This is a genomic window from Flintibacter faecis (assembly GCF_014287875.1).
Classification (GTDB): Bacteria; Bacillota; Clostridia; order Oscillospirales; family Oscillospiraceae; genus Lawsonibacter; species Lawsonibacter faecis_A.
Genome location: NZ_JACOPN010000001.1, coordinates 458,627 through 515,353 on the forward strand (window position 1 = coordinate 458,627; position 56,727 = coordinate 515,353).

The window sequence follows — 56,727 nt, forward strand, 5'->3', positions numbered from 1 at the left end:
AGGCTCATGTTGGGCTTGATGACGCCGGAGAGGACCTTCACATAGGAATACTTGCCGTACTGGTCGGCCACGGTCTTAAAGACGAAGGCGGTGGGCACACCGCCGGGGGAGACCACGAATTCCTCGGTCTCGCCATCCTGACGGGTGGCCTTGTGATAGTTGCCCTCCATGGGGGTGGGCAGCAGTTCGGAGATGTAGTCCAGCAGCATCAGGGAGCCCATGGTGTTCACGGCGGAGCCGCACAGCACGGGAAACAGGCTCAGCTCCCGCACGCCCTGGCGCAGGCCCTGGATCATCTCGGCATAGGTGAAGTCCTCGCCGGAGAAGAACTTGTCCATAAAGGCCTCGCTGGTCTCGGCCACGGACTCCTTCAGGGCATCGTTGAACTGGGTGACCACGTCCTCCTTGCCCTCGGGGATCTCGATCTCCTCCCGCTTGCCGTCCCGCATCTCATAGGCGCGCTTGTTCATCACGTCGATGATGCCGATGATCTTCTTGTCCTCGTCCCAGATGGGCACGACCACGGGGGCGATCTTGTTGCCATACTTGGCGCGCAGGGCATCGAAGGTGGCGTTATAGTCGGCGTTCTCCTCGTCGGTCTTAGAGATATAGATAAAGCGGGGCATATTCCGCTCTTCGCAGTATTTCCACGCCTTCTCCAGGCCCACGGAGATGCCGTCCTTGGCGGAACAGACGATAATGGCGGCATCGGCGGCCCGCAGGGCCTCCATCACCTCGCCGGAGAAGTCGAAGGAGCCCGGGGTATCCAGCACATTGATCTTACAGCCCTTGAACTCCAGGGGAGCCACCGCCATGGAGATGGAGATCTGACGCTTGATCTCCTCGGGATCATAATCACAAACCGTATTTCCGTCTGAAGCCTTGCCCATGCGGTCGATGGCGCCGGTCATATAAAGCAGACTCTCTGCCAGAGCGGTCTTGCCGCTTCCACCGTGGCCCAGCAGACAGACATTGCGAATGTTTTGAACAGAATACCTCATAACTTGTTTCCACTCCTTATTTTGGGGTCCTTGCGCCGCACGCTCTGCCCAGAGAGCAGATTTTCCGTGCGCCACAATCTGTTAGTAATTATATATCAAAATTCGGATTATAGCAACCGTTTCTTTGTTGAATAATTGCAGGCCGCACCGTGTATCTTAATATTTTTGCACATTTTGGCTAAGTTTCACAGCTTTTTTATCTGTTCTATTCCATTTCGCGCCAAAAACAAGGACAGAAATATTTTTCATGCCAGCATTTTTTACAAAACGCAGGTAAACACAAAAAAGACCCGTGTTTTTTCAAGCTCCGGCTGTCATTTTGAACAGGCACTGGAACCTTATAAAAACACAGGTCTTTCGTCATATCGACGGGATGATTCAGTTAGGAGTTAGGAGGGATGAGTGATGCGTTCGCGCAAAAACTCCTATCTCATCACTTCTAACTCATCACTCTTCATTGGGATTGGGCACCGTCAGAACCAGCGTCTCCTCCCCCGCTGTCTCCGTCTCGGGGCAGTCTATCCCCTGCTCCCGGGCCAGGGCCAGAATTTGCCGGGCCTGGTCGGCGGTAATGGTGCAGCTGCGGGTGCCGTCGCCGTTGTCGGTCCAGGCGGTCTCCTCATCCAGGACCTCCTCCGCCCCCCGGGGCATCTGGGGCAGGGTCAGGCCGCTGGGCTGCGGGGCCAAGAGGACAGCCTGATCACCCACCACAGATTCGGTACTGCCGCTGCCATCCCCCGTGTCCCCGGCGGCGTTCTGCCCATCGTTCAGACTGGGGGGCATGGTCACCGGCTGGTCCTGGGCGGCCGTCTGGCTGTGGATGGGGGCCTGGGCGGTGCGCTTCTGGGGGGACGCATGATCTTCTTCCTTCGTCCCGCTACCGGCACCCTGCTGGGCCCGGCTGTCATAGACGGGCTGCTGCCCCTCCTCCGGGGCGGGCAGGGCGGCTGCTGCGCCGGATGTCTCCTCGTCCTCTCCGGGAGCGGGGGCCGCATAGGCGGCCACGCTGTCGGAGACACCGGCGCTCTCCCCGCTCTGGGCGGCGGGGGATATCTGATCTATCAGTCCCGCCTGATACACCCCGAAGCCCAGCACACAGCAGGCGGCCAGGGCCGCCGCCGTCCGGGCCCACCGGGGCATGGGGCGGCGGAGAGGGACCACTTTCTGCTCCTGCGGCTCTGTCTCCTCTTTTCGCTCCTCCGGCCCCTCCGCCGGGGCGGGCTCCGGCTCTAAGGCCCGGATGCGGTCCATCACCCCCCGGGCAAAGCCCTCCGGGGCGGGCAGCTCCTCCAGACAGGCGAACTGGCCGCACAGCTGTTCCAGGTCCTCCGCCAGGGCCCGGCAGTGGGGGCAGCGGGCCAGGTGGTCCTCCAGTTCCCGCTCCTCCTGGGGGGGCAGCGGCTGGTCCAGCCGCTGGGACAGCAGTTCTTCAAATCGTTCACAGCGCTCCACGCCGCGCGCCTCCCTTCTCTTCTCGTTCGCTGGGATTAGACGCAGGCGTGCCAAAAAAGTTCCCGTCCTGCAGCAAAATTTTTCTCAGCGCCAGCCTGGCCCGGGCGATGCGGGACTTCACCGTCCCCAGATCCAGGTCCAGCTGCTCCCCGATCTCCTGATAGCTCAGGCCGGACAGCTCCCGCAGCACCAGCACCTGCCGCTGGGCCTCGGGCAGGGCCTGCAGCCCCCGCTCCACCGCCCGGCGCAGTTCCGTCTGTTCCAGGGCCCTGTGGGGGTCCTGGCCGGGGTCGGCGGGTTCCGGGAAGTGGCTGTCACTGTCATCCAAAGAGACGGCGGAGACGGTCTCCCGCCGCCGCTGCTGCCGCCGGATATAGTCGATGCACAAATTTGTGGTCAGGCGATAGACCCAGGTGGCAAAGCTGCTCTCCCCCTGGAAATTGGGCAGGGCCTGCCAGGCCTTGAGGAAGGCCTCCTGGGCCAGGTCGGCGCTCTCCTCCCGGTCCCCAGTGATGCGAAAGGCCAGGGAATACACCCGGTTCTGATTCTCCTCCACCAGCCGTGCAAACGCCTGATGGTCTCCGGCTCTGGCCCGCCGGACCAGCTCCTTGTCGTTCTCCTCTGCCACCATGTCACCCTCTTTCAGTTAGGAGTTAGGAGGGATGAGTGATGAGTTCGCGCAGAACTCCTAACTCCTCCCTCATCACTCATCACTTCCGCACAAGTCCCGCTTGATCCCCTTGGTCACCCGGTACACGTCCTCCAGGGTGGTGATCTTTACGATCTGCTCCTTATAGAAGCCCGCATGGGGCACACCCTTTAGATACCAGGCGTAGTGCCGCCGGGCCTCCAGGCAGGCGATCTTCTCCCCCTTGATGGCGGCGGACTGCTCAAACTGCCGCACCGCCGTGTCGCAGCGCTGGGCCAGAGGGGGCATGGGGGGGATGGGCTTCCCCTCCAGGGCCGCCTTGCACTGGGCAAACAGCCAGGGGTTGCCGAACACCCCCCGGCCGATCATGGCCATATCCGCCCCGGTGTACCGCAGGATGCGGGGGGCATCCTCCGGCTTGAACACATCGCCGTTGGCGATCACGGGGATGCGTACCGCCTCCTTCACCGCCCGGATATAGTCCCAGTTGGCCGTTCCGGCGTACATCTGGTTCCGGGTGCGGCCGTGGACGGCCACGGCGGCCGCCCCGGCCTGCTCCATGGCCTTTGCAAACTCCACGCAGTTGATGGAGCCCTTGTCCCAGCCCAGGCGGAACTTCACCGTCACCGGGCGCTTTGCCCCCCGGATCACCGCTTCGGCCACCCGCACCGCCTTGTCCGGGTCCCGCATCAGGCCGGAGCCGTCCCCGGAGTTTGCCACCTTGGGCACGGGGCAGCCCATATTGATGTCGATGATGTCCGCCCCGGAAATTTCGGCGGCGATGGCCGCCCCCTCCTCCATGCACACGGGGTCGCTGCCGAAGATCTGGGCGGCGGCGGGGTGCTCCCCCTCCCCCAGCTTCAGCAGGGGCACGGACTTTTTGTCCTGAAAGCACAGGGCCTTGGCGCTGACCATCTCCGTGCAGGTCAGCCCCGCCCCCTGCTCCCGGCAGATAGCCCGGAAGGACGCATCCGTCACCCCCGCCATGGGGGCCAGGGCCAGGGGCGTTTCAATTAAAATTCCACCGATATTGACCATATAGGAACCTCGTTCTTTTCATTTCATAGTCTGGTTATTGTAACATATCTGTCTGCCGATTGACAAGCCTTCCACCTCCCATTAAAATAGGGGCAAACCAAATCGAAATGGGAGCGAAACAACATGAACTTTTCTTCTCTGCGGTACGCCCTGCGGGGCCTGTCCGCTTATCGCATCCTGTTGGATGACGAGAACGAGACGGTGCTGGACTATGTCACCACCGTGCTCTATACCCTGTCCAACGGCCAGAAGGAACAGGACGAGGAAGAGCGGGCCGGTTGGGGAGAAAATGCCCTGTCCGCCTACGCCTGTCTGTTCCAGGCCCTGTGCGACGGGGGCTTCGACGGCATCGGGGACTGGCTGTGGGACAAGCTGCGCTACACCGAGACCCCCTTTGCCCTCTCCGCCCAGTCCGACAGCGCCTCCCCCGCCCTGGAGCAGGCCGCCCGCCGGGACGTGGACGCTCTGCTGGCCCTGGCCGAGCTGGACTGCGGCGTGATCCTGGCAGCCATCGCCGCCCTGCTGCCCCCGGAGCAATCTTCTATGGTCCAGGCCATGCCCCGGTGGACCGCCTCCGCCCCCTTTGACTTTGACCGCCTGGTCCGGTTCTATCGGGAGCACGGGGCGGGGCTGTATGCCCGCTACCGGGCCTTTTTGTGGGAGGACGGCCAGCTGGTCCCCGTGGCCGACCCGGACTGCCCCAAGCCGGAGGACCTGCTGGGCTATGAGCAGCAGCGCAGCCAGGTGGAGACCAACACCCGGCAGATGATGGCCGGGCACTATGCCAACAACGTCCTCCTCTTCGGCGACGGGGGCACGGGCAAGTCGGCCACGGTGAAATCCATGCTCTATCTCCCCGGCATGGAGGACCTGCGGCTCATCGAGATCCAGAAGGAGAATCTCACCGGTCTGCCCCAGCTGATGCGCTCTCTTGGGGACAGGCGGCAGAAATTTATCCTGTTCATCGACGACCTGGCCTTTGACCAGGACGACAAGACCTATTCCTCCATGAAGACCATTCTGGAGGGCAGCCTGGAGAAGCGGCCCGCCAACGTGGTCATCTATGCCACCTCCAACCGCCGCCATCTGGTCCGGCAGAACTTCAGCGACCGGGGCAACGACGAGGTGGATGCCGCCGAGACCATCGCCGAAAAGACCGCCCTGGCCGAGCGTTTTGGCCTGCGCATCCCCTATCTGTCCATGAGCAAGGCCGACTTTTTGGCCCTGGTGGACTATCTGGCCGGGCAAAACGGGCTGACCCTCCCCGCCCAGGAGCTCCACGCCCGGGCCATGACCTGGGAGATCCGCCACTCCGGCCGCACCCCCCGGGTGGCCCGGCAGTTTATTTCCAGTCTGCTGGGGTAAGGCGTTTTTGACAGAAAAATATCGTCCCGCCGGACACGATATACTCCGGCGGGACGATATTTTTGTCTTTCTTACTCCTCGTAGTCGTCATACTCCGAGGCGCAGGCAGTGCGCTGGATCTTGGTCTTGGCGCAGCTGCCCAGCTGGGCCAGCTTGTCCCAATAGGCGATGATGGCGCACACGGCGGCGGCGGCACCCAGGGACAGGGCCACGATCTTCAACACAAAACGGGCGACTTTCATATTCTTGACCTCCTCATGGCCCCCGGCGGGGCTGATATTTTATGCTTGTCTCTAGTCTACAGGAAATCGGGAGAAAATACAATCGGTTTTCCGAAAATTTACCGGGCGATGGATGTGGAAAGCCGGTGGGGTGGGAGACATAAAACCGAAGTTATGCACATTTTCCACAGAGTTTTCCACAGGCAATGTGGAAAAGCACCCATTCCGGCGAAATTTCAGCTCCAAATCTTCAGCCCAGGGAGATATCCCGGGTGGCGTAGGCGTTCAGCTCCGCCCCGGCGGTGTGCCCGGCCAAAAACTCATAATAGCCCTGACAGCCGATCATGGCCCCGTTGTCCCCGCAGTAGCGCAGCTCGGGCAAAAACAGCTTATCTCCGCTCTGGGCGCAGGCGGCCTGGAGGTCCGCCCGGATGCGGCTGTTGGCGGCCACGCCCCCGGCTACCGCCACCTTGCCATAGCCCAGCTTTCTGGATGCGGCCATAGCCCGAGGCACCAGGGACTGGCTCACTGCCCGGCCAAAGCTGGCGGCGAAGGAGGGCAGGTCCAGCTCCTCCCCCTTCTGCTGGGCGTTGTGGATCAGGTTCAGGCTGGCGGTCTTCAGGCCGGAGAAGGACATATCCAGCTCGTGGCCGCTGACGTGGGCCTGGGGCAGGTCATACTTTCGGTCGTCGCCCCCCGCCGCCAGCCGGTCCATGGGCCCGCCGCCGGGGTAGCCGATGCCCAGCACCCGGGCCACCTTGTCAAAGCACTCCCCCGCCGCATCATCCCGGGTGCCGCCCAACACGGCCATATCCGTGTAGGAGCGCACATCCACAATGGCGGTGGTGCCGCCGGAGACGCACAGGCAGACGAAGGGGGGCTCCAGATCCGGATGGGTGAGGTAGTTGGCGGCGATGTGGCCCCGCACATGGTGGACGGGGATGAGGGGAAGGTCTAACGCCATGGCGGCCCCCTTGGCAAAGTTCACCCCCACCAGCACCGCCCCGATGAGGCCGGGGGCATAGGTGACGGCCACGGCGTCCAAATTGGCGCAGGTCAGACCCGCCTGCTCCACCGCCTGGTCGGCCAGGGCGGTGACGGCCTCCACATGCTTGCGGGAGGCGATCTCCGGCACCACGCCGCCATAGATGGTGTGCATCTCGATCTGGGAGGAGACGCAGTTGGACAGCACGGTGCGCCCGTCCCGGACCACCGCCGCCGCCGTCTCGTCGCAGGAGGATTCAATGGCCAGAATGTTCACGGCTGTTCCCCCTCCTGTTCGTTAAAATAGCGGGTCATAATGACCGCGTCCTCCTTGGGGTGCTGATAATACCCCGGGCGCAGGCCCGCCCGCTGGAAGCCGTATTTCTCATACAGGCCCATGGCCGCCTGGTTAGAGGCCCGGACCTCCAGCGTGAGGAAGGCCAGGTTCACTGCGCCGAAGCGGCAGTAGACGTCCAACAGGGCGGAGGCCACCCCGTGCCGCCGGGCATCGGACTCCACGGCGATGTTGTCGATATAGCCCTCGTCCACGATGACGTGGAGCCCGGCATAGCCCAGGATGTGGCCGTCCTCCGCCTCGGCCACGATAAAGCTGGCCTGGCTGTCGAACAGGGCGTCGGAGAGCATCTGCTCCGTCCAGGGGGTGGAGAAGCACTCCCGCTCCAGCGCTGCGATCTGCTCGATGTGGCTGCGGTCCATGGGAACGATCTCGTAATACATGAAAACACTTCCGTTCGTGATAAGTTAAGCGCCTATTTCTGCTCAGTGCGCGTCGGCCCAGCTCCTGCCGACGGCGGTGTCGGCCACCAGGGGGACGGGGAGGGAGATCACGGCCTCCATCTCCTCCTTCACCAGGCGGCGGACGGCTTCGGCCTCCTCCTCCGGGCACTCCACGATCAGCTCGTCGTGGACCTGAAGGACCAGGCGGCCCTTCAGCCCCTCGGCCAGCAGCCGGTCCCGCACCCGGATCATGGCCACCTTGATGATGTCGGCGGCGGTGCCCTGGATGGGGGCGTTCAGGGCCACCCGCTCGCCGAAGGAGCGGGTGTTGAAGTTGGAGGACTTCAGCTCCGGCACCCACCGGCGGCGGGCAAACAGGGTGGTCACATAGCCGTCGGCCCTGGCCCGGGCCACCACGCCGTCCATATAGGAGCGCACCCCGGAATAGTGCTGGAAATACTTCTCCATATACTCCTTCGCCTGGGCCACGGTGACCCCGATGTCCTGGGACAGGGAGAAGGGGGAGATGCCATAGACGATGCCGAAGTTCACCGCCTTGGCGCTGCGGCGCATCTGGGGGGTGACCTCCTCCTGGGACACGCCGAACACCTGGGAGGCGGTGATGCGGTGGATGTCCTCCCCGGAGTTAAAGCCGTCGATCATGGCCCGGTCCCCGGCCATGCAGGCCAGCAGCCGCAGCTCGATCTGGGAGTAGTCCGCATCCACCAGCACCCGGCCCGCCGGGGCCACGAACATCTTCCGCAGCTGGGCCCCCAGCTCGGTGCGGATGGGGATGTTCTGCAAATTCGGCTCGGTGGAGGACAGGCGGCCCGTGGCGGTGACGGTGTTCTGAAAGCAGGTGTGGATACGCCCGTCGGGGGCGATGACCTTGCCCAAGCCGTCTGCATAGGTGGACTTCAGCTTGGTCAGCTGGCGATATTCCAATATCTCCCCGATGATGGGGTGGGAGCCCCGCAGCTTGTCCAGCACGTCGGCGTTGGTGGAATAGCCCGTCTTGGTCTTTTTTACCGGGGGCAGGCCCAGCTGGTCAAAGAGGATGCGGCCCAGCTGCTGGGTGGAGTTGATGTTGAACTCCTCCCCCGCCAGGTCAAAGATATTCTTCTGGGCGGTCTGGATGCGGCCGGAGAGCATCTCCCCAAATTCGGCCAGGGCCTTGCGGTCAATGAGAAAGCCCTCCTGCTCCATCTCCGCCAGCACGGGGCACAGGGGCAGCTCCACCGTCTGATACAGCTCCCACATGCCCAGCTCCTTCAGCCGCCCGGTCAGCACAGGCTCCAGTGCGGCGACGAGGGCACAGTGGGATAGAAACGCCCCGGCGGACACGCCAAGGTCGGCCAGAGGGCCAAAGGCCCCGTCAGAGAGATAGTCGGCGGCCTTGGGGAACTGGTGGTTAAAATAGGTCAGGCCCAGCTTCTCCAGGTCATAGCTGCCGTCGGCGGGGGCCAGGAGATAGGCGGCCACCTCCGTGTCGAACACAAAGCCGCCGGGGGCGATGCCCTCGGAGAGCAGGGCGCGGCACAGCTCTTTTGCGCCGTGGGTCATCTTTCGGATGCCGGGGGCGAACAGCCCGTTCAGAATGTCGTTATAGCACGCCAGCCGGTCGGCCAGCAGCAGAGCGGCATGGCCCTCCTCCCCCTGCTCCCAGGTGACACACACCCCGTCCAGGCTGGGCAGGGCCAGCACGGCCACCCGGTCCAGTCCGGCCCACAGCGCCAGCAGCTCCCGGGCCCGGGCGGGGTCGTCCACCACCTCGCTCTCGCAGCTTGCGGAACACTCCGGCTGCTCCGCCGCCGCGCCCTCCCCCTGGGGGGCGGTGAGGTGGTATTTGTCAATGAGCTTGGCAAATTCCAGGTCCAGAAACAGCTGATAGAGCCTGGGCTCGTCCGGCTTCCGGCACAGATTGTCCTCGGGCTTAAAGTCAATGGGCGCATCGGTGCGGATGGTGGCCAGGTCATAGGACATGCGGGCGGCCTCCTCGCCCTCAACGAGCTTCTTCCGGGCGGCGGGCTTCACGTCCATCTTGTCCAGGTTGGCATACAGCCCGTCGATGGAGGGCTGCTGGGCCAGCAGGGCCATGGCCGTCTTCTCCCCGATGCCCTTCACCCCGGGGATGTTGTCCGAGGCATCCCCCATCAGGGCCTTTAAATCGATGATGTGGATGGGGGCAAAGCCATAGGCCTCCCGAAAGCTCTCCGGGGTCATGTCCTTGGTGGTGGTGCGGCCCATGCGGGTGGACACCAGCTTTACCGTGGTGTGGTCGGTGACCAGCTGGAGGGAATCCTTATCCCCGGTGACGATGACCGTGTCCCACCCGGCCCCCTCGTCCCGTCTGGCGATGGTGCCGATGAGGTCGTCGGCCTCCCACCCGTCCAGCTCGTACATGGGGATATTCAGGGCGGAGAGCACTTCCTTTAAAATGGGCATCTGGCTGGCCAGCTCCTCGGGCATGGGCTTGCGCTGGGCCTTATAGCCCTCGTAGGCCAGATGGCGGAAGGTGGGGGCCTTGCGGTCAAAGGTGACACACAGGGCCTGGGGCTGCTCCTCGTCCAGCAGCTTGTTCAGAATATTCAAAAAGCCAAACACGGCGTTGGTGGGCTGGCCCGTCCGGGTGGTCAGGTTTGAGCTCACGCCGTAAAAGGCCCGGTTGACGATGGAGTTGCCGTCCAGGACCATCAGCTTGTTCATGTTGCGCTCCCCTCTGCCCGGCAGTCCGGGCGGTGATTCAAAAGTCAGTATATCAGTATTTGCGAAAACAGGCAAGAAAAACAGGGCGGTGATCGCACTCCACCCTGTCTCCCAAACACCGGATATTATATTCAGCGTGTCAATAAACCCGTTTCTGTCATTTCGAGGAGCGCAGCACCCGCAAGGGGTACGCCGCATCCGTAAGGCAGCAGAGCTGCCAACGGCTGCGCAGCACCCGCAAGGGGTACGCCGCATCCGTAAGGCAGCAGAGCTGCCAACGGCTGCGCAGCCTGTGACGGAAGGATTCCGGCCCCACGTCCCTAAGCCTTCCCCTGGGGGAAGGTGCCCCCGCAGGGGGCGGATGAGGGTGGGTATCGTGGGTGCGGAGGCCATCGAACGGGCGGATGGGGACATCCGCCCCTACGCAGGGTTACGATAGATTTCGTAGGGGCCGCTGTCCCCAGCGGCCCGGAATCCCCCCGCCGCTTTGCGGCCCTCCCCCCTTTCACAAGGGGGGCTGCTGTTACGCATCATCAGGCTCCCTTGTGAAAGGGAGCTGGCACGGGCGCAGCACCCGCAAGGGGTACGCCGCATCCGTAAGGCAGCAGAGCTGCCAACGGCTGCGCAGCCCGTGACTGAGGGATTCCGCACCCCCGTGGTCCCCCTCATCCGTCATGGCTGCGCCATGCCACCTTCTCCCCTGCGGGGCGAAGGCTTTGGCCGTTTTAACGTCGTTGCGGCAAACACTTTGGCGTTCCCCTCATCCGTCACGGCTGCGCCGTGCCACCTTCCCCCAGGGGAAGGCATTGTGCGGGCGAATTTAGCCTTCCCCCTCCCAGGGGGAAGGCTTTTTGTTTCTTGCCCCAGGAACGGGGTAATGACGGGCTTTTTTGACGGTCTCTTATATTGCCGCAGACCCTTTCGGTCAGCCCTTCCCCATATCCTCCATGGCGCACCGGGCGGTTTTGACCAGATAGGTCATGGCCTGGACCGGGTGCTTGCCGATGGCGGTCTCGCCGGTGAGCATCAGGGCGGCGGCCCCATCCAGCACCCCGTTATAGATGTCGGCCACCTCCGCCCGGGTGGGCACGGGGTTCTCCTGCATGGACCACAGCAGCTGGGTCACCAGGCAGAAGGGCTTTTTCCCCTCCCGGCACCGGCGGGCGATGCGCTTTTGCACCCCGGGCAGCTGCCACAGGGGCATGGTGTTCCCCAGGTCGCCCCGGGCGATGCACAGCTGGTCGGCGGCGGATAAGATCTCGTCCAGCCGCTCCACCCCCTGGCGGCTCTCGATCTTGGCCATGATGGGGATGTCCAGGCCGCGCTGGTCCAACGCCTGGCGGAGGTTCTCCACGTCTTTGCGCCCCCGGACGAAGGGCTGCATCACGCATGTCACGCCCAATTCCCCCGCCAGATCCAGGTTGGCCAGGTCCTCCCGGGTGAGGGTGGGGGCGGGGGTGTCGAGCCCCAGAACCGCCAGACTCTTTTTGCTGTTCAGGGTCCCGCCACGCACCACCCGGCACAGCAGCACCGAGTGGCTGGCCCGGCGCACTTCCAGCAGCATGGCGCTGTCGTCCAGGGCGATCTTGCGCCCCGGCCGGGCCATATCCAGCACCGTGTCGGGCACCGGGATGCCCCCGTCCCCCAGCAGCACGTCCTTTCCCTCCCGCAGCTGGATGGGATAGGGCAGCTGTCCCACCCGCAGCTCCGGCCCCTGGAGGTCGATCATCAGTCGGGGCATCACCCCGGCGGTCCGGGCGGCGGGGAAAAAGCGGCTCTCCAGCAGGGGGCGGCATTCCTTTAGGGACGTGTGGGACAGGTTCAGCCGGATACCGGTCATCCCTGCCCGGAACATGTCCTCCAGTGTCTCTCTCCGGCTGCAGGCCGTCCCCAGGGTGGCGTAAAATTCCATGGCAAGCGCTCCTTTTCTTGGGTGTATCTTTTTCATGTAGTATAGCACGCAGCCGCTGAAAAGAAAACCGCCGTTCTCCCGGGAGAACGGCGGCTGCGGAAAACGGCTGTTACGCGCGCTGCTTCTGCTTCATCACATACAGGAAGCCGAGCATACCCACGATGCCTGCGGGCAGGGCCAGCAGACCGGGCAGGCCGGCCTCCACCAGCACACCGGCCAGGATATAGCACAGGCCGGAGATGACGGCGCAGGACACCGCATAGGGCAGCTGGGTGGACACGTGGTTGACGTGGTCGCACTGGGCCCCGGCGGAGGCCATGATGGTGGTGTCGGAGATGGGGGAGCAGTGGTCGCCGCACACGGCACCGGCCATGCAGGCGGAGATGCACACGATGGCCAGGGGGTTGTCCATGGAGAACACGTTCTGGACAATGGGGATCAGGATGCCGAAGGTGCCCCAGCTGGTGCCGGTGGCAAAGGCCAGCAGGCAGCCCACGGCGAACACGATGACGGGCAGCAGCAGCTGTACCCCGGTGGCGGAGGTGCGCACAAAGTCCCGGACAAAGTACTTGGCACCCAGGGAGTCGGTCATGCCCTTCAGGGACCAGGCGAAGGTGAGGATCATGATGGCGGGGACCATGGCCTTAAAGCCGTCGGGGATACAGCCCATCATCTCCTTAAAGGACATAGAGCGGCGGATGAGATAATAGACAATGGCGAACACCAGGCCGAAGGCGGAGCCCAGCATCAGGCCCACGGAGGCATCGGAGTTGGAGAAGGCGGTGACGAAGTCGGCCCCGGAGAAGAAGCCGCCGGAATAGATCATGCCGATGACACAGCAGACCACCAGCACCGCAATGGGGAACACCAGGTCCATGACGGAGCCCTTGTTCTCGTCGATCTCATCGTCCATCATGGCATAGGGGTTGGAGCCGGAGAACAGGTCGCCCTTCTCAATGGCGTTGCGCTCATACCGGGCCATGGAGCCGAAGTCCACCTTCATCACCACCAGGCCGATCATCATCACCAGGGTGAGCAGGGCATAGAAGTTATAGGGGATGGCTCGGATGAACAGGTTCAGGCCCTGGCCGTCCTCGGCAAAGCCGGACACGGCGGCGGCCCAGGAGGAGATGGGGGCGATGATGCAGATGGGGGCGGCGGTGGCATCGATGATATAGGCCAGCTTCACCCGGGAGATGTTGTGCTTGTCGGTGATGGGCCGCATGACGCTGCCCACGGTAAGGCAGTTGAAATAGTCGTCAATGAAGATGAGGCAGCCCAGCAGGATAGAGGCCAGCTGCGCCCCCACCCGGGTCTTGATATTCTTCTGGGCCCAGCGGCCAAAGGCGGCGGAGCCGCCGGCCTTGTTCATCATGCACACCATAGCGCCCAGGATGACCAGGAAGATCAGGATGCCCACGTTATAGCTGTCGGACAGGGAGGCCACGATGCCGTCCTCAAAGACGTGGAGCAGGGTCCCCTCGAACTGGAAGTTGGAATAGAGCAGGCCGCCCATCAGGATACCGATGAACAGAGAGGAGTAGACCTCCTTGGTCAGCAGGGCCAGGGCGATGGCGATCACCGGGGGCAGCAGGGACAGGGGGGTGTTATAGAAGTGGCTGGGGGACTGGATATAGCCCTCTCCTCCGCAGGTGGCACAGACAAAGGTGCCGCCGCACACCTCACAGTTTTCGTCCAGTCCATAGCAGCTCATGCAGATGCCTACGGTGCCGCAGTCGGGACACTCGATCATGGTGGTCCCCGGCTCCTCGGTGGGGTCGGCGGCCGCCCAGGCGGCGGTGGTCATGGCCAGCACCATCATCACGACCAGGATGAGGCGCATGGGCCAGGCTCTTCTTGCGTTCATTTCATTTTCCCTCCAAAACAATTTTGGGGCCGTGCCCCTGGAACACACACGCGCTCAAATAAGCCGGACAACACGCAGCGCAAAAAAATATGGACGCTGAAAGCGCCCATTCCTCAATACCGCCGCCTTTGCCCCCTCTTGCTGTACGGGGTGGCAGAAAAACGGCAGGATAGCGCTCCACGTGCTTGTGACAGTCCGCAAGATATTCTCCCGCGGCCCAGGGGGACGGCCCAGGCAGGTCCGACTCCCTTCGGCGGTACACCCTCTCTCAAAAAGCCGGCTGCCTGGCCGAATGCTTTTTGATACGCATGAGTACCGCGCCTCTATCCGAATCATTTGATTTGCAAGTATCCTATCACGCCCCTGCACCCTTGTCAAGGCCGTTCCAGTGAAAACCGAAAAAAAGCAGATTTTTCCGGCAGACCGTCCATCCGCGATGTCTCAGAAAAAATTTAAAAGAATCGAAAAAAAACAGTTGACAGTCCGGCTCGAATTATGATAGTATATGTCCTGCGCTAAGTCAAACGGCTTTCAGCGCCAACCAAATATGGATGCGCGAGTGGTGGAATTGGTAGACTCGCTGGCTTCAGGTGCCAGTGCTCGCAAGGGCGTGCGGGTTCGACTCCCGCCTCGCGCACCAGAAGAAAAAACATCTGCTTTCGGCAGATGTTTTTTCTTTTTCTCTCCCAAATAAAAGTGTTGACAACGGGAAAAAGCTGTGGTATTATTTATCTCACGTTGAACGCAATGCTTCAACGCCAACCAAATATGGATGCGCGAGTGGTGGAATTGGTAGACTCGCTGGCTTCAGGTGCCAGTGCTCGCAAGGGCGTGCGGGTTCGACTCCCGCCTCGCGCACCAAAAAGAAGAACATCTGCTGTGCAGGTGTTCTTTTTTTATCTGGACCTCTCATTGACAAAGATCATTTTTATGATATCATATAATCCGGTTTTAAAAATCAGATTGTATGAGGTTTGATATAATATGGTTCAAATTAGGAAGAAGCAGCTGGCCCTGCCTGTCATCCAGGGGGGCATGGGCGTGGGGGTGTCTTTGGGCGGCCTGGCCGGGGCGGTGGCCGCCTGCGGAGGCATGGGATGTGTCAGCGCGGCCCATGCGGGCTATCGGGAGCCAGACTTCCGTCAAAATCCCCAGGAAGCCGACCTGCGGGGGTTGAAGCAGGAGATCGAAAAAGCCCGCCGTCTCTCCAACGGACACGGATTGGTGGCTGTCAATCTGATGGTGGCTATGAAGCAGTACGCCTCCCTGGCCCAGGCGGCGGTGGAGGCGGGGGCGGACGCCATCATCTCCGGGGCGGGCCTGCCCTTGGAGCTGCCCGGCCTGGTGAAGGGCGCGGACATCGCCCTCTCCCCCATCGTGTCCAGCGCCCGGGCGGCCAAGCTCATTCTGAAAACCTGGGACAAGCGCTATGGCGTGACGGCGGACTTTCTGGTCATCGAGGGCTGCAAGGCCGGGGGACACCTGGGCTTTAAAGAGGACGACCTGCTGGGCGGCACGGCCCAGCCACTGGAGGACATCCTGCCCCAGGTGCTGGCGGAGCTGGCCCCCTATCAAGAGAAATATGGCCGGAATATCCCCGTCTTTGTGGCAGGGGGCGGCCTGACCGGGGAAGATATGGCCCGGTTCCGGGGCATGGGGGCCGCCGGGGTGCAGATTGCCACCCGGCTCATCGCCACCGAGGAGTGCGATGCCTCCCAGGGCTATAAGGATGCCATCCTCCGGGCCCGTGCGGAGGACGTGCGCATCATCCACAGCCCGGTTGGAATGCCCGGTCGGGCCATCTACAGCCCCCTTATCGCCCGCATGGAGGCGGGACAGCGTCAGGCCCCTCAGTGGTGCGCCGGGTGCATCAAGACCTGCGACCCCGCCCAGACCCCCTACTGCATCACCCACGCCCTCATCCGGGCCGTGGAGGGCGACTGGGAGGAGGGCCTGTTCTTCTGCGGGGCAGAGGTGGGCCAGGTGAACGAGATGTCCACCGTGGCCCAGGTGCTGGCGGAGTATCAGGCGGCCCTGGCTCAGAGGTAAAACACCGCCAGGGTGTTCAGATTCAGGCAGCCCAGCCGCCCGCCGTCATAGCCGCAGGCGCAGTCGATGGCGATCTTGTTCTCACCAAAGATCACGTTGTCCACCGGCGATTGCCCCAACTGCCGGTGGATCTCCCGGGTGGGCGTGTGGCCGAAGACCAGGAACTCCCCCTCATAAAACCGCTGCTCGGCAAAGGCGCGGCCAAAGAGAAAGTCCGGCAGGGCATAGTCCTCCAGGTCCTTCTCCGGCTGAAAGTGGTCCAGCCCCGCGTGGGTCAGCAGGAAGGAGCGGCCACCGGCCTCCACCTCGGCATAGACGTCCATGTCCCGGATGTAGTCCAGAATGGCCGCCTTCTCCTGGCGGTTCAGCTCTCGCAGCTCCTCCAGGGTGGATGCTCCGCCGTTGAAGATCCACTCCTGGACCGAGGTGATCCGCTCCTGGTCCACTGCGGATAACGTCTCCTCCGTCACGTCCTGGAGCAGCCAGGGCAGGCAGACGGCGGCGCTGAACTCGTGGTTCCCCAGGAGCGAGATCACGTTGGGCCGCTTCATGGCATCCAGCAGGATGCGGCAGCCGCCCTTGTCCCTGTCGATGCTGTCTCCCAGCAGATACAGGGTGTAGTCCGGGTCCTCCCGGGAGAGCCGCTCAAGCAAAGCGCGGTATTTCTCCCACCGCCCGTGAATATCTGAAACTGCGTAGATCATAGATCTCCCCGTCCTTGTCATTTCGTCAGTCCGGGATGCCGGACAGTCTGCACGCCCTGACCCGGATGCGCTTTATCATCTCGTCCAGGCACTCGGTAAGCTCCTCCTCCGTCCGGGGGAGGGGATGGTCCAGGCTCTGGGACCGGAAAAACGGGATGCCCTTGAGGTGCGCCGTGTGGTCTTCGCCGGTATAAATATAGTAATAATCCTCCAGGCAATACTTCTCCCGATTGAAAAGAAACCAGTCTTTCCACTCCTGATTTCCCTGCCGCTCCGCGTAGTCCGCCATCAGGGGCAGGAAATCCCGCACCTGTTCTCTGGTGCCCTTCAGGGCGTTATAGGAGAAGCAGGGACAGGGCATAAAGTTGGCCACGGTGTGGGTCAGCGCTGCCAACTCCCTATACTGGCTCTTCCGGGCGATCAGCTCCCTGCTGACCGCACTGTATATGGTGGTGGGTTTGAGCATCTTGCCCGCCAGCGTCTTCTTTTTCACAAACGTATATTGAGGGTCCGGCAGCCGGAACAGGGCCTTGAATGTGCCGTCCTGCTCCAGGCGGAACGGCGGCAGGTCTCCCCCGTCCAGGTCGGACCAGTCGGCTCCGTAGTCGTTGCAGGTCTTGCCTGAACACACCCACGCCAGGCCGCAGCAATAGACCTGGTAGAAGGAACTGATCACGTCGAACCACTCCTCGTCCTGCCACCCAAGGCGGCGGTACAGCGCCTTGTTATATTTCAGCTTTTCCAGCTCGTCGATGTTCTGGTTGTCCGTGGAAAAGTACGCCAGGATCAGCCGGATCGGGTCGTCCCCGCCGTTCAGGGCCAGGGTCTGCTTCTTGTCCTCTAAAAATGGCTGCAATGCGTCGAGCATACGGATTTCCTCCCCAAAAGTCCACAAAGATTTTGAAAACCTGGCCTGTGAACACTCGCAGGCCAGGTTTTTAGTTGGTTTTGCAAAAATTCAAGAGAGCCTCGCAGAGTTTCGCGGCGCGCACGCCGCGAAATAAATTGAGATCCGTTTTTCGCCGCGACATGCGCGTGACGAAAAACACTTCTCGCCCGGTAAGTGTGCGAGCGCAGCGAGTGCGCGCACCGGGCGCAGCCCCCTCAACAAAGTGGCTTTGCCACTTTGTTGATATTAGCAGACCTTCACGGTCCAGCCGTGGGTGTCGGGCAGGCGGCCCCACTGGATGCCGGTGAGCTCGTCATACAGGCGCTGGGTGACGGGGCCGATCTTGTTGCCGCTGATGATGACCTTCTCGTCGCCCTCGGCCAGCTCGCCGATGGGGGAGACCACGGCGGCGGTGCCGGTGCCCCAGGCCTCTTCCATGGTGCCGTTCTTGGCGGCCTGGAACAGCTCCTCGGCGGAGATGCGGCGCTCCTCCACCTCATAGCCCCAGTCCTTCAGCAGCTGGATGCAGGAGCGGCGGGTCACGCCGGGCAGCACAGAGCCGTTCAGGTCGGGGGTGAGGATCTTGCCGTTGATCTTGAACATCACGTTCATGGCACCCACTTCTTCGATGTACTTGCGGTGGACACCGTCCAGCCAAAGCACCTGGCTGTAGCCGGCCTTCTCCGCCCGGTCGCCGGCCCGCAGGGAGGCGGCGTAGTTGCCGCCGGTCTTGGCCATGCCGGTGCCGCCCTTCACGGCGCGGACGTCCTCCTGCTCCACATAGATCTTCACGGGAGCCAGGCCCTCGGGATAGTAGGCACCCACGGGGCAGACGATGACGATGAACTGCACATGGTGAGAGGCGTGCACGCCCAGGGCGGGGTCCAGGCCGATCATGAAGGGGCGGATGTACAGGGAGGTGTCCTTCTCGGTGGGCACCCAGTCCCGCTCCAGCTTCACCAGCTCGGTGATGCCGGCCATGGCCAGCTCAGCGGGGATCTGGGGCAGGCACATACGCTCGGCGGAGTTGTTCATGCGCTCGATGTTGCAGTCAGGGCGGAACAGCTGGATAGAGCCGTCGGCGGTGCGATAGGCCTTCAGACCCTCGAAGATCTCCTCGGCGTAGTGCAGCACCTTGGCGGCGGGGTCGATCTGCAGGGGGCCATAGGGGACGATGCGGGGATCGTGCCAGCCCTTACCCTCGTCATAGTCCACGATGAACATATGGTCGGTCATGTTCTTGCCAAATACCAGAGTGGAGGAGTCCGGCTTTTCCTTCAGTTTGGCGGCGCGGGTGATTTTGATCTCTTCCATGGTGAGTTTCCTCCTGATTATCCAATGTTCCGGCGCTCTTCCGCATGCGCGTTGCGGCGCGGCAGACGGGGCCTGGACGGCTCCGCGGCCCATATCAAAACAAGACCCATGAAATACGGGATGCGGAATACTGCCTTTGCCGCATATTATACCAGCCTTTCGCCCTGGATTCAACGGGGGAACGGCCCAGTTTGGGAAATTTGCTGAAATTTTTTACAGCCCGGCCGCCCTGTCCAGCCCGCAGCATCGCCGCCAGGCCGGCGGAGGACATCATCACGTTTACGGCAATTTTTCGGTAAGGTTCATGCCGTTTAAACATGTTTTGTGAATAGTTCCAGATTTCTCTTGTAATTTCGCTGCTTTGTTATATAATTAAATTATTAGATGGTAGCCATTTGAACCATCATGTACCTCATGCCCATTCCAGCGTGAACAGGAGGAGATATTCTATGGTAATTTGGGTCTCTATCATCGCCGCCGTGTTCCTGCCCTATCTGATGACCCGGGCCTGTGACCCCAACAACGTAAACCGGGACTTTTTTATGATGGGGGCCTGTGCGGCCAGCGGCCTGGGGTTTTACTGCTTCCTGACAGTGCTTTAAAATCCGGCTATTGCCGAAAATATCACTCCAATTATCAGCGTGTCAATAAACCCATTTCTGTCATTCCGAGGAGCGCAGCGACGTGGGAATCCGTAACCCAAAAGTCGGAAATGTGCTGATACTCGTGAGTTTTAGAAGCGGATTGCCACGTCGCCCCGTTGGGCCTCCTCGCAATGACAGGCTTTTTTGACAGTCTCAAATTATTTTAAAAAGCAAGACACGGCCTGCCGTGCCTTGCTTTTTTGCCTGGAACAGGCTATGATATAGGCAATATCGCCCGGTGGGGCCGGACTTTGGAGGGAACGCCATGCGCCTTTTTGATACCCACGCCCATTATGATGCCGACGCCTTTGACGCTGACCGTCTGGAGGTGCTCGCCTCTATGCCCGGCCAGGGGGTGGAGCTCATCTTAAACCCCGGCTGCGACCTGAAAAGCTCTCAGACGGCGGTGGAGCTGGCAGAGCGCTTCCCCTTTGTCTATGCCGCCGTGGGGGTCCACCCGGAGGAGTGCGCCGACTGGGACGCGAAGCACGATATCCCCGCGCTGGAGGCCCTGGCTCAGAACCCCAAGGTGCGGGCCATCGGGGAGATCGGCCTGGACTATCACTGGCCGGATAACCCGCCCCGGGAGCTGCAGCAGCAGGTGTTCCACGCCCAGCTGGAGCTGGCGGAGAAGCTGGACCTGCCCGTCATCGTCCACGACCGGGATGCCCACCACGACTGCCTGGACATCGTCCGCGCCCATCCCAAGGTCACCGGGGTCTATCACTGCTACTCCGGCGGGGTGGAGGATGCGAAGATCCTGATGAAGCTGGGCTGGATGATCTCCTTCACCGGCAGCATCACCTTTAAAAACGCCCGCCGGGCCCTGGAGGTCATCGATCTGCTGCCCATGGACCGGATCATGATCGAGACCGACTCCCCCTACCTCTCTCCCGAGCCCTTCCGGGGCCGCCGGAACGACTCCGGCCGGGTCCATCTGGTGGCCGAGGCCATCGCCCGGCGCAAGGGCCTGGACCCCGAGGAGGTCGCCCGGATCACCCTGGAAAACGGCAGACGCTTTTTCCGCATCTAAATTTTTGCCGCCAGGCGGCCCTACATATTTGCATAAAGGAAGGATATCCATGACCATCACCTATGAATACGAGGATGCCCTCTATGTCAACCTGACCAACCGCTGCAACTGCAACTGCGAGTTCTGCCTGCGCCACGGCAAGGCCCAGGGCTCCATCTATACCGAGGATTCCCTGTGGCTGGAACACGAGCCCTCCCGCCAGGAGGCCATGGACAGCTTTCTCAGCCGGGATGTGTGTTCCTATCGGGAGATCGTCTTCTGCGGCTATGGCGAGCCCACCTATCGCTTAGACGACATCCTGTGGCTGGTGGACCAGCTGAAAGCCCGCTTTGGGGACAAGCTGCCCCCGGTGCGCATCAACACCAACGGCCACGCCAACCTGATCTTAGGCCGGGACGTGTGCCCTGAATTAAAAGGCCGCATCGACACCGTGTCCATCTCCCTCAACGCCGTCACCGCCCGGGAGTATGTGGCCCTGTGCCACCCCGTTCAGGGGGAGGCCGCCTATCAGGCCATGCTGGACTTTGCCCGGGAGTGCAAGCAGTATGTCCCCCACGTCATCCTGACCATTGTGGACAAGGACAAGAGCCCGGAGGAGATCCAGACCTGCAAAGATATCGCCCAAAAGCTGGGGGTAACGCTGCGCATCCGCAGCTTCATCGACTCCTGAGCTTCCGGTCAGGCCCTCAGCCGGCCAGACCCAGCTCCTCCCGGGCCTCCCGCTCGTTGTCGGCGGAGAAGCAGAAGCGCCCTGCGCCGTCGTATACCTCGATGTGCTCCCGCACCCAAACCAGTTCGTATTCCATGCTCCCGTTCCCCTTTCCGGTTTTGTTGCCTCCAGTTTACCGGACACACTGTCCTATAAACCGGACTGTGCCCGGACGGGAGCCAAATTTCAGCCCGTTTGAAAAAGGAGGATACCTGTGGACCCAATCTTTTACACCGTGCAGTCCATCAACGGGGACTATGCCCTGCTCCGCTCTGAACAGGGGGCGGAGCTGTCCGTGACCATGTTCCTGCTGCCCGAGGGCACCGACGTGGGCAGCACCCTGAAGCTGGAGGACTTTCAGTGGACCCTGCTGTGAGGTCCATTTTACACAACCCCGACAGCCCATGTGGAAAACTTCGCCCGTTCCGGGGCACACCCGACCCCTTTCCCCGGAAACCGCGCTGATTTTTCCACATTGGGCTCTTTCTTTTTGCGTCGGGGTATAGTATAATATATCAGTTAAATTTGTCTGCAAAGGTTGGGAGACGCGCAGTGAAAAATGTGGTGCTGATCGGGATGCCCGGCTCGGGCAAAAGTACGGTGGGGGTCCTGCTGGCCAAGGCCCTGGGCTATGACTTTCTGGACGTGGACCTGGTGATCCAAAAGCGGGAGCACGCCCTGCTCCAGGACATCCTGGACGAGCGGGGGCTGGATGCCTTTTTGCAGGCGGAGGAGGATGCCATCTGCTCGGTCTCCTGCGAGAACACCGTCATCGCCCCGGGAGGCAGCGCCGTATGCCGGGAGAAGGCCGCCCGGCACCTGAAAGCGTTGGGCCCCGTGGTCTATCTGAAGGTCCCCCTGGCCGAGCTGAGCGGCCGCATCCAGAACCTGAGCACCCGGGGCATCGCCATGGAGCCCGGCCAGACCCTGGCCGACGTGATGGCCTATCGCGCCCCCCTGTATGACAAATACGCCGACCTGGTCATCGACTGCGGCGGCGGACAGACGCTGGCTCAAACCGCCCGGCAGGTGCTGGAGCGGCTCAACGGGCTTTTGCGCTGAAAACACCCCAGCCCACAGGGAGAACGTGGGCCAGGCGGAGGGTCCCTCCGCCTGAATGAGCGCCCGGCGTACCGCCGGGAGACGCAGAAAAGGAAGTATTGCATGACTTTTGAACAGCTGGGGCTGAACGCCCCCATCTTAAACGCATTGAAGGAGCTGGACTATCACGCCCCCTCCCCCATTCAGGAAAAAGCCATCCCCCCCGCCCTGGCGGGCCGGGACGTGCTGGGCTGCGCCCAGACGGGCACAGGCAAGACCTGCGCCTTCGCCGCCCCCATCCTCCAGCGGCTCTCCGCCGAGACTGTCTCCGGCCGCCCCATCCGGGCCCTGGTGCTCACCCCCACCCGGGAGCTGGCCATCCAGATCGGCGAGAGCTTTGAGGCCTATGGCAAATATCTGTCCCTGCGCCACGCCGTCATCTTCGGCGGCGTGGGCCAGAATCCCCAGGTGGAGGCCCTGCGCCGGGGCGTGGACATTCTGGTGGCCACCCCCGGCCGGCTGATGGACCTGCACGACCAGGGCTTCGTCTCTTTGGACGAGCTGGACATCTTCGTTCTGGACGAGGCCGACCGGATGCTGGACATGGGCTTTATCCACGACGTGAAGAAGATTTTAAAGTGGCTGCCCCGACAGAAGCAGACCCTGTTTTTCTCCGCGACCATGCCCCCGGAGATCAGCGACCTGGTCAACTCTCTCCTCCACGACCCCGCCCGGGTGGCGGTGGACCCCATCTCCTCCCCGGTGGAGGCCATTGAGCAGAGCGTGTACTTTGTGGACAAGAACAACAAGATCCGCCTGCTGGCCCACCTGATGGGGCAGCTTGGGGTGAAAAACGCCCTGGTGTTCACCCGCACCAAACATGGTGCCAACAAGGTGGCCCGGGATCTGGAGAAGGCGGGGGTGACTGCCGCCGCCATCCACGGCAATAAGAGCCAGACCGCCCGGCAGCAGGCCCTGTCCGACTTTAAGGCGGGGAATATCCGCTGCCTGGTGGCCACTGACATCGCCGCCCGGGGGCTGGACATCGAAGAGCTGTCCCACGTGTTCAACTATAACCTGCCCGAGGTGCCCGAGACCTATGTCCACCGCATCGGCCGCACCGGCCGTGCCGGACGGGGGGGCGCAGCCATCGCCTTCTGCGATTTCGGGGAAAAGCCCCTGCTGCGGGACATCGAAAAGCTGATCGGCAAGCAGCTGCCCGTGGTGGAGGACCACCCCTATCCCATGGAGGTGTTCCAGGCCCCCAAGCGGGATAAGAATGGCCGGGTGGTCAACGAGGAGGACCAGGAGGCCCGTGCCGCCGCCCGGGAGAAGCGCCGGGCCAGGGACGAGGCCGCCAAGGCCGCGGCCAAGGAGAAGCGCCAGGTCCAGCAGGAGCAGCAGGTCCAGGCCGCCCAGGTGCTGGAGCAGGCCCAGCCTGCCGCCAAAAAGCGCCGCCGCAGAGGCCGGGGCAAGGCCCAAAGCGAATTTGCCGAGACCGTCCAGGTGATGGAGCCCCAGAGCGAAAGCCCGTCTGCCCGGGACAAGCGCCCCCGCCGGGGCGTGCGCTCCGGGACACTGATGGACACCGGGGATGCTATGCCCCGCACCGAGTTCCACCGGCCCAGCCCCCTGGACAGCGACGTGATCATGGATGCCACCGCCCGGCTGCTGGCCCCCCGGCCCCTGACCCTGTCCGGCGGTCAGGACCAGAACACGGGCCGCCGCCGCAAGGGCAAGAAGCCCGCCCATAAGAGCCAGGAGCAGGCTGTCCAGACCCAGCACGCTCCCAAGCAGCAGCCCGCCGCCCACAAGTCCGCCCCGGGCGGCAAGAGCGCCAAAGGCGACAAAACCGCCCACCAGGGCCGCAAGGACCGCACCACGCCCCAAAAGCGCAGCCGGGGCGGCTATCAGCGGGGTCTGCCCCCGGAGCCCCACCGCCAGCAGAAGGACTCCACCGAGCAGCCCAGCCTGATGAAGCCCTTCTATATCAACGTGGGCCGCTGAATCGACACAAACGGCAAGCGTCGAAAAAGAGGGCAGCTTTCTCTAAGCCGGACGGGCCGGAGCATTCGGCCGCTCTCTCGAAAAAAATGGACGATTCTTTGTCGATGCAGTGATAGATTAAAGTAAAATTGCCCCTTCCCCGGTTTTCTGCCGGAGAAGGGGCCAAGAGAAATTTCCCATTTTAAAAAATTTTTTAACAGATACGGAGGATGCGAACATGGACTATCAGGCACTGTATCAGCAGAAGCTGACCACCGCCGAGCAGGCGGTGAAGGTCGTCAAGTCCGGCGACTGGGTGGATTACGGCTGGTGTACCAACCATCCCGTGGCCCTGGATAAGGCCCTGGCCGCCCGAAAGGACGAGCTGCACGACGTGAAGATCCGGGGCGGTGTGACCATGTGGATGCCCGAGATCGCCAAGGCCGAGGATGCCGGGGAGCACTTCACCTGGAACAGCTGGCACTGCAGCGGCATCGACCGGAAGATCATCGCCAAGGGCATGGGCTTCTTCTCTCCCATGCGCTATTCCGAGCTGCCCCGGTTCTATCGGGACAACCTGACCGTGGACGTGGCCATGATCCAGGTGACCCCCATGGACAAGCACGGCAACTTTAGCTTCGCCCTGGCCGCCTCTCACCTGGCCGACATGCTGGACCGGGCCAAGGTGGTCATCGTAGAGGTCAACGAGAACCTGCCCCTGGTCTACGGTCTCACCGGCTGCGAGATCAACATCAAGGACGTGGACATGGTGGTGGAGGGCGAGAATCCCCCCGTGGCCCAGCTGGGCGGCGGCGGCGAGCCCACCGACGTGGACCGTGCCGTGGCCAACCTGGTGGTGCCTGAGATCCCCAACGGTGCCTGTCTGCAGCTGGGCATCGGCGGCATGCCCAACACCATCGGCTCTATGATCGCCCAGTCCGACCTGAAGGACCTGTCTGTCCACACCGAGATGTATGTGGATGGCTTTGTGGACATGGCCATGGCCGGCAAGATCACCGGCAAGCACAAGAACCTGGACAAGGGCCGCCAGGTGTTCGCCTTTGCCGCCGGCACCCAGAAGCTGTATGACTACATGGACCGCAACCCCGACGTGATGGGCGCCCCTGTGGACTACACCAACGATGTCCACGTCATCAGCCTGATCGACAACTTCATCTCCATCAACAACGCCATCGACATGGACCTGTTCGGTCAGGTAAACGCCGAGTCCGCCGGCATCAAGCACATCTCCGGCACCGGCGGTCAGCTGGACTTTGCCATGGGCGCCTATCAGTCCAAGGGCGGCAAGAGCTTCATCTGCATGTCCTCCACCGTCACCGGCAAGGACGGCACCGTGAAGAGCCGCATCGTCCCCACCCTGACCCCCGGCTCCATCGCCACCGACCCCCGGACCTGCGTCCACTATATCGTCACCGAGTATGGCATGATCAACCTGAAGGGCCTGTCCACCTGGGAGCGGGCCGAGGCCATCATCTCCATCGCCCACCCCGATTTCCGGGAGCAGCTTATCGCCGATGCCGAGAAGATGCACATCTGGCGCAAGAGCAACAAGAAATAAGTTTAAGCGCAAAAAAATCCTGTGTCCGGCCGGACACAGGATTTTTTTCTGTTTTTGTTTGAGGTTCAGCACATCTTCGCGCCGGCGGGGATCTTGTCGTCCAGCATGAGCAGGTTCAGCCGCTCCTCCCCCCGCTCGGTGTGAACGGCGGAGATCAGCATGCCGCAGGACTCCTGGCCCATCATCTTCCGGGGGGGCAGGTTGACAATGGCCATCAGGGTCTTGCCGATGAGCTCCTCGGGCTTGTAGAACTGGGCGATGCCGGACAAGATCTGCCGGTCGGTGCCGGTGCCATCGTCCAGGGTGAAGCGCAGCAGCTTGTTGGACTTCTTCACCGCCTGGCAGTCCTTCACCTTCACGGCCCGGAAATCGGACTTGCAGAAGGTGTCGAAGTCCACCTTCTCCTCCAGCTGGGGCTCCAGCTCCAGGGGGGGCAGGGCTGCCTTGCGGGCGGCGGCCTCCAGCTCCTCCAGCTCGGCCAGGGCCTTCTCGGCATCCACGCGGGGGAACAGGTTCTCGCCCTTGGTGACGGTGGCGGTCTGGGACAGGCTGCCCCAGGCGGCGGCGCTCTCCCAGGTCTGGGCGGCGGGCTCCGCGCCGATCTGGGTGAAGAGCTTGGCCATGCTGTCGGGCATGAAGGGGGTCAGCAGGATGCCGCAGATGCGGGTGGTCTCCAGCAGGTTATACATCACATGGGCCAGCCGAGCGCCGTTCTGCTCCATGTCCTTGGCCAGGGCCCAGGGCATGGTCTCGTCGATATATTTGTTGGCCCGGGCAATGACCTTGAACACCTCGTCCAGGGCCTTGTGGGGAGCATAGGCCTCCATGTGGCCCTCGTACACGCCCCGCAGGGCACAGGCCATGGAGGTAAGCTCCGTGTCAAAGCGCTCGGGGGCATCCCAGCTCTTGCACCCGGCGGGCAGCTGGCCGCCGAAGTATTTGCCCACCATGGCGGTGGTGCGGCTGAGCAGGTTGCCCAGGTCGTTGGCCAGGTCGGTGTTGATGGTCTGGATCAGCAGCTCGTTGGAGAAGTTGCCGTCAGAACCGAAGGGGAAGGTGCGCAGCAGGAAGAAGCGCAGGGCATCCACACCGAACTTCTCCGCCAGCAGATAGGGGTCCACCACGTTGCCCTTGGACTTGGACATCTTGCCGCCGTCCAGCAGCAGCCAGCCGTGGCCGAAGACCTTCTTGGGCAGGGGGATGTCCAGGCTCATGCAGAAGGCGGGCCAGATGATGGAGTGGAAGCGGACGATCTCCTTGCCCACGATGTTCACGCCGGGCCAATAGGCCTGGTAATCGTGATAGCGGTCGTTCTCATAGCCCAGGGCGGTGATATAGTTGAACAGGGCGTCCAGCCACACATAGACCACATGCTTGGGGTCAAAGTCCACGGGGATGCCCCAGGTGAAGCTGGTGCGGGAGACGCACAGGTCCTCCAGTCCAGGCTTGATGAAGTTGTTCACCATCTCGTTCACCCGGCTGCGGGGCTCCAGAAAGTCGGTGTTCTCCAGCAGGTCCTGGACCTTGTCGGCGTACTTGGACAGGCGGAAGAAATAGGCCTCCTCCTCCGCGTCGGTGACGGGGCGGCCGCAGTCGGGACAGCAGCCGTCCTTCAGCTGGCTCTCCGTCCAGAAGGACTCGCAGGGGGTGCAGTATTTGCCTTTATAGGTCCCCTTATAGATGTCCCCCTTGTCGTACATCTTTTTGAAGATACGCTGGATGGACTGGACGTGATAGTCGTCGGTGGTGCGGATGAACCGGTCGTTGCTGATGTTCATCAGCTTCCACAGGTCCTTCACCCCCCGGGGGCCCTCCACGATGCGGTCCACAAACTCCTTGGGGGTAACGCCCGCCTCGGCGGCCTTGTTCTCGATCTTCTGGCCGTGCTCGTCGGTGCCGGTGAGGAACATCACGTCGTAACCGGCCAGGCGCTTATACCGGGCCAGGGCATCGGTGGCCACGGTACAGTAGGTGTGGCCGATGTGCAGCTTGTCGCTGGGGTAATAGATGGGGGTGGTGATATAAAATCGCTTCTTATTCTCCATTGTTGTGATCTCCCTCGTTGTTAATTTCCTTTTTGGGGGCCAGCCGCGCTCCGCCGGAGCGCACCGGACCCATATGGCTCAACAGGGCCATGGCCCCGGCCAGATTGCTGAGGAGAAAGGCCGCCGCCAGGGCCAGCCGGAAGGGCTCCAGACTGTCCCCCAGACTGAGCAGCCCCAGATAGACGCTCATCAGGCAGCAGAACAGCCCCCGGCGGGGGTGGGGGTGGGCATAGCGCAGGGCGGCCAGCTCATAGCTGCCCAGCATCAGAAAGGCCACCGCCGCCAAGGCGGGCCCGTAGTCCATGAGCACCGGGTCGGTGCCGTGCTTTAAATGGGTGGCAAACAGCCAGGCCAGACCCGCCGCCGGCTGGGCCAGGGACCAGGGACCGGCTTTTTGGGTGATGGGGCCCCGATAGCTCTCCCGCCCCAGCATGAGCAGGGCCGGGCCGGACAGAAAGCTGAACAGGGCGCACAGCAGCAGGGCGATGGGATAGGTGACGGGCTCTGCTGCGGGATCGACCCGCCAGACCGTCAGCTGGTAAAGGCCCTCCTGCACGCTGAGGGCTCCTCCCACCAGCATCAGCAGGGCCCCTGCGGCCATCAGGGTCATATACAGGGTGGAGGGGCAGGCCAGGACCTCCGCCGCCGTTTTCGGCGGGCTCTCCCGGCGCAGGGACACCAGCAGCACCGCCGCCACCGCCGCCGTCAGGGCCAGCAGCAGGGTGGGGGCGGGGCAGCCGGAGAGGAACAGCAGGGTCTCCGGGTCAAAGCTGACCCGCCGCTGCCACAGGCGCAGTCCCAGCCCCAGGATGCCGCTAAGCAAGGCCAGCCCGGGCAGATATACGTTCTTTCCCATCAATGGTGAACGCTCCTTTTTTCTTTGGTACAGATTTTTAGACGCTGTTTTTATGATATACCCGCCGGGGCAAAAAATCAAGGCGGCAGACCGGCTTCCGGTCCCTCTGCGGATGATTTTCCGGTTTTTCACAGGTTTTTACTTGTGCCGCAGCTTGTCGTCCCGCTTCTTGCCGCCGAACTGGCGGGCCAGGGCGGCGATGAGCAGAATAATGCCCAGGATGTTGACCACGCCGGAGGCCCAATCGGGCAGCATTCCGTGGGTGTACAGCATCTGTCCCGCGGCCAGGAAGATCAGGTTGATGAACAGCAGGTTCCGGGCCACCGGGTCCATGCGGGCGCGGTCCCGCACCTGCTTATCTGCCAAGGCGCTGTCCCGTGCTCTGGCACGAACCACGGCGCTGGAGTTGCTGTGTCGTTTTTTCGATTTGCTCATAGGTCATGCTCCTTCTCGTTCAATGACACCGCCGCCCACCACCAGGTCCCCATCGTAAAAGACCACAGCCTGGCCAGGGGTGACGGCCCGTTGGGGCCGGTCAAAGACCACCCGCACCCGGTCCTGGGATATCTGCTCTACAGTGCAGGGCTGCTCGGCCATGCGGTAGCGTATCTTGGCCCGCAGACGCAGGGGGGCGTTTAACCGGTCAAAGGGGATCCAGTTTATATCACAGGCGGTGAGGGCAGTGGAAAACAGGGCCGCGTTGTCCGACAGAACCACGGCGTTGTCCTCGGGCCGGACCTGCTTGACATACAGCCGTCCCCGGTTGGAGGATACCCCCAGTCCCCGGCGCTGGCCCACGGTATAGCCCACGATCCCCGTGTGCTCCCCCAACACATGGCCCTCCTGGTCCAAAAACGGACCATGGGGATAGGTCTTTCCCGTGTGGCGGCGGATAAAGGCGGCATAGTCCCCGTCGGGCACAAAGCAGATGTCCTGGCTCTCGTGCTTTTTGGCATTGATAAGCCCCTGCCGGGCGGCCATGGCCCGGATCTCGTCCTTGGACAGCCCGCCCAGGGGGAACAGGCTGTGGCTGAGCTGGTCCTGGGTCAGGTTATACAGCACATAGCTCTGGTCCTTCTCCGGGTGGAGGGCCTTGTGCAGCAGCCACCGGCCGCTGCCTCGGTCATAGCTTAGGCGGACATAGTGCCCCGTGGCCACATAGTCCCGGTCCAGCTCCTTCGCCCGCTGGAGCAGGGCACCGAATTTGAGATATCGGTTGCAGTCGATGCAGGGGTTGGGGGTCTCTCCCCGCTCATAGGCGCAGGCGAAGCGGTCCATCACCTGGTGATGGAACTGGCGGGAGAAGTTGAACACATAAAAAGGAAAGCCCAGCTGCCGGGCCACCGCCCGGGCATCCTCCACATCGTCCAGGGAGCAGCAGCTGCTCTCCCCCTCCACGCCCACATCTCCGTTGTCAAACAGCTTCATGGTCACGCCGATGAGGTCGTGGCCCGCCTGTTTCAAGATCCAGGCCGCCGTGGAGCTGTCCACGCCGCCGCTCATGGCAACGGCCACCTTTGCGCACATGCTGCGTCCCCCTCTCTGGAGCACTGGGTTACATAACGCCCAGTATCAGGAAAATCAAAATGGATAACGGTCATTTTGCCCAACCGCTTGAGAATACTTTTTGCAGTATATCACACTTTTTTTCCGTCGGCAACCACCGGGAAAATCACGCCAAACCCCACAGGCCCAACCGTTTGCAGGAAAACGGCCTTTCCGAATACATATTGTATTGCTTGGTTTTTATACAGCGAACAGGCACAATATCTTGTAGACCCGTACAATTTACAAACGAGACAAAGCGTGATATACTTCATTCCCGGTGATCAGAGAGATCAAATAACTTTCCGGCGGCAGCCCTGCCGCCGTTTTCCATCTGTTTGTTCCTACCAAACAGAAAACTTGAGAGGAGTGCGCACCGTGAAAGTAATCAAGCGAGACGGAAACATCGTCGATTACGACCGGAGTAAGATCGTCCGTGCCATAGAGAAGGCCAATGCAGAGGTAGCCCCCGATGAGCGGCTGTCCAAGGACCGCATCGACGCGGTGATCGACCGCATCGAGGCCCTCAAACGCCCCCGGATGCTGGTGGAGGATATCCAGGACCTGGTGGAGCAGGGGCTGGTGGAGGAGAACAAGTTCCACCTGGCCAAAACCTATATCATCTATCGCTATAACCGGGCCCTGGTGCGCAAGGCCAACACCACCGACGAGTCCATCCTGTCCCTGCTGCGCAATGAGAACCAGGAGCTGGCCGAGGAGAACTCCAACAAAAACACCATGATCGCCGCCACCCAGCGGGACTACATCGCCGGCGAGGTGAGCCGGGACCTGACCCGCCGTCTGCTGCTGCCCGATGTCATCTCCAAGGCCCACGACGAGGGCGCCATCCACTTCCACGACGCGGACTATTTCGTCCAGCCTATCTTCAACTGCTGTCTCATCAACATCGGGGACATGCTGGACAACGGCACCGTGATGAATGGCAAGCTGATCGAGTCCCCCAAAAGCTTTCAGGTGGCCTGCACCGTGATGACCCAGATCATCGCCTGCGTGGCCTCCAACCAGTACGGCGGCCAGTCGGTGGACCTGCGCCACCTGGGCAAATACCTCCGCCGCAGCCGGGAGAAGTTCCGCCGCCATATCGAGGCCGACTGTGCCGGCCATGCCGATGCGGAGACGCTGGAGCGGCTGGTGGAGGACCGGGTGCGGGACGAGCTGAAGTCCGGCGTACAGACCATTCAGTATCAGATCAACACCCTGATGACCACCAACGGCCAGTCCCCCTTCGTCACCCTGTTTTTGAACCTGCAGGAGGACGACCCCTATCTGGAAGAGAACGCCATGATCGTGGAGGAGGTGCTGCGTCAGCGCCTGGAGGGCATCAAGAACGAGGCCGGGGCCTATATCACCCCCGCCTTCCCTAAGCTGGTATATGTACTGGACGAGCACAACTGCCTGAAGGGCGGCAAGTACGACTACATCACCGAGCTTGCCGTGAAGTGTTCGGCCAAGCGGATGTACCCCGACTATATCTCCGCCAAAAAGATGCGGGAAAACTATGCCGGCAACGTGTTCTCCCCCATGGGCTGCCGCTCCTTCCTGGCCCCTTGGAAGGACGAGAACGGCAACTATAAGTTCGAGGGCCGCTTTAACCAGGGCGTGGTCTCTTTGAACCTGCCCCAGATCGGCATTCTGGCCCGGGGAGACATGGACAAGTTCTGGTCCCTGCTGGAGGAGCGGCTGGACCTGTGCTATCAGGCCCTGATGTGCCGCCACAACGCCCTGAAAAAAGTGCGCTCCGACTCCTCCCCCATCCACTGGCAGTACGGCGCCATCGCCCGTCTGCCCAAGGGCGCGCCCATCAAACCCCTGCTCTACGGCGGCTACTCCTCCATCTCCCTGGGCTATATCGGCCTGTACGAGGTGACCAAGCTGATGACCGGCGTGAGCCACACCCAGCCCGGCGGCACGGAGTTTGCCCTGAAGGTGATGAACCGCCTGCGCAAGGCCTGTGACGACTGGAAGGCCCAGACCAACATCGGCTTTGCCCTGTACGGCACCCCGGCGGAGAGTCTGTGCTACCGCTTTGCCCGCATCGACAAGGAGCGCTTCGGCACGATACCCGACGTAACCGACAAGGGTTATTATACCAACAGCTATCACGTGGACGTGCGGGAACACATCGACGCCTTCCACAAGTTCACCTTCGAGTCCCAGTTCCAGAAGATCTCCACCGGCGGGTGCATCTCCTATGTAGAGATCCCCAACATGCGTCACAATCTGGAGGCGCTGAAAGAGGTGGTCCGCTTTATCTATGACAACATCCAGTATGCCGAGTTCAACACCAAGAGCGACTACTGCCAGGTGTGCGGCTACGACGGGGAGATCATCATCAACGATGACAACCAGTGGGAGTGCCCCGTCTGCCACAACAAGGACCGGGCCAAGATGAACGTCACCCGCCGCACCTGCGGCTACCTGGGCGAGAACTATTGGAACGTGGGCAAGACCAAGGAGATCAAAGCGCGGGTGCTGCATCTGTAACCGAAAAAACTCAAAAAATATTCGGTGCAAAAATCGAACAAAAAACGGGCGCAAAAACCGCTACAATGCTTGTAATTACAAGGATTGTAGCGGTTTTATTCTTCTTAAATTGTAAAAAATGGGATTATACTATCGAGATTTATGGATCGCAAGCAAATTGCGTTACTGCGAACAGTAACTATTATCCATTACTACACTACCTCATGGGCCAGCCAACGGCGGCTCTTAAACCGTATCGTAAATACAATTCCACGAACGGTCCAATCTGTAAACATACCGATCCACACGGCAATCGGGCCAAATCCATGGACACGGCAAAGGTAAATACAGAGTGTTACCCGGAACAGCCACATGCTGATGCAGGAGAGGATCATGGAAAAGCGCACATCTCCTGCTGCCCGCATGCCGTAGGCCGGAACAAAAGCAAGTGTCCATACAATGGGTTTTACGACTGTGATCCATCCTATCATGTAAAAGCACATCTTTGCACTCTCCGGTTCCATGCCGCCTAACATCGTAACCGGTCTTGTCAGAATGTACACCAGGGCACAGCAGCCGATGATCACAACCTCCGCTATCACCGATAACTTTTTGATGTAATAGATGGCCTCATCCTGGCGTCCGGCACCCAAGCACTGGCCCACCACCGTCATCATGCCGATTCCGATGCCGATGGCCGCAATACCGTTTAAATTCTCCAGAATGTTGGTCATGGCCTGAGCCGCAATGGCGACGGTTCCAAGGGTCGATACCGTTGACTGAATGGCCAATTTTCCAAACTGGAACATTGCATTTTCGATTCCATTTGGAATTCCAAGAGACAGAATTCTTCTGATCCGCTGTCCATCTGGACGGATTCTCCCATATCCATAGACAGCGATCTCCTGCTTTGGATCCCTTAAAAAAGCCAGGACAACCACCGCTGAGATCACCCTGGAACCGAGCGTGGCAACAGCCGCTCCAGCCACTCCCAGATGAAATCCCCAGATCAACACCGCATTTCCGGCAATATTAAGTCCGTTAGAGACAACCGCGATGGTCATCGGAAGACGTGTATTCCCCTGCGCCCGGTAAATCGATGAGCCGGCATCATAAAGAGCTATAAAAGGAAATGAAAGCGCCGTGTAAAAGAAATAAATCCGTGCCGCCTCCATAACATCCGCTTCCACGCTGCCGAAAATCAACCGGAGCAACGGTCCCCTCGTCAGCAGGCATACCGCCATCACCGCCGTCGAGATGCTTGCTACTACGAATACCAGCTGCCTGGCCGATTCTTCTGCATTTTCCTTATCCCTCTGCCCGATATACTGGGAGCAGACGATGGTGCCGCCTGCTGCCAACGCATAAAATGCCTGTATCACCAAGATATTGATGGAGTCCACCAGCGATACAGCCGAGATTGCTGCCGATCCCACATTGCTGACCATAATGCTATCCGCTGTTCCCATCAGCGAATTCAAGAGTTGTTCCACTACAAGAGGAACCAGAAGCATCCATAAATCATGGTTGCTGAAGAGATGTTTTTCCGAATTATTTTTTTCCATACGCCGTCCTGTGTCTTTCTATGATGCTGGATCAATTTTCTGATCCCGTCACGGTTCACGTATACATGCCCAACAAGATGATTTTTCCGGTGCTTCGCAAACAGTCACCTGGTATCACAGTTTGGCTATTGTTTTATCCCGATATGGTTATACTGTCAATATAGAGCCATCCTTTATTTCTCTTCATTCGCCAACGATAGTATCCGGGCGATTGACCGTTGAATCATAGAAACACGCCCCGCAGGCTGGCAGACGACCATTTTTTGATTATTTCCGCTGTTCCAGCGCTTCGATCTCCTCTTCGATCTCCTCCACGTCCTCTTTCAGGAACATGAGCAGGAAGCCCACCACCAGCAGGGCGCAGGAGAGCCAGATAGTGCCCATACCGAACTGGGTGATGCCCCAGCCGCCCAGGCCAGCGCCCAGGGCGAAAAACAGGATGATGGCGAAATAGTGTCCTGCCTTGCGCAGGGGCTCGCGGTTGCGGGTGCGGAAAAAGGCGCACAGGGAGTCCATACCGCTGCGCAGGTTGCCGATGCACATGGTACTGGCGAAGGCATAGCCGTTGACCTTGCGGAAGGCCTGCACCTGCATAGCGCAGGAGAAGGAGACGGTGGCATTGGCCAGCATATTCAGGGACGCTGGCATCAGGCCCACGGCGAACAGGGTCACGATCTCCTCCAACAGGATAAGCTGTCGCCAGTGGATGCGCGTCCCCTGCTGAAAGCGGTAGCGCATACCCTCGGCGGCAGCGATGCCCAGGGCGAAGAAGACCAGCGGCACCAGATAATGGGGCACTTTGGCCCAGTTCCCGGTGAACAGATTCTGGCTGAGCAGGACGATGTTGCCCGTCTGGGCGTTGGCGAACACCTCGCCCCGGGCGATGTAGGTATAGGCATCCTGCAGCCCGCCGGACATGGACAAAAACGCCGCCGTCAGCAGGGCCTCAGACATCTGCCCCCGGCGTTTGCGATGACTCATAAAAAGACCTCCCGGATTTTTCTCGCTATACCATAACACAAAACGCCCCCCGGCGCAAGCCGGAGGACGTAAATTAGAACATATCGAAGTTGTGATTGCCAAATTCTACAAAACGTGCTATAATATCCTCGGCGCATGGATATGCGCTGGCGCTGCCAGTATTCGGTAGGCGGGAGGCCCCTCATTCGCATTGCCCTTGAGGAGGCCAAACTTCTTTTATAAAGCCTCCTCTTTCTTGGGGGGAGGTGGTACATATGGTGACTCATTCGGAACTGATCCTGATTGGTCAGCTCATCGTGAGCGTTCTGACTCTGTTCGTCCATATTTACAACAATAAAAAGAAGTAACCGCCACAGCTTCCCGGCTAACGGTTACTTCTTTTAGCAAACGGGGGCTCCCGTCTACCGGCAGCGCCTCTCTTTATCTTCAGTATAACATGATATGGAAAAAAGTCAATCCCCAATCCCCCGCCGGGGGATTTCTTTTTTGCCGGGGAAGCCCTCTCCGCCCCCTGCGGGGGCACCTCCCCCAAAGGGGGAGGCAAGGGGGACGGGGGGACGGAATCCCCCCTCCGCCTTCGGCGGTGTCCCCCCTTTCACAAGGGGGGCTGATGTCCTGCACCAATAGCCTCCCTTGTTAAAGGGAGGTGGCACGGGCGCAGCCCGTGACGGAAGGATTCCGCCCCCCTTCGGGGCTTTTCCCCCATCTTGCCAAATTCTACAAAACATGCTATAATATCCTCGGCGCATGGATATGCGCTGGCGCTGCCAGTATTCGGTAGGCGGGAGGCCCCTTCTTCGGGAGGAGGCCGCATTTCTCTTTTCCTCCTCCACTACATCGGAGGGGGGTGATGGCATGGTGACCTATTCCGACCTGTTTCAGTTCGGCATTTTGATCGTCGGCATCATTTCTCTGGTTTTCCAGATAAAAAAGAAGTAACCGCCCAAAGCTTGGCCGCTCGACGGTTACTACTTCTTAATCGTTGAGGGGCTCCCGTCTACCGGCAGCGCCTCTCTTTATTTTCAGTATAACATGATATGGAAAAAAGTCAATCCCCAATCCCCCGCCGGGGGATTTCTTTTTTGCCTTCCCCTGGGGGAAGGTGGCACGGCGAAGCCGTGACGGATGAGGGGAAGGGTATCGACAGCCGGGCACTTTCGATGGAAAGACTGCAAACTCTTCGGCGTTCCCCTCATCCGCCCCCTGTGGGGGCACCTTCCCCCTGGGAGGGGGAAGGCAATTCCTAACCTTGCCAAATTCTACAAAACGTGCTATAATATCTCCGGTGCATGGATATGCGCTGGCGCTGCCAGTATTCGGTAGGCGGGAGGCCCCTTCTTCGGGAGGAGGCCGAAACTTCTTTCCTCCTCCACTACATAGGAGGGGGGGTGATGCAGATGGTCACGTATTCTGATCTCATTCAGATCGGCATCTTGGTCGTTAGTATCATAAACCTGTTCTTGAACAGCAAAAAGAAGTAACCGCCCCAGCCCACCAAGCTAAGCGGTTACTTCTTTGTAACTCTTAGGGGCTCCCGTCTACCGGCAGCGCCTCTCTTTATCTTCAGTATAACATGATATGGAAAAAAGTCAATCCCCAATCCCCCGCCGGGGGATTTCTTTTTTGCCGGGGAAACCCTCTCCGCCCCCTGCGGGGGCACCTCCCCCAGGGGGGAGGCAAGGGGCGGTGGGGTCCACTCAGCCCCAGCTTGGCTCCCCCTGTGGGGGAGCTGTCAGCGCAGCTGACTGAGAGGGCGGGGGACGGATTGCCACGTCGGGGCTTTGCCCCTCCTCGCAATGACAGGACGGGGGGGACGGAAGGATTCCCCCCTTCGGGGCTTTTCCCCCATCTTGCCAAATTCTACAAAACGTGCTATAATATCCCCGGCGCATGGATATGCGCTGGCGCTGCCAGTATTCGGTAGGCGGGAGGCCCCTCTTTCGGGAGGAGGCCGAAACTTCTTTCCTCCTCCACTACATCGGAGGGGGGTGATGGCATGGTGACCTATTCCGACCTGTTTCAGTTCGGTATTTTGATCGTCGGCATCATTTCTCTGGTTTTCCAGATAAAAAAGAAGTAACCGCCGTTAGCTTGGTCCGCTCGGCGGTTACTACTCAGTAACTTATGAGGGGGCTCCCGTCTACCGGCAGCGCCTCTCTTTATCTTCAGTATAACATGATATGGAAAAAAGTCAATCCCCAATCCCCCGCCGGGGGATTTCTTTTTTGCCGGGGAAGCCCTCTCCGCCCCCTGCGGGGGCACCTTCCCCCTGGGAGGGGGAAGGCAATTCCTAACCTTTCCAAATTCTACAAAACGTGCTATAATATCTCCGGCGCATGGATATGCGCTGGCGCTGCCAGTATTCGGTAGGCGGGAGGCCCCTTCTTCGGGAGGAGGCCGCAACTTCTTTCCTCCTCCACTACATAGGAGGGGGGTGATGCAGATGGTCACGTATTCTGATCTCATTCAGATCGGTATCTTGGTCGTTAGTATCATGAACCTGTTCTTGAACAGCAAAAAGAAGTAACCGCCCCAGTTCCCCAACTTGGCGGTTACTTCTCGTAACCAACATGAGGGGGCTCCCGTCTACCGGCAGCGCCTCTCTTTATCTTCAGTATAACATGATATGGAAAAAAGTCAATCCCCAATCCCCCGCCGGGGGATTTCTTTTTTGCCGGGGAAACCCTCTCCGCCCCCTGCGGGGGCACCTCCCCCAGGGGGGGAGGCAAGGGCCGGTGGGGTCCACTCAGCCCCAGCTTGGCTCCCCCTGTGGGGGAGCTGTCAGCGCAGCTGACTGAGAGGGCGGGGGACGGATTGCCACGTCGGGGCTTTGCCCCTCCTCGCAATGACAGGACGGGGGAACGGAATCCCCCCTTCGGGGCTTTTCTCCCATCTTGCCAAATTCTACAAAACGTGCTATAATATCCTCGGCGCATGGATATGCGCTGGCGCTGCCAGTATTCGGTAGGCGGGAGGCCCCTTCTTCGGGAGGAGGCCGCACTTCTCTTTTCCTCCTCCACTACATCGGAGGGGGGTGATGCAGATGGTCACGTATTCTGATCTCATTCAGATCGGCATCTTGGTCGTTAGTATCATGAACCTGTTCTTGAACAGCAAAAAGAAGTAACCGCCCAACTGTCCCAACAGCACGGTTACTTCTTTAAGTAATCCAAGGGGCTCCCGTCTACCGGCAGCGCCTCTCTTTATCTTCAGTATAACATGATATGGAAAAAAGTCAATCCCCAATCCCCCGCCGGGGGATTTCTTTTTTGCCGGGGAAGCCCTCTCCGCCCCCTGCGGGGGCACCTCCCCCAAAGGGGGAGGCAAGGGGCGGTGGGGTCCACTCAGTCCCAGCTTGGCTCCCCCTGTGGGGGAGCTGTCACGGCTTCGCCGTGACTGAGAGGGAAAAAGCGCCCCTCCTTGCGGAGGGGCGCTCTTTTTGGCGTTAGCCTAGTCAGTGCTCAGACAGAGGTCTGATTACTTGACGTAGGGGACAACAACCAGGATGGAGGTGGCCAGAGGAGTGGTGTCAGTGTCGTTGTCGACAGTCATGACATACACGCCGGTCAGGTCGCTGCTGATAATCTTGCCGCTGGCATCCTTGGTGAAGTTGGCATCGGCATAAGCCACGACATCGCCGATATCACCAGTACGGATGGCACTAACGTCCTTGTTATTCTCCTTCAGCTCGATGACCACGAACTCGGTCTTGCTGTCATAAGCAAAGACATCGTGAGCCTTGCTGGGATCATTGTTCAGGTTGATGGAGCTGTGCAGAGACAGAACGCCATTCTTAGCAGCGTCAGCATAGACGTTAGCGGAAGCAGCAACAGCGTTACCAGCCTTGAAGTTGGTCAGCTGAGTAGCAGCGCTGACATAATCATCGCCGTCATACTTGGTGATCAGGTACAGGCCCTTGGCGCTGAAAGTGCTCTTAGAAGTGTTGGTGACGTACAGATCGGTGCGCTGGTTGCCGTGGATATCATAGGCGGCGGTCAGCTTGTACACGGTCTTCTTGTTGCTGTCCTTCATGGCCTCCATGTCGGTGCCCTTCAGGATGACATAGTCATCATCGTTGGCGGAGCTACTGATCTTGGAACCATAGATGAACACGATCTCGGCCACGCCGTCGCTGTTCTTCACAGCGGCCACATTGGCATTGGTCTTGTTGGACACGTTCTTGTAGCCGGTCCAGGTCTTGTTGTTCTCCGCGTCGACAAACACGGTCTGGCTGTCAGTGGTGACAATGCTAGTCTTGTTACCAGCAATGGTGGGAGTCTTGTTGGAGATGGTAACCTTATCAGCAGCACCAGTATCCTTCTCGTTGGTGACAGCCTCCAAATCATAGTCGCTGGAGCCAGCGGTGTACTTGTACACAGTGTTCACCTGGACATTGCCGGAAGCAGCGACGCCGCCAGCGGCGGGGGTGTAGGAAACATCCTCGGTGACCTTCTGGTTGTGAGCATTCACATAGGTAACCTGGTCCAGATCAACGGTCTTCTGAGTACCGTCGAAGAAGACGACCTTAGCGGACACGTCAGAACCGAAGGAAACATCCAGGCTCTTCACGAACAGGTAGTCCTCAGCAGAGCTGGACTTGCCCTCGTAAGCTACGGCATAGCCATAAGCGTCCAGATACAGGGTGGCATCCTTGTCCACGTCGGGGTTGCCGTCACGGACATTGTCCTCCAGGTTGTACAGGCCGTTCTGGATGCCGTTGTTCTGATAGGCATAGTTGTAGCTATACTTAGTGCCGTCGATAGTGGTATAGTCGGCATCGCTCTGACCGGTGACCTTACCGGCAACAGTCTTGGCCTTGGCCATGGACTGGACCTCGCCGTCAGCAGCGGTGTAAACAACCACGTCGTCCTTGGCGAACTTCATATCAGAGGTGTACTTGGTGTCAGCAGTCACGCCGGGGATGCGGGTCTTGAAGGACAGGGTGACCTCGTACTCGCCCTTGGTGGAGTCCTCGGTGACCTTGGTGACCTTGGCCACGCCGGTGTCGATCATGGAGACAACAGCGGTCTTCTTGTCGGAGTCGACGAACAGCTGGGTCAGCACGCCCTCACCGGACGTAGCAACACGCTCAGTGCCGGTCTTGCTGGTGCTACCGAAAGCATAGCTCTTGTGAGCATTGGTAGCACTGGCATTCACACCGGCCAGGTTGACACCGTTGCGGTACACGGACCACTTGTAGTTGTCGTAGGCATCGGAACCGGCGGCCTCATACAGGGCCTTGTTGGTGACCTTGGCGGTCCACTCGCCATCCACGGAGTCAGCATACTTGCCGATCTCATTGGACTTGTAGGTCCAGGTAGAGGCAGGACGGCCAAAAGAGTCAGAGCCGCTGGACTTCTTCAGGTCGCCGCTGTACAGCTTCTCACCCAGCTCCACGGTGTTGCCGTTCAGCTTGGTACCGTCGTTGTTGGAGTTCAGCTGATTGTCGATGGCCTTGGCATAGTCCTTGCTGCTGGTGATGTAGTTGTACTTCACGTTGCTGGAGATGATCACGCCGTTGACCGCGATGTCCTGGCCGTCCTTCTCAGCCTCCACGGTGGGAGTCTTCAGGGCGTTCAGCACCAGCTGAGCCAGGTCGTTGCGGGTCATGGCCTCACGCACGCCGGAGTCCACGTCGTCGAACAGGTCGATCTGAGTGGCCTTCTTGATGGTGGAGAACTGCCAGTCAGAGCCGAAGTCGCTGGAGTACTGGAAGTAGCCCAGGGCCTTCATCAGCATCAGAGCGGCCTGGCTGGTGGTGACGGTGTCGCTGCCGCCGTAGGTGGTCTTGGTGTAACCGGAAGTGATGCCGTTGGTCCAGCAGGCGGCCACATAGGGTTCAGCCCAGGAGGGGACATCGGTGAAGGGAGAGGTGCCGGCGTAGGTGGCGGCGCGGTAGTCCATCAGGTTGGACATGACCACGGCCATCTCGTTACGGGTCACCTTCTGGTCAGGGTTAAAGTTGCCATTGTTGTCGCCGACCATAATGCCGACGGACTGGAGAACCTCGATGGCTTCCTGGTTCTGCTTGGAAGTCACGTCAGTGTAGCTCGCGCCGGTACCGACAACGGTCATGCCCAGAACCATGACAGAAGCCAGAGCCAGGCTGAGAGCCCGCTTCAGATTTCTCATTTCGGAATTCCTCCTTGTAGAATATTGCGTTGCGTCAGAGCCGCACCACCGACTCCTTCGCTACGATGGCATTCTATCAAACCCCAAAACCAAAGTCAAGCGCCCCGGCCCAGATGTAACAAAGGTGTAACATTGGGGTAACTTTGTTGCAGAGGGGGGCCTGTCATTGCGAGGAGCGCAGCGACGCGGCAATCCGTCCCCCCGCCCTCTCAGTCAGCTCCGCTGCCAGCTCCCCCACAGGGGGAGCCAAGACCAGGCCCGAGGACCCCAACGACCCTTGCCTCCCCCCTTGGGGGAGGTGCCCCCGCAGGGGGCGGAGAGGGCCCGCGTCCCCCCTCCTCCTGTCATTGCGAGGAGCGCAGCGACGCGGCAATCCGCACCCCCGCCCTCTCAGTCAGCTCCGCTGCCAGCTCCCCCACAGGGGGAGCCAAGACCGGGCCCGAGGACCCCACCGACCCCCTTGCCTCCCCCCTTGGGGGAGGTGCCCCCGCAGGGGGCGGAGAGGGCCCGCATCCCCCGTCCCGTCATTGCGAGGAGGCCCAACGGGCCGACGCGGCAATCCGCACCCCCGTATCTTGCCAAATTCTACATAATATGCTATAATCCACCCAAGCGCTGCCAGTGGCGGTAGGCGGGGCCCCTCCTTCGGGAGGAGGCTGAACTTCTTCTTGTTTCCTCCTCCACTCCATCGGAGGGGGGTGATGTACATGGTGACCTATTCCGACCTGTTTCAGCTCGGTATTCTGATCGTCAGCATCATTTCCCTGGTCATCCAGGTAAATAATAAAAAGAAGTAACCGCTGACGCTCCCAAGCCACGGTTACTTCTTGTAACACTGGAGGGGCCCCCGTTCACCGGCAGCGCCCTTCCTTCATCTATTATTATACCCGCTTTCAAATCCTTGTCAATCCCCTGTCCCGTCATTGCGAGAAGCGCAGCGACGTGGCAATCCGTACCCCGTCCACCAGAAAGCTGTCCTAAAAACGGAATCCCTCAGTCAGCTTCGCTGACAGCCCCCTTTCACAAGGGGGCCTATTGGTGCAGCACATCAGCCCCCCTTGTCAAAGGGGGGACACCGCCGAAAGCGGAGGGGGGATTCCGTCCCCGCATCTTGCCAAATCCGACATAATATGCTATGATACACCCAAGCGCTGCCATAGACGGTAGGCGGGGCCCCTCCTTCGGGAGGAGGCTGAACTTCTTCTTGTTTCCTCCTCCACTCCATCGGAGGGGGTGATGCACATGGTCACATATTCTGATCTGTTTCAGTTTGGGATCTTGATCGTGCAGATCGTTGCCCTGGTCATCCAGGTAAACAATAAAAAGAAGTAACCGCTGACGCCTCCCAAGCTAAGCGGTTACTTCATGTAACACTTTGGAGGGACGCCGTCTACCGGCAGCGCCCTCTTTCTATTTACTATTATACCCGCTTTCAAATCCTTGTCAATCCCCCGTTCCTGTCATTGCGAGGAGGGGCAAAGCCCCGACGTGGCAATCCGTACCCGTATCTTGCCAAATTCTACATAATATGCTATAATCCACCCAAGCGCTGCCAGTGGCGGTAGGCGGGGCCCCTCCTTCGGGAGGAGGCTGAACTTCTTCTTGTTTCCTCCTCCACTCCATCGGAGGGGGGTGATGTACATGGTGACCTATTCCGACCTGTTTCAGCTCGGTATTCTGATCGTCAGCATCATTTCCCTGGTCATCCAGGTAAATAATAAAAAGAAGTAACCGCTGACGCTCCCAAGCCACGGTTACTTCTTGTAACACTGGAGGGGCCCCCGTTCACCGGCAGCGCCCTTCCTTCATCTATTATTATACCCGCTTTCAAATCATTGTCAATCCCCCCTGTCATTGCGAGGAGCGCAGCGACGTGGCAATCCGTACCCCCGTCCCATCTTCTTCAAATTTTCTCCAAATTTTTTCATTTTCAGGATTGACAAATTCCCCCTGTTCATTTACAATAAACACCAGGAAACAAGACGGCGGTATTCAGCCCCGCCCCTGGTCTGACCCGTTGCCTTGCTTCCGAACTGTTTACAATCAAACGTCAACAGGAAACCCCCGGGTCCTCCGCCCGGGGGTTTTCCTGTTTTTTTGCGCCTTTTCATGGCAAAACCTGCATCTCCAGCTGGCTCCAGTTCAGCCCCGCTCTCTCCAGGTCGGCCCAGGAGGGAAACTGCTCCTCCAGCTCCGCCCAGGTGAGGAAGCGGTAAAACCACGCGATCTCCACCTGGGGCGGCACGATCTCCTGGATGATCCGTTTCAGCCGGTCGATCTGCGCCGGAATGCCCACCACGCCGGGGAAACGAACCTGCACCCGGCCCACCCCTGTCTCCATACACTCCGCCGCCACGCCGCAGCCGGTGATGGTGTCGTTGATGGCCCCGGGGGTAAAGCTGTCGTCCCCGATGCGCAGCAGGGCGGCCAGGGCCTGGCTCAGCCCCTCCTCTGTCTCCGCCGCCGGCCGGTGGAGCAGCAGCTTCGCCACCCCCTCCAGCCCCCAGCTGCGGGCCGTCACCAGGCTGCTCTCCCGCTCCACCTCCTCCAGTGCGCCCAGCGCTCCGTCCAGGGCCTCCCCCGCCGCCGTCAGCTCCCCGCCGTTGAAGGGTGCCTCCACGTCATACACCCCCAGGGGCCGCAGCAGCTCCTTTAAATAGTCTCTATAGCTCACTTCATTTCCTCCGTCGTCACCCGCCCCAGCTGGGGCAGTACCTCCGGCGACCCGGCCACATCCTTTCTGGGGGAGACGATGTTATAGTTGGCCACCCCCTCGCAGTGATACATCAGGTCCGCCAGCTGGCTGCGCAGAACCCCCTGCCCCAGCCGCTCCCCGGTGAACCACGCCTGCAGCCGCGCCTTCACCGTCTCCGCCGCCTGGGCAAAGGTATAGCCCTCCGCCGGCTTGATCTGCACATACACCGCCACCGCCGCCAGGGTGGGGGCTTTCACCTGCACCTCCACGGCGATCTCCCGCCGGGCCTGGAAATAGTCGTTCAGCTGCGCCAAAAGCCCCTCGTCCGGGGCCCCCGCCCGGGTGGCTGCGATCACATCCACCGTGCCGATGCCCCTGGGCCGGGGGATCACGCTGGCCGCCACGATCTGGGGAAAGGACAGGGCCTCCCGCTGATAAAAGGCGGCGTTTGCTCCGTTGGGCAGCCGGCGGAAGCTGTCCATCACCCGCGCCCGCAGGCCCTCATCTCCCTCCCGGTCCGCCCCGCCGGTGCAGGGCTCCGGGTTGGTGCAGGAGGCCACCCCCGCCGGGGCCACCGCCATGACCACCACGCTCCCGGCGGCCACATTCCCCGCGCTGCCCGCCTCTGCCGCCAGAACAGGCACCTCCGCCGTCAGCTCCCCTGGCGGAATGGTCCCCTCTTCCGTGGTCTCAAACCGCACCCGGCCCGCCGTCATGCAAACTGTGCCCACGGGGATAACTCGGGCGGTATCCGCCGTCTCCCCCGCGGTAAAGCGGATCACGCCCTCCGCCGGGGCGGCCTCCTTCCGGGTGATGCCCCGCAGCTGGGCGTGGCGGTCCAAAAACTCCCCCTCCGCCGTCTGGGGCAGCACCTGCCGTCCCAGCCACTCCGCCTGGACATACAGGCTGTACACCTGGGCCGCCACCGCATACAGCCGTGCCGCCAGATCGCAGCCCTCCGCCGGACGCATCCCCGTCCGCTGGGCAAAGCAGTCCAGCATCTCTCGATAGATCTCCTCCACGCTTTTCATACCCTGCTCCCTTCTTCACACCGCCGCCGTCACCGTCAGCGGCTGGCCCTTCCAGTTCAGCTCCACCGTCACCTCCGCGCCCCGGTCCGTGTCCTTCCAGACCACGTCCGTCACGCTCAGGTCGGTCTCCTCCTCCAGCGCCTGGGCCACATACCGGGCGCACAGCGTCTGCCGGGCCCCCGGCTTCTCCCGGATCACCTCGTGCAGTCGGCTGCCCAGTCCGGGCAGAAAGGGCATGGCCCCCCGCCGGGCCGTCAGGCGGAACAGCACCCGGGCCAACACCTCCTCCGCCCCCTCCGCCGTCTCCAGTCCCCCCGCCCCGTCGGGCACATAGTCCCCGTCTCTCAGCATCCGCTCCATGCCGCCATCTCCTCTCAGCTCTTCACCATCTCGCTCAGCACCTGATACACCACGGCCCGGACATAGTCGCCGATCTCCGTGCCGCCCACCTTCACCGTGCCGTACAGATTCACGCCCTCCCGGTCCGCCAGAACGCCGCCCCCGCCTCCGGGGGCCGCCAGCCGCACCGCACCGGGGGCCAGTCCATCAGTTCCCTGCTGCGTCCGTCCGATGACGCAGGGCTGCTCTCCCGCCGCACCCGTTTTCAGCACCAGCACCCGGTCTCCCGCCGCCGGTCTCCAGGTCACCCCGCCGGGGCTGTACACGGGCAGCTGCCGCCGCTCGCCACCCAGGCTCACCCCCGCCGGGTCGCCGCCCAGGGTCACCACGCCCAGCTCTGCCGCCGGCTCCCCCTGCTCCCGCCGTATGTCCCGCTCCGATAGCCACATCATCCTCACCTCAAACCACAAAATCCGGTGGAGCCAGCTCCAGCCGGGTCCAATATCCCCGGCCGTCCATCCCCACCGTGCTCTGGGCCACCCGATACAGCCCGTTCCGGTCCCAGCCGCTGCGCTGCACCCGCACCAGCTCCCCCGGCCAGGCGGAGAAGGCCTCCCCGATCTCCACCTCCAGCCGGATGCGCTCTCCCTTGGCCCGCTCCAGCTGGAACCTGCCCGTGTAGCGCATGGTCTGAAAATTGCTCCGCCCCGGCATGGTCATCACTCGCCGGGCCATGCCCCCCTGGGCAGAAAACTCCCCGTCGGTCACCGTCTCCACCTGACCGCTGTACCGGTCCCGCACCAGCACCTGGGACAGCACGCCATACCGCCGGTCCCGATACACCAGTTCCGTCACCGCCGTCCCATTGCCGATCAGCCGTGTCTCTCCCTTCGGCCACCCGGTCAGCACCAGCCGCCCCTCCCGGTCGAACCTGGGGGCCACCCCGCCGTAATACCGGGCAAAGTCGTATACCACCGACCACTCGCTGCTCCCCGTGGCCACAGAAAAGGGGCTCACCGGCGGCAGGTTGGCCCCCGCCGCCGTCTGAATGCCATAGGGCCGCACGTGGTCCCGCAGGATGTCCTCCATCGTCGCTGCGCCATAGTCCTCTCCCAGCGCCTCGTTGTCCAGCAGCAGGGCGGCCATCCCCCGGCCGGAAAGCTCCAACACGCTGCCGCCGCCCGACTGCTCCACCTGGCACTCGTCCACCACTCCGGTGAACACCCGCTCCCCCTCATGCTCGGCCCAAAATCGGGGCCAGTCCCCCGGTCTCGTCCCGCTGCCGGCCTCCCAGGGGCAGCGCATCCAAAAGCTGTCGCAGGGTATCCCGGCGGTATACTCCATCCGCCAGGCCGTGGGCTGGGGCAGCAGCCACTGCCGCCCCGCTGCATCTGTCACATACCCTCTCACCCCACTCTCACCTCGTCTCCCACATGGATCAGGTTGGGGTTCTTGATCTGGGGATTCATGGCGATGAGCTTGGCCAGGGCCAGGTCATATTTCCTGGCGATGGCCCACAGGCTCTCCCCCTTCACCACCCGGTGATACACCGGTCCGGCGGCGGCAGCGCCGCTCTCCCCGCTCTGGTTCCCCGCCCTCTGGGCTGCCAGGCCGGTATACCAGCTGTCGTCCTCCCAAAAGGCAAAGGAATAGCGCACATAGTCCGGCCTGGGCTCCTGCTCCAGCCGCAGAGAGACGAAATAGGCGTTGGCCGTCTGCCACAGGGGATGGACCAGCAGCCCCGGCCCGTCCTCATAGAACACGTTGGCAAGCTTGCCGAACTGGGCATAGGCATCCGGCCCCACAAATTCCCCCTCCCCCTCCATGATCCGGTTGGTCCGCCCCAGATCCTGCAGGTGAAACAGCCCAAAGGGCGTCTTGTTCACCGCCATCTTCCGCTCATAGTCGATGGAGTACACCCTGGGATTGTGGGGCCAGGTATAGCCCTTATACCGCATGGGCGATAGCGTCATCCTCTCTCCTCCTTGTCAATACAGGGAAAAGCCCCCGTCATACCGGCGGCTGTCCCGCTGAAAGATCCGGTCCAGATTTCGGGCCTGCTCCCGCTCCGCCGCCGGGTCCTGATCGCTGGAAAAGGCCCCCGTTCGGCCCGTCTCCGGGACCGTCCCGTCCAAAAAAGCCGACGCGTTTCGCCCGCTCCCCGCCTCAAGCTGTCCCCAGCTGAAGACTCCAGCTTTCCCGGCCTGCCGGCTCTCTCCCCTGGCTCTGGCGGCAAACAGCTCCGCCCGCTCCCCTCGGGCGCTGTCCAAAGCCCGCTCCAGCCGCACGGTCTCCTCCAACAGAGGCAGCGTTCCCTCCGCCGTCTGGGCCTCTTCCGCCGGGAGCAGTTCGCTTTTCGCCGCCTTCCACGGTCCGCCGTCCGACTCCGTCCGGGCCGTCTCCCCCACGCCTGACAGGTCGGCCCCGCCGCTCTCTCCCGCGGCGGCGGCAGAAGTCAGTGCGACGGCCAGCCGCCTTCTCTGCTCCTCCAACGCATCCGCCTGGCCGCTCTCCTGCTCCAGATAGTCGATCATGCGCCGCCCTCCTTCAACCTCTGAAACTGCGCCGGGTCAAAGGCGGGATTGCTCCCGCCCTCCCCAGGCTCTTCCGGCCTTCCGCACACGGGGCACCGGGCCTGCTCCGCCTTCCCCCGGCAATCGGGACACAGCCGTTCCAACTGCTCCTCCCGGTCCAAAAGCCCGTTGGCCAGACACCACAGATAGTCCCGGTCCTTCATCTCTCTGGCTCTTCTCTCGGTGGGCAGGGCGTGAAACTCCCTCAGCACCCGCCACCGCAGCCGCTCTTCCGGGTCGCTCCGGAGTTTTTTTTTACGTTTTCCAGCTCCTCCTCCGTCACGTTCAGCCCCGGGTCGCTCTCCAGGCGCAGCTGGGACCACCGCCGGGCCAGGCCGCCGATCTCCTCCACGGTCAGCCCGGCCAGAACCGCCCGTCCGTCGGAAAACACCGGCTTATGTTCCTCTTCCTGCTCCAGGGCCCGGGCCAGCAGACAGGCGTTGGAGCACAGGGCCCGCTCCCGGTCCTCCCCCGCCAGCTCCCCCGCCTCCCGGCGGGCCTGGAGTATCTCCAGGGCGGACAGCAGCCGCAGCGCCATCCCGTTGCCCAGGCTCACCCGCTCCCGCTGGGCTAAGATAGAACCCTCCATGCTCACACCTCCGTCACGATCCGGCGGGAGGCCACCAGCGTCACCTTCTCCAGCACCATGCTGCCCAGGGCGGCGCTCTCCTGAATGCTGCTCCACTGGCAGTTGGAGTAGATGATCTTCCGGTCCGGCTTGCACACCACCAGAGAAAACCCGCTCAGGCTGTAAAAGTCGATGCCGTCCCGAATGGCCTCGTCGGTGGCATACAACCTCGTCAGCTCCACCACATGTCTGGTCTGCCCCTCGATGGTGGCCACCGGTTCGGCCTCGCCAAAGGCCTCCACCGCCGTGCTGCTCTTGCTGGCCTTGGCGGAATAGCTCTGCACCACGGCCACCCTGGTGCCGTCCACCTCCAGATAAATGTCGCTGCTGGTAGGAAATCCAGTCATACCCGCTTCACGCTCCCCTCTCTCAAACGGTGATGTGGGCCGTCAGCCAGATCTGATTCAGCCCGTGGGCCACAGTAAAGGAGAAGTCCACCAGGCATCGGGCCGGGTCCTGACTGTCCGCCGTCACCGTCACGTTCTCATACCCGGTGATGATCTCCCGGGCCTTCTTGTTCTCCAGCTCCAGCACCACCTGGGCCCGGATGGCCCCCCGGCTCTGGGCCGTGTTTTTGGCCCGCTGGAACTTCGTCCGCAGGGCCCGGCGCAGGGTGGGGATCACGTCGTCCACAATGCGGATGGTGGTCAGATCCCGCCAGGTGGCGTCCGCCGCCTCCCCCGTGGTGGTCCGGGTGGTCACGCCCCGCACCACGCCGATGGTCCCCGCCAAGCTCTCCACCGGGGTCACGCCGCCTAAGATCAGCCGGTCCATCTCCCCGTCGCTGTACCGCCCGCTCAGACCATACAGCCCGGTAAGCACCGCCCCGCCCAGGGGTACGGCGGGGTCGCTCTCCCCGGCGATGGCTCCCGCCACCGCCGCCGCCACGCCCAGGCCGTCCGCAGCCTCTCCGTTCTGATTTACGCCGCCGGGAGCCACCAGCACCACCCGCTCGTGGTTCAGGGCCTTGGCCCGGGCGATCAGCTGATCCACCGTCTCCCCCGCCCCACCGGCGGCCACGGCGATCCGCTCCCGCCGGTTGGCCGAGGCCGTCTCCACGCTCTGCTTCATGGCCTTCTGTACGTCCCCGTCCGTGCTGTCACAGATCACCGCCGTGATGTCCTCCAGTCCCTCCAGTGCGGCAAAGCCGTCGGCATAGCCCTCGCCCCCGGCGATGGGCACCGCCGCCACGGCCCCGGCCCCGTTTTTCAGGGCCAGCCGGACAAGCTCCGCCATGGTCCCCTGACCAAAGGCGTTCACCGCCCCGTCATAGCTGGTCACGATCTTCACCTCGTTGGCCGCAGCCTTGGCGTTCACCGCCACCAGCCCCACCTGCTTGCCTGCGCCGCTGCCGCTGACCACCGAGGAGGCATCATACGCGGAATAGACCCCCGGTCTCTGATGTACCGTCACATTCATTTTTTCAATCCACCTCGCACTTCAAATTCCGAAAATACCGCCGACGGTTCTTCCTCCCCAGTCAGACAGACCACACACACCGCACGCACTGTCCGGCGCAGCAGCCGGGACTTTCCGTCCCGCTCCGTCTCCCCCCAAGCGAGCTCCTTCACTCCCACGTCCGGCGGTCCGCCCCGCACCAGAGCCCGGGCCAGTCGGAACACCGCCCGCTCCAGCTCCGCCCCCTCCGTCTCCTCCGGGGCGTACAGATCCAGCCCCAGGGTCAGCTCCGCTTTCCGGCCATACAGTTCTCTCCACTGGCCGCTGTCCTTGTCAAATCGCTCCCCCAGATAGTCCTGAAAGCCCGCCGGGCCCACCTGACACTTCCGCACGCTCACCACCGCCTTCGCCCCTGCCAGGGCTGTCCGCTCCCGTCCCGACCAGGCGGGTTCCGCCGCAACGCCGTTGGCGCTGAGATAGTCCGCCATATACCTGGGGATACGCTCCAGGTCCAATTCACTTCCCCCTCTCCTCGTCCGCAGGCCGCAGCACACCCTGCCAGAACAGGCCCGGCCCGATGCTGTGGGCCGCCTGCGCCACATAGTCCGCTCCATCCCAGCGCACCCGGCCCCCCTCCTCCAGGGGGATCTCCCCCGGACCCAGATACAAAAACTGATCCTCCCGCCGCAGCCCCAGGGGCGAGGGGACCCGCTGATCCTCCCGCCGCTCCGCCAGGGGCTGGACAAAGGCCCGGGTCTGTGTGCCCTCCTCCCCGTTTCTGGGGAAAACGGTGACGTTCTGACCATATTGGGCCAAGATCGCCCGCCAGTGCCGGGCCAGCCCGGTCATTTTCCCGACTATCCTTTCAGCCATCAGCCAGGCACCCCCCGGAACGCAAAGCCCGTCTGTCCCAGCCAGGGGGCCATCAGCCGAAGGGCCCGCTGCCGCAGATCGCTCCCTCGCTCCCCCCGCAGCTGAACGGACAGCTCCCCGGCGGTAAAGCCGCTCACCTGACCGTCCCCCTGGGCCGCCGCCAAGCCGTCCACAGCCAGCATGGCAGCCGCCAGCGCAAAGCTCTCGCCGCACTCCTCCGGTGCCACCCCCCGGCGCAGCAGATGTTCCAGCTCCGCCCGGGCTCCTTCGATCAGGGGGAGGAGCAGGCCGTCCTGCTCCTCCCCCGCCCCCATGGCCCTGCACAATGCCAGGATGTCCTCGCTCATTTCTTGACCTCCAGCACCCGGCTGGCATCCTTGAATACCTTGGCAAAGCCGCTGATGGTGGTCACGGCGGCCCGCTCCAGCTGCCGGTCGATGAGCTTGTCATACTCCACCGTCACGTCGCTGCCCTGCACCATCTCCAGGGCAAAGCGCTTGTCCAGGCCGATGGCCGTGCCCGCAGGCAGGACAGAGGTCCGCAGCAGATTGGCCCCCAGGGGGGTGGTCAGCTTGCCCGTGCCCTGGAAATTCAGACCGGTGAGGGGGTTCTGAAGCTCACTGAGCTTCAGCAGCTTCACCATCACGTCGCCGGACACCAGCAGGGCGTTCATCTCATAGGGGTCGAACTTGGCCCAAAAGTCCACCAGATCGTCATAGGTCAGCTTGCCCTGGGCCGCCGTGGTGAACACGCTGGCAGCGTTGCCGTTTCCGTCCCCGTTTTTCAGCACGTCCACTGCGTCCTCCAGCTGGGCCCGGGCGATGTGGGCGCCGATCTGCCGCAGGGTAACGGAGAACAGATCCAGCTTCTGATAGCGCACCGCCTCATAGCTGGCCACCAGCATTCTGCCCCGCTTGCGCAGCTTCACCAGGTTGGACTGCACCTGAATGGTGGTGGCGGGGATGGCCGCGCCCTCCTCCACGTGGCGCAGCTGTTTGCTGTCGCCCCCGGCCTCGGCGGTGATGGAGCGATAGTCCATGCCGTCAAAGCGGGTCACGGCGGCGGTGATGTGGGGCAGGATGTCCCCCTCCTCCATGCCCTGGCGCACCGAGCGGGCGATGTACTCCGGGAACAGCACGGCGGAATCGGCGGTGCGGAAAAACTTCTCCACCACGTCGCTGCCCGCACCCTTCACCTTGATGTCAAAGCGCTTCAGCTGCCGCTGAAAGGCGTCCAGCCCCTCCAGGCTGGTGCCCTTATACTGCTCGCTGGGGTCCTGCCGCTCCAGCACCTGGCTAAAGCTGCGGCCCGCCTCCTGATACATCCCCTTGTCCAGCTTCAGATTGTCATAAGAAAAAGCCATTCGTTTTCTCTCCTTTCCCGATTACAGACAGATCACGGCGGTGCCGTCATCCTTCACATCCGCCACCAGCACCGTCACGCCGCCGGTCTCCGCCTTCTTCACGCCGCCGTCGCCGTCCCCGGCCAGGGCCGCCCAGCCCACGGTCAGGGTGTCCGCCGTCTTCACGGGGACAAAGCCCTTCACCTGCACTGCGGCCATGCCGGCCCTGGGCTCCAGGGCCACGCCGCAAAAGGCATCGCCTGCGGAACAGGGGCCCACCCGGCCGCTGCCCGTCAGCTTCACCACCTGGCCGCCCTTCACGCCGCTGTCGGCCAGGAACGTAGCCACCACACTGCCGATGTCCTCAAACGAGATCTTGCTCATACCTGTCTCTCCTCCTCAAAAAATCTCTCGCCTATGTTTCATCCGCCCCACAGGGCGAAAAACGAGACTCAGATCAAAAAGGCCCCGTCCCGGCCCTTCTCTGTGCTTGCATCCTTCTCCGCATACCGCAGCTGGGGAACGATGGGATAGCGCTCCGCCGCCTTCTGTCTCCAGCCGTTCTCCACCTGCTCCAGTTCCTCCGCCGACATGGGCGCAACCAACCGCTCCAGGGTCTCTTTCTCCAGCCCCAGCCCGGCCAGAAGGCCCAGACGCACCGCCTCTCTCCTGGCCCGCTCCCCGCTCCTCCGGCCAAGCAATGCCTCCCGCTCCAGCTCCTCCAGCTCCCCGGCACACTCCGGGTGCCCCTGGGCCAGAGCTTTCAGGGTAGAAAAGCGCCCCTCCATGCCCTTCACGATGCCCGCTGCCGGCTGGGCGGGCACCGCTACAAAGGAAAACTCATATGCGTCGCTGGCCCCCATCAGCCGGGTAAAGCACAGCGCCCCGTCATACCGCTCCCCCTTCCTGTGACCGCACTGGCCGTTTCGCCGGTCCGCCCCGCAGATAGAGCACACGCTGCGCTCCACCGCACAGCCCACGCTCACCTCTTTCTTGATGCCCCCCTCGATCTCTGCGATCAGGTCCCGATTTGTCTCGGTGCGCATCATATAGGCATAGCCCTTCAGCCAGCAATAGCCGTCTCCCGCCTTTGTCCGCTTCTCCGGCTCCTGCACCAGCTCCGTGCGATAGATCCGGGCCGCCTGGCCCTTGGCCGACCACTGATGGTCAAAAATGCCGCACTTGCCCACAAACAGCCCCGCCAGCTCCTCCAAGGTCTCCGGCTCAAACCGCTCCCCGTCCCGGTCCACCTCGTTGTCGCACAGCCGCACGGAAAAGGCATACACCTCTCCCTCCGCCAGCTCTCGCCGGGCCAATCGATTGATCTGCTCCAGCTCCTCCCGCCCCAGCCGGGTCTCCTCCCCGGCCTGAGATGCCTTCGTCACCCGCATCCGTCCGTCTCCCTTCCTTGCAATTCTTTCATTCATTCCGCCTGGTGTCTTCGGCGGATCTCCTCCGCCTGGGCTCGATACAGCTCCGCCCTGGCCTCCTCCACAATGTCCTGCAAATTGATGTCCTCCCAGTCGATCTTCACGCCGCCGCCAAAGCCGTGGAGCCTCACCCACAGCTCGCCGATGCGCTCCAGGGCCGGCTCCACGCTGCGGCGGATGGCGGTGATCTCGCTGGTCAGCAGGTCGGCCTGCTGGGTGCTCATCCGCTCGGTGGACGACCAGGACAGCCCCAGCATAAAGGGCGGGATGCCCGTCCGGGCCACCAGCTGCTCCAGGATCTGCCGCACCGGCACCTGGCTGTCCAGAATGGGTCCGTCCGCCCCGATGACCTTCACATCCACGTCGCCCACGGCCACAAAGTCCCGTACCTGTCCGGCCCGGCCCGCCTGCATGGCCTCCGACCACTCCCCGGCGATCTGCCTGCACCGCTCCTGGGCAAAGGCCCCCTCGTCCTCCCCCGGCTTACACACCACCGCAAAGCGCAGGTTGCCCGCCCGCTCCCAGTTCTGGCCGGTGGCCTGAAAAATTTTCAGCAGGATGCCCGCCAAAAAAGGCATGGACCGCAGCATAGACACCCCGCAGGGGCAGTCCCCCGTGGGCTGCAGCGGGGTAAACAGCAGCAGCTCCTGCCAGGGCAGTTCTTTGGGCTCCCCCGCCTGACGCAGACACAGCTTAAAGTCCAGGGGGTTGTCCCCCCGCTTGGCCTCCACCTGCTCCGGGTCGGCACACAGAACCGCTGCGATGTCCCGCCCGTCCCCGGTAAGGACGATCTCCCCCAGCCCGTGGCCGCAGGTAAACAGGTCGTCCAGATACCGGTCCAAAAAGGCCTGGATGCCCCGCTGGCCCCAGCCGATGTTCACCTTCTGAAAAAATTCCTCCAGCCCTGCCTGGGCCGCCCGGTCCTCCGCCAACACCTTCACGCCGCCGCACAGCCGCACCAGCTTCCAGATGGCCGCATCCAGCAGAGGCACCCCCTCCCGGATGGCCCGGTACAGGGCCACCTCACCGGTCCCCAGAGGGGTATACCGGTCTAATACGCCGAAGGGATGGCCCTCCCCCTGGCGCACCTGCACCACCGGGGCCGCCCCCCGCCGCTTCTTCCGCTCCCACCACTTCAAAGTGTGTTCCTCCTTTTTGTCTTTGCGTCTTTCGGGACCCCGTCCTCCGCAAAAACTCATCACTCCTACTTCCTAACTCCTAACTTCTCAAAATCTCCCTCTCTCCACGCACCCGGCATACACGCCCCCGCCCTTTCCCTCCGCCACCGTGGCGGCGAAATAGCGGATCTCGTCCATGGCGTGGTCGTTCTCTTTTCTCACCCGGTCCTGTCCATCCCCCTGCTCCTCCCAGCGGTACAGGGCAAACTCCCGGATGGCATCGCCGCACCCCGGGCAGATCACCAGTTTCCCCGCCTTCAAAAGCCGGGCCGTCAGGCGAATGCCGGATAACACCCGGTTGTCCGCCCGGCGCACCCGCCAGCCCCGCCGCCGCAATGTCTCGATAAAGCTGGCCGCCGCCGGGTCCACGATCACCGCCCGGATGTCCCGGCCTCCGGCCAGCTCGGCCAGGGCATCGGCATACTCCTCGTCCGTCTTTTGCCGGTGTCTCTTCCGTGCGTCGTAGTAAAATTCCGCCGTGCGGTACCAAATGCCGTTCTTCCTCCCCCACAGGCCCATGGACGTGGGGTTCACCGTGCCATAGTCACAGGAGATATACCACTCCTCCAGCCCCTCCGGGGCCGGGCGCACAAAGCTCTCGTCAAAAAAGTCATACACCAGGCCCTCTGCGGCCACCCACTCCCCCAGCACGAACCGGCGGTAAAAGGTCCCCTGAAACATGGTCCGATACCGCTCCAGCATCTGGGGGGACAGCCCCGGGTTGTCCTCCATGGAGAAGGGGATGCGCAGCACCCCCTTCTCCTCCGCCTTTAAGATCCACTCCTGATAAAACCAGTGGGCGGGGGACTCCGGGTTGCAGGAGAACCAAAGCCTGCTCCCGCTCACCGAGCACCGGGCCGCCGCCTGCTCCACAAAGGACCGGGGCATCAGCGCCGCCTCGTCCAGCAGCGCCCCCGCCAAAGTCAGCCCCTGGATCAGGGCCGCCGACCCCTCGTCCTTGCCGCCGAACAGATAAAACGTGTTCTTTCTCCTGCCCAGCCGCACCTCCAGCAGATTCTGCGACGTCTTCTGCCTGCACCGAAAGCCCATCCCCTCCAGCAGGGGCAGCAGCTCCTCCAGCAGATTCCGCCGCACCGACACGATGGTCCGCCCGCACAGGGCAAACCGCCTGTTCTGAAAGCTCTGCATGGCCCAGCAGAAAAAGGACAGCCCCGTACACAGGGTCTTGCCGCTGCGCACCGCCCCGTCGCAGATGATGGCCTGTTTGTCCCGGTCCGGCGAGCCGGGCCGCCACCAGGTCAGCACCCTGCGCTGCTTGGGCGAAAACTCCATTCGTCTCTCACTTCCCCTCTTCCTGGCGCTCCATGGCGCTTAAAAAGCGGTCCACCTGATCCTCCCCGCTGTGGTCGGCGGCATCCAACAGCCGCTCCAGCAGCCGGGCCCGGTCGGTGAATTTCAGCTCTACCACGCCGTTGCTCCCCCGCTTGAACTCCGTCAGGGCATCCAGATTCATGCCCTCCACTCCGCCCCACTCCTCCGTGGGGAAACAGGCCAGCTTCACTGCATCCTCCACCCCGGCGTTGGCCAGCTTCCACATCCTTCGGATGATCTGCTCCCGTCCGGGTGTCGCTCCCTTTGCCACCTTATCCCTCCTCACCCCTGCTTCCCAAGCGTAAAAAGTTGTACGTTCCCGTCCTCTTTTCTGAAATTTTTCTTCTTTTTCTTGTTTCGACCTTCTTTTCCCGCCCCATGGACTAGTCTTTATAGCTGCACAGCCCCCTCCAGAAAAT

At 61.9% G+C, this 56,727-nt stretch carries 53 protein-coding genes, 2 tRNA genes and 1 riboswitch (1 of these 56 running past the window's edge); of the genes, 15 read left to right on the plus strand and 40 right to left on the minus strand.

What is annotated here, in order from left to right; translation table 11 throughout:
- The 4 genes from H8S55_RS02185 to dusB form a co-directional block, all read right to left on the minus strand.
- Nucleotides 1–1,001 carry the 5' end (the start) of an elongation factor G gene (locus H8S55_RS02185; protein ID WP_186877614.1) on the minus strand. The gene continues 1,072 nt to the left of window position 1, outside the view, so the window shows 1,001 of its 2,073 coding nt (coding positions 1–1,001); its start codon is at nt 999–1,001; its stop codon lies off the left edge, out of view.
- A 447-nt stretch (nt 1,002–1,448) separates the two neighbouring features.
- Nucleotides 1,449–2,453 carry an anti-sigma factor family protein gene (locus tag H8S55_RS02190; protein WP_186877615.1) on the minus strand — a complete coding sequence of 335 codons (1,005 nt, stop codon included), beginning with the start codon at nt 2,451–2,453 and terminating at the stop codon, nt 1,449–1,451.
- Nucleotides 2,440–3,084 (minus strand): RNA polymerase sigma factor, encoded by a 645-nt coding sequence (locus tag H8S55_RS02195; RefSeq protein ID WP_186877616.1) that lies wholly within the window; start codon nt 3,082–3,084, stop codon nt 2,440–2,442. The genes H8S55_RS02190 and H8S55_RS02195 overlap by 14 nt, the downstream gene beginning before the upstream one ends.
- A gap of 72 nt (nt 3,085–3,156) precedes the next feature.
- Entirely contained in the window at nt 3,157–4,089 is a 933-nt protein-coding gene (dusB, locus tag H8S55_RS02200; RefSeq protein ID WP_243200440.1) for a tRNA dihydrouridine synthase DusB, read from the minus strand.
- 174 nt (nt 4,090–4,263) lie between these two features.
- Here dusB and H8S55_RS02205 point away from each other — a divergent pair, with 174 nt between their 5' ends.
- Nucleotides 4,264–5,505: an ATP-binding protein gene (locus H8S55_RS02205; protein ID WP_186877618.1), complete on the plus strand. Its 1,242-nt coding sequence runs from the start codon at nt 4,264–4,266 to the stop codon at nt 5,503–5,505.
- A gap of 71 nt (nt 5,506–5,576) precedes the next feature.
- Here H8S55_RS02205 and H8S55_RS02210 read toward each other — a convergent pair whose 3' ends face one another.
- The 6 genes from H8S55_RS02210 to H8S55_RS02235 form a co-directional block, all read right to left on the minus strand.
- Complete coding sequence (locus tag H8S55_RS02210; RefSeq protein ID WP_186877619.1) at nt 5,577–5,747, minus strand: hypothetical protein; 171 nt, start codon at nt 5,745–5,747, stop codon at nt 5,577–5,579.
- 229 nt (nt 5,748–5,976) lie between these two features.
- The gene (gene tsaD, locus H8S55_RS02215) at nt 5,977–6,987 is read right to left on the minus strand and encodes a tRNA (adenosine(37)-N6)-threonylcarbamoyltransferase complex transferase subunit TsaD (protein ID WP_186877620.1); all 1,011 of its coding nucleotides are present in this window, start codon (nt 6,985–6,987) and stop codon (nt 5,977–5,979) included.
- A complete protein-coding gene (rimI, locus tag H8S55_RS02220) occupies nt 6,984–7,448 on the minus strand; it encodes a ribosomal protein S18-alanine N-acetyltransferase (protein ID WP_186877621.1) in 465 nt (154 codons plus the stop codon). Before rimI ends, tsaD begins: the two co-directional genes overlap by 4 nt.
- Nucleotides 7,449–7,490: 42 nt before the next feature.
- Complete coding sequence (polA, locus tag H8S55_RS02225; RefSeq protein WP_186877622.1) at nt 7,491–10,154, minus strand: DNA polymerase I; 2,664 nt, start codon at nt 10,152–10,154, stop codon at nt 7,491–7,493.
- A 925-nt stretch (nt 10,155–11,079) separates the two neighbouring features.
- Nucleotides 11,080–12,066: a pyruvate kinase gene (locus H8S55_RS02230; protein WP_186877623.1), complete on the minus strand. Its 987-nt coding sequence runs from the start codon at nt 12,064–12,066 to the stop codon at nt 11,080–11,082.
- A 109-nt stretch (nt 12,067–12,175) separates the two neighbouring features.
- The gene (locus tag H8S55_RS02235) at nt 12,176–13,933 is read right to left on the minus strand and encodes a Na+/H+ antiporter NhaC family protein (RefSeq protein WP_186877624.1); all 1,758 of its coding nucleotides are present in this window, start codon (nt 13,931–13,933) and stop codon (nt 12,176–12,178) included.
- Between the two features lie 162 nt (nt 13,934–14,095).
- A riboswitch (Lysine riboswitch) is annotated at nt 14,096–14,267 on the minus strand.
- A 219-nt stretch (nt 14,268–14,486) separates the two neighbouring features.
- Between H8S55_RS02235 and H8S55_RS02240 the strand changes: the two genes are divergently transcribed.
- The 3 genes from H8S55_RS02240 to H8S55_RS02250 all read left to right on the plus strand — a co-directional run bounded on the left by H8S55_RS02240 (nt 14,487) and on the right by H8S55_RS02250 (nt 15,982).
- Nucleotides 14,487–14,573, plus strand: a tRNA-Leu gene (locus H8S55_RS02240).
- Between the two features lie 134 nt (nt 14,574–14,707).
- A tRNA-Leu gene (locus tag H8S55_RS02245) sits at nt 14,708–14,794 on the plus strand.
- Between the two features lie 123 nt (nt 14,795–14,917).
- Complete coding sequence (locus tag H8S55_RS02250; RefSeq protein WP_186877625.1) at nt 14,918–15,982, plus strand: NAD(P)H-dependent flavin oxidoreductase; 1,065 nt, start codon at nt 14,918–14,920, stop codon at nt 15,980–15,982.
- On the opposite strand, the gene H8S55_RS02255 is transcribed toward H8S55_RS02250, so the two are convergent.
- The 3 genes from H8S55_RS02255 to H8S55_RS02265 form a co-directional block, all read right to left on the minus strand.
- Nucleotides 15,973–16,686 (minus strand): metallophosphoesterase, encoded by a 714-nt coding sequence (locus tag H8S55_RS02255; RefSeq protein WP_186877626.1) that lies wholly within the window; start codon nt 16,684–16,686, stop codon nt 15,973–15,975. The two genes, H8S55_RS02250 and H8S55_RS02255, sit on opposite strands and share 10 nt — an antisense overlap.
- A gap of 25 nt (nt 16,687–16,711) precedes the next feature.
- Entirely contained in the window at nt 16,712–17,554 is an 843-nt protein-coding gene (locus tag H8S55_RS02260) for a hypothetical protein (RefSeq protein ID WP_186877627.1), read from the minus strand.
- Nucleotides 17,555–17,821: 267 nt separating this feature from the next.
- Nucleotides 17,822–18,889, minus strand: coding sequence for a branched-chain amino acid aminotransferase (locus tag H8S55_RS02265; RefSeq protein WP_147563155.1), 1,068 nt, complete (start codon nt 18,887–18,889; stop codon nt 17,822–17,824).
- 449 nt (nt 18,890–19,338) lie between these two features.
- On the opposite strand from H8S55_RS02265, the gene H8S55_RS02275 reads away from it, so the two are divergent.
- The 7 genes from H8S55_RS02275 to H8S55_RS02305 all read left to right on the plus strand — a co-directional run bounded on the left by H8S55_RS02275 (nt 19,339) and on the right by H8S55_RS02305 (nt 25,881).
- Nucleotides 19,339–19,491, plus strand: coding sequence for a hypothetical protein (locus tag H8S55_RS02275; protein ID WP_186877629.1), 153 nt, complete (start codon nt 19,339–19,341; stop codon nt 19,489–19,491).
- 307 nt (nt 19,492–19,798) lie between these two features.
- Nucleotides 19,799–20,566 carry a TatD family hydrolase gene (locus H8S55_RS02280; RefSeq protein ID WP_186877630.1) on the plus strand — a complete coding sequence of 256 codons (768 nt, stop codon included), beginning with the start codon at nt 19,799–19,801 and terminating at the stop codon, nt 20,564–20,566.
- A 49-nt stretch (nt 20,567–20,615) separates the two neighbouring features.
- Nucleotides 20,616–21,236, plus strand: coding sequence for a TatD family nuclease-associated radical SAM protein (locus H8S55_RS02285; RefSeq protein ID WP_186877631.1), 621 nt, complete (start codon nt 20,616–20,618; stop codon nt 21,234–21,236).
- A 253-nt stretch (nt 21,237–21,489) separates the two neighbouring features.
- Nucleotides 21,490–21,651: a hypothetical protein gene (locus H8S55_RS02290; RefSeq protein WP_186877632.1), complete on the plus strand. Its 162-nt coding sequence runs from the start codon at nt 21,490–21,492 to the stop codon at nt 21,649–21,651.
- A 176-nt stretch (nt 21,652–21,827) separates the two neighbouring features.
- Nucleotides 21,828–22,337: a shikimate kinase gene (locus H8S55_RS02295; protein WP_186877633.1), complete on the plus strand. Its 510-nt coding sequence runs from the start codon at nt 21,828–21,830 to the stop codon at nt 22,335–22,337.
- Between the two features lie 102 nt (nt 22,338–22,439).
- On the plus strand, nt 22,440–24,323 hold the full coding sequence (locus H8S55_RS02300; protein ID WP_186877634.1) for a DEAD/DEAH box helicase: 1,884 nt from the start codon (nt 22,440–22,442) through the stop codon (nt 24,321–24,323).
- Nucleotides 24,324–24,540: 217 nt separating this feature from the next.
- Nucleotides 24,541–25,881, plus strand: coding sequence for a butyryl-CoA:acetate CoA-transferase (locus tag H8S55_RS02305; protein WP_186877635.1), 1,341 nt, complete (start codon nt 24,541–24,543; stop codon nt 25,879–25,881).
- 65 nt (nt 25,882–25,946) lie between these two features.
- Here H8S55_RS02305 and metG read toward each other — a convergent pair whose 3' ends face one another.
- The 4 genes from metG to mnmA all read right to left on the minus strand — a co-directional run bounded on the left by metG (nt 25,947) and on the right by mnmA (nt 30,309).
- Nucleotides 25,947–27,926 (minus strand): methionine--tRNA ligase, encoded by a 1,980-nt coding sequence (gene metG / locus H8S55_RS02310; protein ID WP_186877636.1) that lies wholly within the window; start codon nt 27,924–27,926, stop codon nt 25,947–25,949.
- Complete coding sequence (locus H8S55_RS02315) at nt 27,916–28,782, minus strand: hypothetical protein (protein WP_186877637.1); 867 nt, start codon at nt 28,780–28,782, stop codon at nt 27,916–27,918. Before H8S55_RS02315 ends, metG begins: the two co-directional genes overlap by 11 nt.
- Nucleotides 28,783–28,920: 138 nt before the next feature.
- The gene (locus H8S55_RS02320; RefSeq protein ID WP_186877638.1) at nt 28,921–29,217 is read right to left on the minus strand and encodes a hypothetical protein; all 297 of its coding nucleotides are present in this window, start codon (nt 29,215–29,217) and stop codon (nt 28,921–28,923) included.
- A gap of 3 nt (nt 29,218–29,220) precedes the next feature.
- Nucleotides 29,221–30,309 (minus strand): tRNA 2-thiouridine(34) synthase MnmA, encoded by a 1,089-nt coding sequence (gene mnmA, locus H8S55_RS02325; protein WP_186877639.1) that lies wholly within the window; start codon nt 30,307–30,309, stop codon nt 29,221–29,223.
- 396 nt (nt 30,310–30,705) lie between these two features.
- Here mnmA and nrdD point away from each other — a divergent pair, with 396 nt between their 5' ends.
- Nucleotides 30,706–32,832 (plus strand): anaerobic ribonucleoside-triphosphate reductase, encoded by a 2,127-nt coding sequence (gene nrdD / locus H8S55_RS02330; protein ID WP_147563144.1) that lies wholly within the window; start codon nt 30,706–30,708, stop codon nt 32,830–32,832.
- A gap of 191 nt (nt 32,833–33,023) precedes the next feature.
- On the opposite strand, the gene H8S55_RS02335 is transcribed toward nrdD, so the two are convergent.
- The 3 genes from H8S55_RS02335 to H8S55_RS02350 all read right to left on the minus strand — a co-directional run bounded on the left by H8S55_RS02335 (nt 33,024) and on the right by H8S55_RS02350 (nt 41,489).
- Entirely contained in the window at nt 33,024–34,376 is a 1,353-nt protein-coding gene (locus H8S55_RS02335; RefSeq protein ID WP_186877640.1) for an MATE family efflux transporter, read from the minus strand.
- Between the two features lie 267 nt (nt 34,377–34,643).
- Nucleotides 34,644–35,357 (minus strand): YoaK family protein, encoded by a 714-nt coding sequence (locus H8S55_RS02340; RefSeq protein ID WP_227147744.1) that lies wholly within the window; start codon nt 35,355–35,357, stop codon nt 34,644–34,646.
- 3,477 nt (nt 35,358–38,834) lie between these two features.
- On the minus strand, nt 38,835–41,489 hold the full coding sequence (locus H8S55_RS02350) for an S-layer homology domain-containing protein (protein WP_186877642.1): 2,655 nt from the start codon (nt 41,487–41,489) through the stop codon (nt 38,835–38,837).
- 701 nt (nt 41,490–42,190) lie between these two features.
- Between H8S55_RS02350 and H8S55_RS14000 the strand changes: the two genes are divergently transcribed.
- The 3 genes from H8S55_RS14000 to H8S55_RS14010 all read left to right on the plus strand — a co-directional run bounded on the left by H8S55_RS14000 (nt 42,191) and on the right by H8S55_RS14010 (nt 43,220).
- A complete protein-coding gene (locus H8S55_RS14000) occupies nt 42,191–42,286 on the plus strand; it encodes a putative holin-like toxin (protein WP_227148339.1) in 96 nt (31 codons plus the stop codon).
- Nucleotides 42,287–42,731: 445 nt separating this feature from the next.
- The gene (locus tag H8S55_RS14005; protein WP_243200419.1) at nt 42,732–42,821 is read left to right on the plus strand and encodes a putative holin-like toxin; all 90 of its coding nucleotides are present in this window, start codon (nt 42,732–42,734) and stop codon (nt 42,819–42,821) included.
- Nucleotides 42,822–43,124: 303 nt separating this feature from the next.
- Nucleotides 43,125–43,220, plus strand: coding sequence for a putative holin-like toxin (locus tag H8S55_RS14010; RefSeq protein ID WP_227148339.1), 96 nt, complete (start codon nt 43,125–43,127; stop codon nt 43,218–43,220).
- Between the two features lie 376 nt (nt 43,221–43,596).
- On the opposite strand, the gene H8S55_RS02355 is transcribed toward H8S55_RS14010, so the two are convergent.
- The 20 genes from H8S55_RS02355 to H8S55_RS02450 all read right to left on the minus strand — a co-directional run bounded on the left by H8S55_RS02355 (nt 43,597) and on the right by H8S55_RS02450 (nt 56,579).
- The gene (locus tag H8S55_RS02355) at nt 43,597–44,163 is read right to left on the minus strand and encodes a DUF2313 domain-containing protein (protein WP_186877643.1); all 567 of its coding nucleotides are present in this window, start codon (nt 44,161–44,163) and stop codon (nt 43,597–43,599) included.
- A complete protein-coding gene (locus tag H8S55_RS02360; protein ID WP_186877644.1) occupies nt 44,160–45,215 on the minus strand; it encodes a baseplate J/gp47 family protein in 1,056 nt (351 codons plus the stop codon). Before H8S55_RS02360 ends, H8S55_RS02355 begins: the two co-directional genes overlap by 4 nt.
- 15 nt (nt 45,216–45,230) lie before the next feature.
- Nucleotides 45,231–45,575, minus strand: coding sequence for a hypothetical protein (locus H8S55_RS02365; RefSeq protein ID WP_186877645.1), 345 nt, complete (start codon nt 45,573–45,575; stop codon nt 45,231–45,233).
- 14 nt (nt 45,576–45,589) lie between these two features.
- Complete coding sequence (locus tag H8S55_RS02370) at nt 45,590–46,006, minus strand: hypothetical protein (protein ID WP_147562847.1); 417 nt, start codon at nt 46,004–46,006, stop codon at nt 45,590–45,592.
- A gap of 7 nt (nt 46,007–46,013) precedes the next feature.
- The gene (locus H8S55_RS02375) at nt 46,014–46,952 is read right to left on the minus strand and encodes a hypothetical protein (protein ID WP_366467183.1); all 939 of its coding nucleotides are present in this window, start codon (nt 46,950–46,952) and stop codon (nt 46,014–46,016) included.
- 8 nt (nt 46,953–46,960) lie between these two features.
- The gene (locus H8S55_RS02380; RefSeq protein ID WP_243200420.1) at nt 46,961–47,527 is read right to left on the minus strand and encodes a LysM peptidoglycan-binding domain-containing protein; all 567 of its coding nucleotides are present in this window, start codon (nt 47,525–47,527) and stop codon (nt 46,961–46,963) included.
- A gap of 15 nt (nt 47,528–47,542) precedes the next feature.
- Nucleotides 47,543–48,088, minus strand: a complete 546-nt coding sequence (locus tag H8S55_RS02385; protein ID WP_186877647.1) for a hypothetical protein — start codon at nt 48,086–48,088, stop codon at nt 47,543–47,545.
- The gene (locus H8S55_RS02390; protein ID WP_366467186.1) at nt 48,085–48,339 is read right to left on the minus strand and encodes a molybdopterin oxidoreductase; all 255 of its coding nucleotides are present in this window, start codon (nt 48,337–48,339) and stop codon (nt 48,085–48,087) included. Before H8S55_RS02390 ends, H8S55_RS02385 begins: the two co-directional genes overlap by 4 nt.
- Entirely contained in the window at nt 48,333–48,716 is a 384-nt protein-coding gene (locus tag H8S55_RS02395) for a hypothetical protein (protein ID WP_186877648.1), read from the minus strand. Before H8S55_RS02395 ends, H8S55_RS02390 begins: the two co-directional genes overlap by 7 nt.
- Before the next feature lie 2 nt (nt 48,717–48,718).
- A complete protein-coding gene (locus tag H8S55_RS02400) occupies nt 48,719–49,102 on the minus strand; it encodes a hypothetical protein (RefSeq protein WP_186877649.1) in 384 nt (127 codons plus the stop codon).
- 22 nt (nt 49,103–49,124) lie between these two features.
- On the minus strand, nt 49,125–50,174 hold the full coding sequence (locus tag H8S55_RS02405) for a phage tail sheath C-terminal domain-containing protein (RefSeq protein WP_186877650.1): 1,050 nt from the start codon (nt 50,172–50,174) through the stop codon (nt 49,125–49,127).
- Nucleotides 50,171–50,668 (minus strand): hypothetical protein, encoded by a 498-nt coding sequence (locus H8S55_RS02410; RefSeq protein WP_186877651.1) that lies wholly within the window; start codon nt 50,666–50,668, stop codon nt 50,171–50,173. The genes H8S55_RS02405 and H8S55_RS02410 overlap by 4 nt, the downstream gene beginning before the upstream one ends.
- 1 nt (nt 50,669) lies before the next feature.
- Nucleotides 50,670–51,026, minus strand: coding sequence for a hypothetical protein (locus tag H8S55_RS02415; RefSeq protein ID WP_186877652.1), 357 nt, complete (start codon nt 51,024–51,026; stop codon nt 50,670–50,672).
- Nucleotides 51,026–51,373 (minus strand): hypothetical protein, encoded by a 348-nt coding sequence (locus H8S55_RS02420; protein WP_186877653.1) that lies wholly within the window; start codon nt 51,371–51,373, stop codon nt 51,026–51,028. The genes H8S55_RS02415 and H8S55_RS02420 overlap by 1 nt, the downstream gene beginning before the upstream one ends.
- Nucleotides 51,370–52,389, minus strand: coding sequence for a phage major capsid protein (locus tag H8S55_RS02425; RefSeq protein ID WP_147562856.1), 1,020 nt, complete (start codon nt 52,387–52,389; stop codon nt 51,370–51,372). The genes H8S55_RS02420 and H8S55_RS02425 overlap by 4 nt, the downstream gene beginning before the upstream one ends.
- Nucleotides 52,390–52,410: 21 nt before the next feature.
- Complete coding sequence (locus tag H8S55_RS02430; RefSeq protein ID WP_147562857.1) at nt 52,411–52,752, minus strand: hypothetical protein; 342 nt, start codon at nt 52,750–52,752, stop codon at nt 52,411–52,413.
- A gap of 68 nt (nt 52,753–52,820) precedes the next feature.
- On the minus strand, nt 52,821–53,759 hold the full coding sequence (locus tag H8S55_RS02435) for a hypothetical protein (protein ID WP_186877732.1): 939 nt from the start codon (nt 53,757–53,759) through the stop codon (nt 52,821–52,823).
- Nucleotides 53,760–53,791: 32 nt separating this feature from the next.
- The gene (locus H8S55_RS02440) at nt 53,792–54,937 is read right to left on the minus strand and encodes a serine/threonine protein phosphatase (protein WP_186877654.1); all 1,146 of its coding nucleotides are present in this window, start codon (nt 54,935–54,937) and stop codon (nt 53,792–53,794) included.
- 87 nt (nt 54,938–55,024) lie between these two features.
- Complete coding sequence (locus H8S55_RS02445) at nt 55,025–56,269, minus strand: PBSX family phage terminase large subunit (RefSeq protein ID WP_186877655.1); 1,245 nt, start codon at nt 56,267–56,269, stop codon at nt 55,025–55,027.
- 7 nt (nt 56,270–56,276) lie between these two features.
- On the minus strand, nt 56,277–56,579 hold the full coding sequence (locus H8S55_RS02450) for an XRE family transcriptional regulator (protein WP_186877656.1): 303 nt from the start codon (nt 56,577–56,579) through the stop codon (nt 56,277–56,279).
- Nucleotides 56,580–56,727: the final 148 nt, after the last annotated feature.

Excerpts from the sequence above, each read along its gene's own strand:
- H8S55_RS02435 (WP_186877732.1), bottom strand. The coding sequence starts at position 53,759 with ATGCGGGTGACGAAGGCATCTCAGGCCGGGGAGGAGACCCGGCTGGGG.
- mnmA (WP_186877639.1), bottom strand. The coding sequence starts at position 30,309 with ATGTGCGCAAAGGTGGCCGTTGCCATGAGCGGCGGCGTGGACAGCTCC.
- H8S55_RS02210 (WP_186877619.1), bottom strand. The coding sequence starts at position 5,747 with ATGAAAGTCGCCCGTTTTGTGTTGAAGATCGTGGCCCTGTCCCTGGGT.
- H8S55_RS02395 (WP_186877648.1), bottom strand. The coding sequence starts at position 48,716 with ATGGAGGGTTCTATCTTAGCCCAGCGGGAGCGGGTGAGCCTGGGCAAC.
- H8S55_RS02260 (WP_186877627.1), bottom strand. The coding sequence starts at position 17,554 with ATGCTCGACGCATTGCAGCCATTTTTAGAGGACAAGAAGCAGACCCTG.
- H8S55_RS02385 (WP_186877647.1), bottom strand. The coding sequence starts at position 48,088 with ATGATCGACTATCTGGAGCAGGAGAGCGGCCAGGCGGATGCGTTGGAG.
- H8S55_RS14000 (WP_227148339.1), top strand. The coding sequence starts at position 42,191 with ATGTACATGGTGACCTATTCCGACCTGTTTCAGCTCGGTATTCTGATC.
- H8S55_RS02205 (WP_186877618.1), top strand. The coding sequence starts at position 4,264 with ATGAACTTTTCTTCTCTGCGGTACGCCCTGCGGGGCCTGTCCGCTTAT.
- H8S55_RS02340 (WP_227147744.1), bottom strand. The coding sequence starts at position 35,357 with ATGAGTCATCGCAAACGCCGGGGGCAGATGTCTGAGGCCCTGCTGACG.
- H8S55_RS02365 (WP_186877645.1), bottom strand. The coding sequence starts at position 45,575 with ATGGAGCGGATGCTGAGAGACGGGGACTATGTGCCCGACGGGGCGGGG.
- H8S55_RS02415 (WP_186877652.1), bottom strand. The coding sequence starts at position 51,026 with ATGGCTGAAAGGATAGTCGGGAAAATGACCGGGCTGGCCCGGCACTGG.
- H8S55_RS02305 (WP_186877635.1), top strand. The coding sequence starts at position 24,541 with ATGGACTATCAGGCACTGTATCAGCAGAAGCTGACCACCGCCGAGCAG.
- H8S55_RS02370 (WP_147562847.1), bottom strand. The coding sequence starts at position 46,006 with ATGATGTGGCTATCGGAGCGGGACATACGGCGGGAGCAGGGGGAGCCG.
- H8S55_RS02430 (WP_147562857.1), bottom strand. The coding sequence starts at position 52,752 with ATGAGCAAGATCTCGTTTGAGGACATCGGCAGTGTGGTGGCTACGTTC.
- H8S55_RS02255 (WP_186877626.1), bottom strand. The coding sequence starts at position 16,686 with ATGATCTACGCAGTTTCAGATATTCACGGGCGGTGGGAGAAATACCGC.
- H8S55_RS02285 (WP_186877631.1), top strand. The coding sequence starts at position 20,616 with ATGACCATCACCTATGAATACGAGGATGCCCTCTATGTCAACCTGACC.
- H8S55_RS02335 (WP_186877640.1), bottom strand. The coding sequence starts at position 34,376 with ATGGAAAAAAATAATTCGGAAAAACATCTCTTCAGCAACCATGATTTA.
- H8S55_RS02405 (WP_186877650.1), bottom strand. The coding sequence starts at position 50,174 with ATGAATGTGACGGTACATCAGAGACCGGGGGTCTATTCCGCGTATGAT.
- H8S55_RS02380 (WP_243200420.1), bottom strand. The coding sequence starts at position 47,527 with ATGACGCTATCGCCCATGCGGTATAAGGGCTATACCTGGCCCCACAAT.
- H8S55_RS02265 (WP_147563155.1), bottom strand. The coding sequence starts at position 18,889 with ATGGAAGAGATCAAAATCACCCGCGCCGCCAAACTGAAGGAAAAGCCG.
- H8S55_RS02250 (WP_186877625.1), top strand. The coding sequence starts at position 14,918 with ATGGTTCAAATTAGGAAGAAGCAGCTGGCCCTGCCTGTCATCCAGGGG.
- H8S55_RS02445 (WP_186877655.1), bottom strand. The coding sequence starts at position 56,269 with ATGGAGTTTTCGCCCAAGCAGCGCAGGGTGCTGACCTGGTGGCGGCCC.
- rimI (WP_186877621.1), bottom strand. The coding sequence starts at position 7,448 with ATGTATTACGAGATCGTTCCCATGGACCGCAGCCACATCGAGCAGATC.
- H8S55_RS02400 (WP_186877649.1), bottom strand. The coding sequence starts at position 49,102 with ATGACTGGATTTCCTACCAGCAGCGACATTTATCTGGAGGTGGACGGC.
- H8S55_RS02420 (WP_186877653.1), bottom strand. The coding sequence starts at position 51,373 with ATGAGCGAGGACATCCTGGCATTGTGCAGGGCCATGGGGGCGGGGGAG.
- H8S55_RS02425 (WP_147562856.1), bottom strand. The coding sequence starts at position 52,389 with ATGGCTTTTTCTTATGACAATCTGAAGCTGGACAAGGGGATGTATCAG.
- H8S55_RS14010 (WP_227148339.1), top strand. The coding sequence starts at position 43,125 with ATGTACATGGTGACCTATTCCGACCTGTTTCAGCTCGGTATTCTGATC.
- H8S55_RS02235 (WP_186877624.1), bottom strand. The coding sequence starts at position 13,933 with ATGAACGCAAGAAGAGCCTGGCCCATGCGCCTCATCCTGGTCGTGATG.
- metG (WP_186877636.1), bottom strand. The coding sequence starts at position 27,926 with ATGGAGAATAAGAAGCGATTTTATATCACCACCCCCATCTATTACCCC.
- H8S55_RS02275 (WP_186877629.1), top strand. The coding sequence starts at position 19,339 with ATGGTAATTTGGGTCTCTATCATCGCCGCCGTGTTCCTGCCCTATCTG.
- H8S55_RS02320 (WP_186877638.1), bottom strand. The coding sequence starts at position 29,217 with ATGAGCAAATCGAAAAAACGACACAGCAACTCCAGCGCCGTGGTTCGT.
- H8S55_RS02350 (WP_186877642.1), bottom strand. The coding sequence starts at position 41,489 with ATGAGAAATCTGAAGCGGGCTCTCAGCCTGGCTCTGGCTTCTGTCATG.
- H8S55_RS02230 (WP_186877623.1), bottom strand. The coding sequence starts at position 12,066 with ATGGAATTTTACGCCACCCTGGGGACGGCCTGCAGCCGGAGAGAGACA.
- H8S55_RS14005 (WP_243200419.1), top strand. The coding sequence starts at position 42,732 with ATGGTCACATATTCTGATCTGTTTCAGTTTGGGATCTTGATCGTGCAG.
- H8S55_RS02300 (WP_186877634.1), top strand. The coding sequence starts at position 22,440 with ATGACTTTTGAACAGCTGGGGCTGAACGCCCCCATCTTAAACGCATTG.
- H8S55_RS02195 (WP_186877616.1), bottom strand. The coding sequence starts at position 3,084 with ATGGTGGCAGAGGAGAACGACAAGGAGCTGGTCCGGCGGGCCAGAGCC.
- H8S55_RS02280 (WP_186877630.1), top strand. The coding sequence starts at position 19,799 with ATGCGCCTTTTTGATACCCACGCCCATTATGATGCCGACGCCTTTGAC.
- H8S55_RS02360 (WP_186877644.1), bottom strand. The coding sequence starts at position 45,215 with ATGAAAAGCGTGGAGGAGATCTATCGAGAGATGCTGGACTGCTTTGCC.
- dusB (WP_243200440.1), bottom strand. The coding sequence starts at position 4,089 with ATGGCGGGGGTGACGGATGCGTCCTTCCGGGCTATCTGCCGGGAGCAG.
- polA (WP_186877622.1), bottom strand. The coding sequence starts at position 10,154 with ATGAACAAGCTGATGGTCCTGGACGGCAACTCCATCGTCAACCGGGCC.
- H8S55_RS02315 (WP_186877637.1), bottom strand. The coding sequence starts at position 28,782 with ATGGGAAAGAACGTATATCTGCCCGGGCTGGCCTTGCTTAGCGGCATC.